Here is a 56,237-nt window from a genome sequence, read left to right as displayed (position 1 = left end):
CTGGGGACCACCCGAAGTCCTGGTCGAGGTCGAGGTCGAACGCCCCGAGCCGGGCCCGACGGAGGTTTTGGTGCGGGTTCACGCTGCCGGGGTAAACGCCACGGACTGGAAATCTCGCTCTCACGGTGGCCTGCAGTTGTGGGACGACCCGCCGATCCTCGGCCACGACGTGTCGGGGGTCGTCGAGGCTGTCGGTCTGGGAGTCACCCTCTACCAGGCAGGCGACGAGGTCTTCGGCATGCCCCGGTTTCCGTGGCAGGCCGGGGCGTACGCCGAGTATGTCGCCGCGCCGGCGCGTCACTTCGCGCTCAAACCGGCCTCGATCGACCACATCGAGGCAGCCGCCCTGCCCTTGACCGGCCTGACGGCCTGGCAGGCCCTGACGGAAACGGCCAAGCTGCGACCCGGCCAGCGTGTGCTCGTACACGGCGCGGCCGGCGGCTTCGGACATGTCGCCGTGCAAATCGCCAAGGCGTTGGGCGCGCACGTGATCGGCACTGCGAGATCGTCGAAGCATCGGTTCCTGCGCGAACTCGGTGCCGACGAGGTTGTCGACTACACGTCCGTCGACTTTGCCCAGGTGCTCAGCGACATCGACGTCGTACTCGACCCGGTCGGAGGTGATTACGCGAGCCGGTCGCTTCGGGTGCTCCGCCGCGGTGGAGCTCTGATTTCATTGGCGGGATGGGAGGACGTACCCGCGCAAGCGGAGGCGGAGGCCAGCGGAGTTTCAGCCGGCTTCACGCTCGTCGAACCCGACTATTCCGGTCTGCTGGCCATCGCCGGGCTGGTCCGGGCGGGCAACCTCCGTCCGGAGGTCAGCACCGTCCTGCTCCTCGAGCAGGCAGCTGCTGCCCATCGTCTCGCGGAGCGCGGAGGCAACACCGGCAAGATCATCCTGCGTGTCGCGGAATAGGCCACTCGAAATTTACCTCTAGCACGACAAGGTCGAGACTCTCAAGATGCCCTGGGCAACGAGTTCGAACGCGGGCGATGGTCGCTAGGTCAGTGCGCGAGGACGCGGGGGAAACCGAACGCCGGCACGAGGGTGGGATCGATGAATGCCGTGACGCGGGCGATGCGTGATCCGATCAAGGTGAGGACCTGCGCGCCGTATGGTTCGTAGTCGCCGTCGGCAGCGCGTTGATAGATGACGACAGCGGGCTGACCGTTGGCGCTACTGGGCATCAGTCGCCACTGGTCCCTGCGAAGCACTCGATTGGCCAGGAATCCGGCGACCGCCTGTCGACCGGTGAACCAGGTCGCGATGGGCGGCATCTCGAACTCGACATCCGCCCGCAGCAGTTCCATCAGCGCGCTGAGATCGGCCGCGGCGAACGCCTCGACATAGCCATCCAGAAGAACTCGCACGCTTTCCTGATCCGGCTCCGCCAACTCCTCCTCGACCGGGCCCGCGTCCGCCATGCGTGCCCGAGCCCGTCGCAGAGCGCTGTCGACCGCGATCGGCGTGGTATCGAGTATCTCGGCGACTTCGGCCGTCCGGAACGCCAGTACGTCCCGTAGCGTCAAGACGGCTCGCTGCCGGGCAGTAAGGTGTTGGAGGGCGGCAATGAAGGCCAGCCGTACGTCGTTTCGCCCTGCGACGACAACTGCCGGATCGTTGCCGCCGATCAACCGGTCAGGGAGCGGTTGTAGCCACGCCACGGACGAGTCGCCATCGGCCAGAACCACTCGATGATCGTCAGACGGCGCACCCAGTCCGGACGGAAGTGGTCGTCGGGCACGCGTCTCCAAGGCCGTCAGGCAGGCCATCGTCGCGATCTTGTACAACCAGGTCCGGACCGATGAGCGACCCTCGAAGCGGTCGAAGGCTCGCCATGCCCGCAGATACGTCTCCTGCACCAGGTCCTCGGCGTCGTGAACCGACCCGAGCATCCGATAGCAGTGCGCGAACAGCTCCGGCCGGAACGGCTCGGCCACCGCGGAGAACTGCGCGTCATCGGACATTGCGAGTCCTCCACCAGATGGTCGTCAGCTCCATTATCGAAGCCCGCTTCGAGGCGTGTGGTCGGCGTCAGTTGTGGAAGCAAAGAGACGAACCGGACCGCGGCTTGCACCGGTAACTACGGCTGTCTTGAAGGATTGGGACATTGCACACTCCGCGAATGGTCGGGTTCGGTCACCTATGAAGACCACCGGCGAGCCGGAAAACCGTCACCGCCCGGCGGAGACGTGCGTCACGTCAGTCACATGGCGTCATCCCGGAGCAGGTCATCGCCCGAAGCTGCTGTGCCCATTCTTGCCAAATCCCGGTGTTGGTGGCGAAAACGGGCAATTCGTTTACACCTGTCCCCGGTGCTGATCAGATTCGGTCACCCCTGACCACCGAGAGGACACCATGCGTTCTTCTGCCCGTCGGCTGCTCGTGCCGGCCGCTGCGCTTCTCCTGGTCGTCGGTCTTGCCACTCCGACGACGGCCGGCGCCGAACCTCCCCCACCGCTCCCCACCGCCGGCGGCGCGGCCGCGGCAGGGGGAACGCCCCTCGACCTCACGCTCATCACCGGAGACAAGGTCACGGTCGCACGCGGGCCCGGCCGCGCCGTGTCGGTGCAGGCCGTCGTACGCGCTCCCCGGTCGACCGGACCGGTACGGGTCAGCGTCGAGAACGGCGACACGTTCGTCTACCCGGGCGCCGCGATGCCGTACCTGGCGACCGGGCAGCTCGACAAGCAGCTGTTCAACGTCAGCGAACTGGTGGCCCAGGGGTACGACGACGCCCGGAGCAAGGACCTCCCGCTGGTCGTCACGGGCTCGCCGGGCGTGGCCGCCAAGTCCGCGCGCCGCTCGGCGCTGCCGGGCACAACCACCACGGTCGACCTCCCGTCGGTCGACGGCGCGGCCGTCAAGGCCGAGAAGGCGCAAGCGGCCGTGCTCTGGTCGGCGCTGACCGGGCAGAGCGGCCTCCGAGCGAAGGCGAGCACCGCCGCGGCTCCCTCGTTCGCGACAGGGATCGCCAAGGTCTGGCTCGACAGCAAGGCGCAGACGATGCTCGCGGACACCACCGCACAGATCGGCGCGCCCGCGGCGTGGACGGCGGGCGTCACCGGCACGGGCGTGCGGGTCGCGGTGCTGGACACCGGTGCGGACCTGGGACACCCGGACCTGGCACCGCGGATCGTGGCGACCAAGAGCTTCGTGCCCGGTGAAGACGTCGTCGACCGCAACGGTCACGGCACGCACACCGCGTCGACCGTCGCCGGTACCGGCGCGGCCTCGGACGGCCAGGAGCGTGGCGTCGCACCGGACGCCGATCTCATCGTGGGCAAGGTGCTCGGCGACAGCGGCTCCGGCCCGATCTCCGGGATCATCGCCGGGATGGAGTGGGCGGCGCGGACCGAGCACGCCAGGGTGATCAACATGAGCCTGGGGACGCCGGCCTGGCACACCCAGGACGATCCGCTGAGTCAGGCCGTGAACGAGCTGAGTGGCGAGACCGGTGCCCTGTTCGTGATCGCCGCCGGCAACTCCGGGAGCAGCCCGTACAGCGTCAGCTCACCGGGTACCGCGGACGCCGCCCTGACCGTCGGCGCGGTGGACGGTTCGGACCAGTTGGCCGACTTCTCCAGCGTCGGCCCGCGGCTGATGGACGACGGTCTCAAGCCGGACCTGACCGCACCCGGCGTCGACGTGCTGGCCGCGCGGTCGCAATACACGAACGACGGCGGCGAGGGCTACTACCGGACGGACAGTGGTACGTCGATGGCGGCTCCGCACGTCGCCGGTGCGGCCGTACTGCTCGCCGCGCAGCACCCGGACTGGACCGGGCAGCAGCTCAAGGACGCACTGATGAGCACCAGCAAGCTGACGCCCGCGTACACGCCGTACCAGGCGGGGACCGGACGCGTCGACGTCGCGGCAGCCTCGTTGCACGGTCAGCTCATCGCCAGCGGATCGGTCGACGCCGGGCTCGTCCAGTGGTCGCCGAAGCCGGCCCGGACGCCGGTCAAGCGGCAGATCAGCTACCGCAACACCACGGACAAGCCGCTCACGCTGCGGCTGTCCACCGACCACGCCGGCATTTTCCGCCTCGCCACGGACCAGGTGACAGTGCCCGCGAAGGGCACCGCAGCGGTCGGTTTCACGGCGGACCCGAACGGCCTGGCTCCCGGCCAGTACGCGGCCCAGGTCATCGCGACCTCGTCGACCGGCACCGTGCACACGGCCGTCGGGCTGGCCGTCGAGCCGAAGAAGTACAACCTGAACGTCGAGCTGAAGGACCAGGCCGGCAAGCCGGTCAGCGGTGAGGTCGAGGTCACCGGCGCGGACGGGAAGTCCACCGTGCTGTGGGCAACGGACGGCAAGCTCACCAGCCGCTGGGCGCCGGGCTCGTACACGATCGTCTCGACCCTGGACGTGCCCGGCAGCCACGGCCCGCACTCGCTCGGGCTGGCCTTCCTGACCGCGCCCGAGGTCGACCTGACCGCGGACCGGACCGTCGTCCTCGACGCGTCGCGGAGCCGTCCGATCAAGGTCGACACGCCGAAGCCGACGACCGTCACCACGAGCAGGTTCGACATCTTCCGCTCCTTCACCTCGGCGCAGCCGACCCCCGACGACAGGGCGGCGCTGCACGAGATCTTCATGCCGCCGCCGGACTACGACAGCTTCTGGGCGCTGCCGACGAAGAACAAGGTCCGCACCGGCAGCTTCGTGCTGACCACCCGGTTCCGGGCCGAGCAGACGCCGCTGACGATCAGCTACGACGGCCGCAGCCTCGACGACTCACTGCTCGTCCAGCCCGGCTCCCCGGCGTTCCGCGCCGGCACAACGCGCCTCACGGCCGTCTTCGCCGGCACCGGCACGCCTGCCGAGTACGCCGGTCTTGCCGCGCGCGGCAAGGCGGTCGTCGTCCGCAACAGCATCGACGTACCGCCCGCAGACCAGGCCGCCGCGGCGCACGCCGCCGGCGCGGCCATGCTGCTCGTGGTCAACGACGGCATCGGCCGCTACAACGACTGGTACGGCGGAGCCGACGGCCGGACCCCCGGCCCGATCCCGACGGCGTCGCTCACCCTCGACGACGGCGAGGCCCTGATCAAGAAGCTCACCACGCACCGGACCGAGCTGACCGTCTCGGCCAACCCGGTGCCGTCGTACCTGTACGACCTGGTCGACTACCACCAGGGCAAGGTCCCGGACGACCCGTCCGCGGCCACGGACCTCGGCAGCCTCGCCCGGATCGAGAACGACTTCGCTCCCCCGAACGGGCAGCAGGTCCTGGAGAGTCGCGAGGACAGCCCGGCGTACGAGTACTGGCCGGCTTCCTTCCCGTACGCCGTGTACGGGTCGATCCGCGTGCCGCGGTTCCCGGCGAAGCCCGCGGTGGGGCACCGGACGGACTGGGTGTCGGCGGGCGCGAAGTGGCAGCAGTACGCCTCGATCAACGGCTGGGCGACATTCACCGACATCACGAGTTACCAGCCGCGCAGCGTGCAGAGCCAGCGCTGGTTCGGTCCGATCGTGCGGCCGCGGATGCTCGAGTTCGAGCTCCCGCACCGGGTCGGCAACGCGATGGGCGGCATGATCGCCGGGTTCGGTGACGGCGGGTCCGCGCACAGCGGCGACTCGCTGATGACGCGCAGCTTCGCGCTGTACCAGGGCGACGAGAAGCTGGTCGGGAACGGCCCGCGGCCGGACTTCGGCGTGGGCGACCTGGCGCCGGAGAAGCGGCCGTACCGCCTGGTGGCCGACACCGTCGGGAACGCCGAGCTGACGCCGTACTCGACGAGCACGCACACCGAGTGGAGTTTCACGTCCGGCGAGGCGGAGAACCAGCCGCTGCCGCTGGCCCAACTTGACTACGGCGTGGACGTCGACGCGGCCGGGCGTGCGAAGCGGAACTCGGTCTTCGCCGTCAAGCCGGTGGTGCTGGGCAGCAATGCCCGGCAGGACGCCGTGGTCTCGGTCGGGCTGGAGGTCTCGTACGACGACGGGGCGACCTGGCAACGGCTGCAACTGAAGGAAAGCAAGGGCAGCTGGGAGACGCGGCTGCAGGCGCCGCCGCGGGCCGGGCAGGTGTCGGTGCGGGTCACCGCCAAGCAGCGCAACGGAGGCGGCATCAGCCAGACGATCGTCCGGGCCTTCGGGCTCAGGTAACGCGGGCGGGCGGCGGGCGGGGCTTCGCTCGCCACCCCTTGATTGATTGTTAGCCACCCGACAAGATTGTCAGGTGGCTAACAGAATACGAACTCCTGATCTGGACGGCGCCGGGGCCTGGGCCAAGCGATACTTTCTGGCCAGCCGGGCTCTGATGGATTCGGTGCTGCGTCCCTACGATCTCGGGCACACCCAGTGGTACGTGCTCCAGTTGCTCGCCATCAACGGTCCGTTGAACCAGCGTGAGGTCACCCGCCTGCTCGAAGTGGAGCGAGCGACACTCAGCACGATCACCGGCGTTCTCGTCCGCAAGGGACTGATCGAACAGCTTGCCGACGACGCGGACCAGCGCCAGAAGGTCCTGCGCATCACGGCGGCCGGCACCGACCTCTGGAGCACGATCCCGGATCCGATCGAGCTGATCACCACCGTCGCCTTCGCCGGCGTCGATCCGACCGACCTGGCAACCGCCCGGCGCGTACTCAGCGAAGCCACCGAACGTCTTGTCAACCACAGAACGGAGAACAAGCAACCATGACGATTCTCGTCACCGGTGGCACCGGCCTGGTCGGCTCACGTCTGCTGAAGCGATTCGCCGCGAACGGTACCGACTGCAGAGCGCTCGTGCGTCCCGGTAAGACCGTTCCGGAAGGAATTCAGCCAGTTGAGGGAGACGTGCTGCATCCGGAGACGCTTTCCAAAGCCCTGGTCGGCGTCACGGCCGTCGTTCACCTGGCCGCCGTGTTCCGCACCACGGACGAAGCCCGGATCTGGGCGGTCAACCTGGACGGGACCCGCAACCTGATCGCCGCAACGCAAGCCATCAGTCCCCAGGCCCGATTCCTGCTGGCCAGCACCTCCAACGTCTACGGTCCAGAACTCACCCATCCTGGTCGCGAGACCGACGCCACGACAGCGACGCACGCCTACCCGGCCAGCAAGGTCCAGGCCGAGGCGGAAGTCCGCGCCAGCGGACTGAACTGGGTGATCCTGCGCTTCCCCTTCGTGTACGGCGACCAGGACGGTCATCTCGAAGCGGCTCCGCAACAACTGGCCGAGATGGGATGGCATCCTGCCCGCAAACTCAGCGTCATTCACCACGAGGACATCGCAACCGCGATCAACCTCGCCCTCACCGGCGAACTGGACGGACAAACGGTCAACATTGCCGACGACTCACCCCTCACCGCCTACGAAATGGCCCAACTCGTCGGCTCGACCTACGAATCCTCCGGCGAGCCCCTGCCCAACCCCTGGCAAGGCCACATGGACATCTCCCTCGCTCGAAGCCTCGGCTTCCGACCGAAGGTCCCCACCGCCTACCAGGCCTGTCACGACGGAAGAATCTGACCCGAACCGCTGAATTGCGATGCGACCGCATCGCGGTCGATGAGCGACCAGACGTGCGCGATCCGCCCGTCCTCGAACCGGTAGAAGACGTGCTCGGCGAAGGAGACCGCCCTCCCTGTCGGTTCAAGGCCGAGGAACGTACTTGTCGGGGTGCAGTCGAACCAGAGCCGGCAGGCCACCAGGTCGCCACCAGTGGACAGCAGGTGAGCCTCGAAGCGTAGATCCGGAACCCTGCGAACATCCTCCGCGATCATGTCGGCGTACTCCTGGCGCGTCAGCACCTTGTCGTTGTAGACGAGTTCGTCGCACACATAGCGGTCCAGCTCGTCGAACCTCCGGCCGTTCAATACGTCGAGGTACGCCAGGTACGTGGACTCCAGGTTCTCGTGGGCCACGGGTTCTCCTTCCAGATCACACCTCTCAGCGTGGTTACCTACATCCAGTGCAAGAGCTCCTGAAACAAGCCGGGGGCGCCGCATCAAGCGGCGCCCCCGGTGCTGCACTACTGCAGGATCACTCTCCAACCAGCTGGTTCCAGTGGCCGGTGACCGAGAAGATGCCGGTGCCCGGGACGGTGCCGCCGGTGACCCGGCCGTAGGACGTGACCGCGGTCTTCGAGCCGTTGAACTTGCTCGTCGCGTACTGGTACACCGAGTCGGTCTCGTTGTCGAAACCGGTCACCAGCGTGCCGCCCCTGGTACCGCACTCCCTGGCGGCCAGCGACTCGTACGCCGCGAAGCCCGCGCTACGGACCAGCTTCAGGATCGGCTTGGTCGAGGCCGCGGCCGGGATCCGGACCGTCCAGAGCGCGCCCGCCTTGGTGGTCATCAGCAGCGTGTCGTAGGTCGCGGTTTCCGAGACCACCGTCATCGCCTTGAACCCCTTGAAGCCCGCGAAGTGACCGAGCGCCCGGAAGGTCGCACCCGACGCCGCGTACCGGTACAGGCTGCCGTTGGTGCTCAGCCCGTACAGGTACGAGCGGTTGGGCGCGGTGATCGCGTAGTTCGACGTCACCAGCTGGGTGAAACTGGTCCAGCCCGAGCCGATCCGCGCGTACGTCGGCCGCGCGTTGTCGGTGTCGAAATAGGTCACACCGCGGTACAACGTGCCGCCCTGCACGAACAGGCTGTGGTAGTAGAAGTGCGCGTCGGTCTTCACGCCGTACCACGTCGTGTTGAGACGGGTGCCGACGAACGGGAAGTCGGCGAAGAACTCACCGCGCGGCGGCTTGGCCGGGGTGACCAGGACGTCGCTGATCCCCGGCTTCGGGGTGTTGAAGCCCACGTCCTGCACGCATCCCCCGGAGGCGAGCTTGGTGTTCGGCGTGGTCTTCAGGTTGCCCTTGGCCGGGTTGGCGATCGCGGGCGTCGGGTCGGACCGCACGGCGGCGGTGGCCGGGCCGGCGGCGGCCGCGGCGGCAAGCACGCCGACCCCGGCCAGGGCGAGCGCGAAGCGCTGCAGTTTCATACTGGGAATCCCCCTCAAGACAAGAGCGACCTCGATGAGCCTCGAGACCGTCCGCGAGCATAACGCGCGCAAGGGACACAACGCGCCGCAATTGCACCTTGTTGCAGCGCCGACCGACTGCCTACAGAACATGCGAAGTGGCCGTCGGCGCCCAGGATCACCAGCTCGCCGTTTATCGCGTCCTGCGGGAGACCCGATCGTCAGCCGTATTCGTTGGGTAGTCGCTCGGCAGGGCCACCGGCATGGAGGCCGAGAGGAACCGACTCTGGAGGACCGATGCGGAAGAACGGACGCTCGGGATGTCCGATCACCATGTCGCTGGAGATCTTCGGTGACCGTTGGACGCTGGTGATACGCACCGGCAGAAAGTGACCTACTCGCTTACCGAGGCAGCCATTGAACTGGTCCCGGTGCTCGCCCAACTCAGCGACTGGGGGCCGGCATCTTCTGGTAGGTGACACGTATGCGGCGCGAGCGACAGTCCTGGTCGAGGGTGGCCCGGTCGAAGCTGTGCTTCAACCGTCGGCTGTGTGGTCAGTCGAGTGGGACACCTGTCTGGCTTGCCAAGGCGTCGATGAGCTGGGCTTGGAAGTCTTGGTCGTGGCAGGCCGGGTGTGGTGGCTGCGTTTGCCGGTGGTGCCAGTAGCCGCCGGTGCGCGGTGTCACGTCTTCGTCGGTGGCCAGCCACGCCTGGGTCTCGTGCCCGGCCGTCAGATCGTCCGGGGCGCCGGCACCACCCATCCGGGTCGGGACCCAACCGGGATCGACAGCATGGCTAGAGGTCTGAGCCCATCGGGCCGCGACAGCCAAGGCGAAGGTCGTGACCCACAGCTTGCTGTCGGAGTAGGTACCGCCAGCCGACAACCGCCGCAGGTCGGTGGACCCGCCACGATGCATGCCACTGCTGAGGTAGATCAGTCTGCCGGGCTTGTCCATCGATGCGGTCAGCAGGTACGGCGCAACGACGTTGACCGTCATCACGTCGGGAGCGCCCAGGACACCGGCGTTGTGGATCACAGCATCGAAGCGACCGAAGCGAGCTGCTTGCCGTGCGACGTCGTGGATCTCGTCCACCCGGGCGAGATCGCCGATCACCACCCCCTTCCACAGGTCCGGATCCCTGAGACGGGACTCATTGCGGACGTGAACGACCACATCATGCCCGTCGTCGGCCAACGCCTGCGCCGTGTTGTACCCGAGCCCGCTGGCCGCCCCGGTCACCATGACGAGTGCCATATCAGAGGACCTTCGTCTCGGCGTCGTCGTGGGACGCGGCCCAGGAGGCCAGCAGTTGCAGGCTTTCCTCGGACGGTGAGCCAGGTTCGGCGGTGTAGACGGTGAGCGTCAGGCCGGATTCCGACGTCATGGCCAGGGCTTCCCAGCTCAGCGTGAGCTCGCCGACCACCGGGTGACGGAAGCGCTTGGTGCCGGTCCCGTGCCGCGTGACGTTGTGAGCACCCCAACGGGTCCGGAAGTCGTCGCAGCGCGTGGAGAGTTCCCCGACCAGGTCATGGAGGTCCTTGTCGTGCGGGTTGCGGCCGGCCTCGGTCCGCAGCAAGTCGACGGTCATGTCGGCGACGTGGTCCCAGTCGGGGTAGAAGCGGCGGGCCGCGGGGTCGAGGAACTGGAAGCGGGCCATGTTCGGCGGCTTCGTGCCGCTCGCGTAAAGGTCGGTGTAGAAGGCGCGGGCCAGCGCGTTGGCGGCGAGGACGTCCAGGCGGCCGTTCGCGACCCACGCCGGCCCCGCGGTGATCGCGTCCAGGGTCCATTGCAAGCTCGGGTGCGGGGTCCACTGCCTGCTGGAGCGCGTTCGGGGCCGGGCGAGCGTGTCGGAGCCTTCGGCGGCCTGGGCCAGGTGGAGCAGGTGCGCACGCTCGGCCTCGTCGAGCTGCAGCGCCCGCGCGACCGCCTCCAGCACCGCGGGCGACACACCCGAAAGGCTGCCGCGCTCGAGCTTGGCGTAGTACTCGACGCTGACATCAGCCAGCGCGGCGACCTCGCTGCGCCGCAGACCCGGCACCCTGCGCCTGCTGCCGGCGGGCACCCCTGCCTGCTCCGGGCTGAGCCTGGCTCGCCGCGAGACCAGGAACTCGCGGACCTCGTCACGGTTGTCCACACCCCGACAGTACGTCGACCAGCACCTCAGAGGGATGCACTACCAGTACACCCTTCACCAGTGACTCGTTACCCGCCCCGCCAGCCGGTTACCTGGACGTGGCAACAGCCGGTCCAGTCGTCGTACGGCGACCTCATCAATGCAAGGAGCAAATCCATCATGCGCGGTGTCTTGATGCACGCCCCCGGTGACTTCCGGGTGGAGGAGCGGGAGGACCCGAAGATCCTGAAGCCGACCGATGCCGTCATCCGGCTCGCCGCGACGTGCGTCTGCGGCTCGGACCTGTGGCCCTACCGCGGAGCCGAGCCCTTCGACGCGAACGCCCCGATCGGCCATGAGTACGTCGGGATCGTCGAGGAGATCGGCAGCGACGTCAGCAGCCTCGAGCCCGGCCAGTTCGTGGTCGGCGGCTTCTCCGCCTCCGACAACACCTGCGAGATCTGCCGCGCCGGCTACCAGACCGCCTGCGTCCAGCGGGAGTGGATGAACCCCATGGGCGCCCAGGCCGAACGGCTCCGGGTCCCGCTGGCCGACGGCACGCTCGTCGCCACCCCGGGCCTGCCGGACGACGACCTGATCCCCAGTCTGCTCACCGCGTCCGACGTACTGGCCACCGGCTGGTTCGCGGCCGTGGCAGCCCAGGCCGGAGCTGGCAAGACGGTTGCCGTCGTCGGCGACGGCGCGGTCGGCCTGCTCGGTGTCCTGGCGGCCAAGCAGCTCGGCGCGGAACGGATCATCGCGATGAGCAGGCACGAGTCCCGCCAGAAACTCGCACTCGACTTCGGCGCCACCGACCTCGTCACGGAGCGCGGCGACGACGGCGTACGGCAGATCAAGGAGCTGACCGGTGGCTTCGGCGCCCACTCCGTCATCGAGGCCGTCGGCACCCAGGAGTCCATGCTGCAGGCGATCCGCTCGACCCGCCCCGGTGGACATGTCGGGTACGTCGGCGTTGCACACGACGTCAGCCTGGACGGGCAAGAGCTGTTCTTCTCCCACGCCCACCTGCACGGCGGCCCCGCACCCGTGCGCGAATACCTGCCCCACCTCATCGACCTCATCTGGAACCGCCAGATCGACCCCGGCAAGGTCTTCGACCTCACCCTCCCCCTCGAGCAGGCCCCCGACGCCTACCGCGCCATGGACACCCGCCAAGCCATCAAGGTCCTACTCCGCCCCTGAAGTCCGTACCGCGCTTCTGGCCCACAACCACGCGAACAGCGCCAATGGTTGCGGCTCGACGGGCACTGGAACTGAAACTGAAACTTCCCCGCGCACATCGGAACCTGCACCGGCCACGGCGAGCGCTACGCCGACTCCTGTACGGACGTCTACCCCGACTCCGAGACTGCCCGCATCGGTCAAAACGAAGGACGGCACGAACCTCGCTGCGTGCCGTGACGGCAACTGCCAGGTGATTGTTCTGGATCGACCGGTGACCATCAGGTTCCGGGGTGGAAGGCCGCTCATCAGCGGTTCGCTGACCCTTAAAGGCATCGATACCGACGGAATGGCCTACGAGATGGTCGGCGACAATTTCGCGGGCGGCGCCGGCGCCTTCGTCGACTGGAACACGACGACGTACGGCCTCGACCAGACCGTTCCCGGCGGCACTCAGGCACGCGCGGATGATCCGGCAGGCTTCACCGGGCGGGCTATCTACGTCGGTGCCGGTATCGCTGTCATCGACCTTCACGTGGTGTGAAGCGGGCGAGCAGGCCTATGCCTGTGTCTCAGCCGCCAGCTGAATTTCGACGGTCCGGTGCCGATTGGGAACTACCAGAGCGGCGGCGGTAGGCGCCCGGTGACATGCCGCACAAGCGGTTGAAGGTGGCGTAGAAGCCGCTCTGTGAGCCGAACCCGGCCTCGACGGCGATGGCCGCGGTGGTGGCATTCGTGGTGAGGAGCAGACGTTGCGCCTCGGCGACGCGACACTGCGTCAAGTACGCGCCGAGTGTGGTGCCGGTGACCCGGCGGAACAGGGTCATCGCGTAGTTCGGGTGCAGGTGCGCGGCCGTGGCGACCTCGGCGGCGGTGATCGGATCACGGAAGTGGGCCATCGCGTATCTCGCCATGAGAGCGGCGTGGCGAACGCCGTCGTCGGTACCGTCCCACTCCACAGACGGCAGGTCCGTGCCGCGAACGCTGTGCAGCAGCCGCCGGATGTGCGCCTGGATCTCCAGCATCGCGATTCGGCGCCGCTCGACGGATCCAGTGGCGAGATCTTCGGTCCATCGGTCGAAGGCGGACAGGTCCAGCACCCCGGCTGCTTCCATCGGGGCAACCACCGGACGCCCGCCGAGCAGTCGGGCGAGGCCCGCGTCGGGCAGACTCCAGCCGAGCACCGTCCGCACGGGGACGTGAGCCCAACCGACGTGGGCGCGCGACATGTCCGCCGGACTGTCCAGTAGCCGATGCGGCATCGCAGCCCAGAACAGGCCGACCTCGCCGGGACGGATCTCGGCAAGCGTTCCGCCGAACAGGTAGCGCAGCGGCGCGTCGGTCACCACGTTGAGCTCGATGTCGTCGTGGCAGTGCGCCTGCCGCATCGTCGGTGCCGGCCCGGTGAGACACCAGAGCTCGGGCGTGTGCAGCACGAGCGCGGCCGGATCAGACATCGAGGACCTTAGTTTTCAGGAACTTCGGCGTAATTGTCCAGAAGAACTCTAGTCCACTCAGCTCTTAATGTGAAGGCGTTCACCGACGAAGGGACCACGATGGCGAAAATTGCAATCATCGGCGCGGGCGGGTACGTCTTTCCCTTCCGCCTGATCGGCGATCTGCTCAGCTTTCCTGCCCTGCAGAACAGCACGCTCGCCCTGATGGACATCGATGCCGAGCGGCTCGAGCGAACTGCGACAGCGGCCCGTGAGCTGATCGAGCACCACGGGCTACCGGCCGCGGTACTCGAAACCACCGACCGCAAGGAGGCCCTGGATGCCGCTGACTACGTGATCATCACGTTCCAGGTCGGTGGCGTCGATGCGTACCGGCACGACGTCGAGATTCCCCGCAGGTACGGGATCGACCAGACGGTCGGCGACACCGTCGGGCCCGGTGGGGTGTTCCGCTTCCTGCGGTCTGTTCCGGCATACCGGGAACTGGCCTCCGATATCCACGCTCTCTGTCCAGGAGCGCAGGTGATCAACTACGCCAACCCGATGGCGATGGCGACCTGGTACCTGACCAGCCTGGGACTGCGGCCGGTCGGTCTGTGCCACAGCGTCCAGGGCACGACCCGCATGCTCGCCCGGGAGCTCGACATTCCCTACGGCGAGGTGCGCTATCTGTCCGCCGGGATCAACCACCAGGCCTGGATCCTCGAATTCCGCCGCGGCAACCAGGACCTCTACCCCGATCTGCGACGGCGGATGCAACGCCACCTCAACTGGCAGGACACCACCGGGCTCGCCGACGACGACGGTGACCACAGTGGCGTCGACCGGGGCGTGTCCACGTACGAGGGCGGCATCGAACGCGTCCGTACCTCGATCATGGACGCGTTCGGCTACTTCCACACCGAGTCCAGCCACCACGCGTCGGAGTATCTGCCGTACTTCCGCAAGAACCCTGAGCTGGTGCGTGACTTCGTGCCGGTGCGCTGGGACTACTACGAGATCTGCCGCGACCACGACGAGGACGAGAAGATCATCACGGCCCTGGCCGAGCTCAAGGACGAACTCGCACCTTCGGTCGAGTACGGCGCCGTCATCGTCAACAGCATGGAGACGAACCGGCCCGGCGTGATCTACGGCAATGTCGAGAACCGCGAAATCATCCCCAATCTTCCCGAGGGATCCTGCGTAGAGGTTCCCTGCCTGGTGGACGGCAACGGCATCCAGCCGATCGCCGTGGGACCGCTTCCGCCCCAGTGCGCGGCGGTGAACCGCACCAACGTGAACGTGCAGGAACTCGCCGTTCAGGCCGCCCTGACCGGCAACCGCGAACACGTCTACCAAGCCGTCATGTTGGACCCCCTCACCGGCGCCCAGCTCACCCTCCAGCAGATCCGCACCATGGTCGACGAACTGTTCGAGGCTCACGCACCCCTCCTTCCCAGCGAATTGCTGTAACGGACAGAGTCAGCCAGCGCAGTCGCAAACAGTCAGGGGTTCAGCAGACCTGCCGAGCAGCTCAGAGGCAAGCGCCGAACGCGCCGGCCTTGCCTCTGAGTCACCCTTTCCTCAGGACCGCGAGGATGCGATCGTCGGTCTCCGCGGAGATCGCCTCCGCCCGGGCCTCTTCGAGGATGTCAGCGATCTGAACACGCGATCCGGTGGCCGCTGAACGCACCGCCGACTCGACCATCACGACGCTCATGAGATTCGATCGCGCCTCTGACTGTGGCGGTTCGCCCGTACGCACGGCTCGGACGAACTCGACCAACGAGCCGACGATCTGTTCGGGGTCGTCAGCCACCACCGCCGGCAGCGCCTCACCCGAGGCGAGTTCGGCGACGGGCGGGATGTCCCCGTCCCAGACCGCCGTACCGCCGGATGCGCTGGCCCGCCACCGGCTGTTCCAGGACGTTTCCAGGCCCGGGGCGCACCAGCTGCCGGTGAACGTGAAGCGGGCGCTGTCAGCGAACCGAAAGATCGCGGACGCGGCCGCGTTGCCGTCGAACCAGCTCCACGACGGGTTGTACGACTCGCAGTACACCGACACCGGCTCCGACCCGATCAGCTTGCGGGACAGGTCGAACTGGTGGATCGCCATGTCGACCAGCAACGGCTCGGCCATCCGCTCCCGGAACCCGCCGAAATGCGGAGCCTTGAAGAACTCGCACGACAGCGACCCGATCGTGGGTCGAGGTCGAGATCGACGAGCCCCGCGAGGACGACGTCCGGGTTGGCGGCGATGGTGCGCAGCCAGACACCGCCCATCCCGCCGGCGCCGACCTGCAGCAGTCGCAAGGGTTCAGGCATCGGCAGGCTCCTCGATGGGTCCGGTGTACCCATGTCCGTTGAAGAAGTCGCCGGTCTCGTAGCGCAACAGCGTCGGCAGTTCGCGCTTGTGAAGATCCGTGCGCGCCCACGCGACGCCGTTCGCGATCACCTTACGGACATCCTTGTGGTGATACACCGGGTAGTCCTGGTCACCGGGCGAGAAGTAGAAGATCTTCCCGTGCCCGCGACGGAACGTGCAGCCCGAGCGGAACACCTCGCCGCCGGAGAACGACGACACGAACACCAGTTCGTCCGGCACCGGGATACCCGCGGCTCCACCTGCTCGTGCCGGTTCTCGCCCCAGACAAGTACACGAATCGTCATAGTGTTCTTCCCGTCAGATCGATGTCCGGACTATGCCCAGAACCAGGTTTCGGGGTCGTAGGCGGCCGGTACGGGGTGGTGCCAGTCGTTCACCAGCCCGCCATTGCCGGTCTGTTCCTTCGTAGGGACGTTCCGCAGGCCCTCCTTGACGAGCACCACCTGCGGATAGTTCGCGACCGAGCCGATAAAGAACGGACCGTGCTCGAGATGGATCTTCACCATCTGCCAGAGAAGGCTGTCCCGCTTCACTACGTCCGTCTCGACCCGTACCTTCCCGGCGAGCTCCCACAGCCGGGCGATCGGCCCACCAGGCTCCGGCTCCGCCCGAGGCGGCTTGCGCTTGTACGGGTCCACGTCGAGTTGCTGCTTCTCTGCCGCGGTGCCCCGCAGGCTGTAGAACGCCCCTTGCAGCGGCGCCCAGCGAGACGGCTCCATCGGCATCAGCCACACCATGTCGGCTGCCATGGTGACCGTGCTCGCTTCCCACTCCGTCTTACTGATCCCCTGGCCCTGCTCCCACCGGTCCTCATAGCTGGCGGCCGGCACCGGGTTCAGCCGGCTTGCGATGCCGATCGCATCCCAGTGCTTCTTCAGCAAGTGATTCTTCTGCAGCGTCTCGCCACCTGGGGCGGAGTCGGCGGGGTAGTCGAGATCGATCACCAGTTTTCCGCCGTCGGGCATCTCGCGCTTGCCGTCGCCGTCCTTGTCCACGACGCCCAACTCGTCGAGCATCTTCTTGGCCAACTCCGGGTCGTAGCGGACGAAGGAGTCCCGCCACTTCTGGTACATCGACGGACCCTCCCCGCGGGTCAGCTCCAGCGTCTTCGGGCCGTACCCACCGGTGGTCAGCTCGCCCGAGTCGAAGTAGACAGCCTTCCGTACATCAGCACGGTTGAACGCATAGGACAACGCCTGCCGAAACTTCGGCTCACGGATCAGAGCCCGCATCTTCGGCTCGTAGTAGTCCTGGTTGAAGAAGAACACCGACCCTGTGCCGGAGCCGCTGTCCCACAGATGCAACTGGTACTTGGTCTTGGCGACGTTGCGTTTCAGCGGCGCCACGTCGGCCAGCGTCATACCGACGAAAGGACCGTGCACATAGTCGTACGAGCCGTTGTGAATCTTCAGCCGACGGGTCTCCGTCTGGGCGACCACCTCGAAGGACAAGGTATCGAGGTACGGCAACTGATTGCCCTGCTGGTCGACGACCCAGTAGTAGGGATTGCGCTTCCAAGTCGATGAACGGCCTTGGTGGTACTCCGCGAGTTGCCACCCGTTCATCGTCGGCGACTTCGGATTGGTCGTGAAGTCGCGCATCTGGTCGAACTTGGTCGTCCAGTCCTTCCCGACATTGCGGTTGTAGCGGGGGTGATAGGCCTTCAGGTAGTGCTTGGGTTCCATCCAGCCGGCACCGAGTCCACGCTTGACCCAGTTGGCCAGCAGCTCTGGCAGCATCGGGCTGGGCGCGTCGAACGTCATCACGATCGTGTACTCGTCGGGCGCGGTGACCTTCGCGACAGTCCCGGTGCCCGACCGCGCCTCGTCAGGTATGCCTTCGGCGTATTCCTCGTTGAGGACCATGTCCTCCCACCAGAACATGACGTCCGCAGTCGTCCAGGGCTGCCCGTCGGACCACTTCAGCCCCTTGCGGAAATGCAAGGTCCAGACCGTGTAGCCCGGGTTCGACTCCCAGCTTTCCACCAGACCGGGCGCGATGTCCCTGCCGTCGTTGATCCAACGTAGCGGCGAATGGCCGTAGAAGTACTCCTTGGGCGCGTACGTCACGTCGTCGGTGCTCGGCAGGTTGAGCTTGCCGCCGTACTTGCCGGACTGCAGCCAGCGGTGCGGAACCACGTAAGGCCGCTTGGGCAGACGCTGCGCCACAGGCGGCAGCGAGCCCGCCTGGACCAGCCTGGCCAGCTCGGGGGACTCCCCGAGCCGTGCGGGGACGGCCAACGGCTTCGCTTCAGAGCCTTTGCGGGCCAGATCCACCTTCGATCCGTTGCCGCTACCGCTCGAGGTGTTCGGACCAGGCGTGCAGGCTTGTACTGCGAGTACTCCCGCCGCGACGGCGGCACCGCGCAGCAACGTGCGGCGGGAGGTTCCTGCCGTACCAACAGCGCTCTCAATCTTGTCCATCAGGTCTCCAAACTGGCTTCACGAATCGTCGATTCAATTCGACTGCAATGACGAGAATGCGCGAGGAGCGCGCTACGAACAGGCCCTCTCGGTCGCGAACCACAGATCCTGCGCCAGGTTGAACGTCGCGAAGGAGTAGTTGCCCATCGGGCTCCAGTACTCGTATTCCTGGCGTGACTCCCCCTGATAGACGAGCACGATCTGCCAGGTATCGACGTACACCACCCACACGCGTCGCTGACGCACCACGTCGTCGTCCGAGAAGGTGTACAGCCGCTCCAAACGCACCAAGTTGCCCACGGCATCGTCATGCGACTCGAGCACCTCGCAAGAGTTCAGTCGAGCAAGCCCTTCGGCCATGCCAGAACTCAGTAGGTCGAGATCCTCGGCTACGACGGACTCGGGCAATCGGTTCGCCCAGGCCGCGAGGTAGGTCTGCGGCGCCGAGGCCTCCGGAGAGAACAGCGCGCCCTCCTGGCCGTCGGGCAACTCGAACGTGTTCCAGGTCGACGGGTAGCGGAATGCGAACCGTCCGAGCGGATCCTGGTAGATCGACACCCCCCGGAACCGCGGCGGGCTCTCCCGCCTCTGTTCGATCACGACATCGCCTCCTGAGTACCGTGTGGGGCCACATCGGAAGACGGCCTCGAATTCCTGCTCGCCGCCGCTCGCACCGCCTCCTCCGCCGAAATCACGGGAACGTCCGGCAGCGGTTCGGCGCCTTTCAGCTCGAGCGAGTCGGCGAGGTGGCAGGCCGCCAACTGACCGTCACCAAGATCTCGCAGCTGCGGCACCTCCGTCCTGCATCGATCCTGCGCGTACTTGCACCGCGGATGGAAGTGACATCCGTGCGGCGGGTCGGCCGGCGAGGGCACGTCGCCGGTGAGCAGCGTCGGCCTGGTCCTCTTGCGCGGGTCCGGTTTTGGCAGCGCCGACAGGAGCGCTTCGGTGTACGGCATCTTCGGGCTGTAGAACAGCTGGTCCGTGGTACCGACCTCGACGACCTTGCCCAGGTACATCACCGCTACTCGATCGGCGATGTGTTCGACCACCGACAGGTCATGCGAAACGAACAGGTATGTCAGATCGAACTGCGCCTGGAGACTCTCCAGCAGATTCAGCACCTGTGCCTGCACGGAGACGTCCAGCGCCGACACCGGTTCATCGCAGACGATAAGTTTGGGGTTCAGCGCCAACGCCCGCGCGATGCCGATCCGCTGCCGCTGACCACCTGAGAACGCGTGGGGGTAACGGCTGGCATGCTCGGGCCGCAACCCGACAACGGTCAGCAGTTCGGCGACCCGGTCGCGCAGTTCGCGTCCATGATGAGTCCGGTTGATCACCATCGGCTCGGCGATGATCCGGCCGACCGTCATCCGCGCGTCGAGCGAGGAGAACGGGTCCTGGAAGATGATCTGCATCTCCGGACGCAGCCGCTTCAGCTGCTGGCGGTCCGCAGTCCCGATGTTGACCGGGCCCAGCTCTTCGTGATGATAGACAACCTCGCCACCGGTCGGCTCCTCCAGGCGCAGGACGGTCCGGCCCGTCGTACTCTTGCCGCAGCCACTCTCACCTACCAGTCCGAACGTCTCACCGCGATTGATGGTGAAGTCGACGCCATCGACGGCCTTGACCTGACCGACGACCCGGCGAAGCAGGCCGTTCTTGACCGGGAAGTGCTTCTTCAAGCCGGTGACCTCGAGCAGCGGATCAGACATCGTCATTCCTCCTCTTCACGCTCGGACACCGTGTCGACTGCGACGTCGAGAGGGGTGCACCCTGGATAGAGATGGCAGCGAACACCGTGTCCGTCGATCCCGCCTTCGACCGGCGCCTCGATCGGCACCACCGTGTCGCACAGGCCCTTCATCGCGCTCGGACACCGCGGGTGGAACGGGCAGCCCGGCACGGTCGAATACGGATCCGGGACGCTGCCCTTCATCGACTCCAACGGCTGTCCGCGCCCGACACCTATCCGTGGTATCGAACGGAGCAAGGAGATCGTGTACGGGTGCTTCGGGTTGTAGAACAGGTCGTCGACGGGCGCCCGCTCGACGACCCGGCCGAGATACATGACGACCACGTCGTCGCACAGCTGGGCCACGACGCCCATCGAGTGAGTGATGAACATGATCGACATGCCGGACTCGGCCTGCAGGTCACGCATCAGTTGCAGGATCTGCGCTTCGGTCGTCACGTCCAGCGCCGTCGTCGGTTCATCGGCGATCAGCAGTGTCGGCGTACACGACAAGGCCATCGCGATCATCGCGCGCTGACGCATACCGCCGGACAGCTGGTGCGGGTAGGTTCGCGCCACCTGTTCCGGGTTGGGCATTCCGACGCGGCGCAGCACCTCGACGGCCCGCCGCCGCGCTTCGTCCTTGTCTCGCGTCTGGTGCAGCCGGACTGCTTCCTCGATCTGGTCTCCGATGGTGTAGACCGGGTTGAGCGAGGTCATCGGCTCCTGGAAGATCATCGAGATCTCCTTGCCCCGAATGGACCGCATCTCCCGGCCCTGCGGATCCAGCGAGGTCAGGTCGACAGCCTCCGGCCGCGACCGGAACAGGATTCGGCCCTTGCTGATCGTGCCGGCCTTCTCGACGATCTGGAGGATCGCGCGAGCCGTCACGCTCTTGCCGCAACCGCTCTCCCCGACGATGCCGAGGACCTTGCCCTGCGGCACGTCGAAGTTCACGCCGTTGAGTGCGTTCACCTTGCCCAGCGGTGTCTTGAACTCGACGTGCAGGTTCTGCACGCTGACGACAGCGTCGGCCGGTGTCCGCGCGCCGCGGACGGTCGCGGTGGGTGTCGAGGTCGGCGTCATCCTGTGTACTCCTTGCCTCAGGCTCCTGGTCTGCGTCGTACGAGAGCGGTCGGTTGCCGCTGCGGCTTATCCGTAGGGATCCACGGCGTCCCGGATGCCGTCACCGAGCAGCTGGAAACAGGTGACGGCGACGATGACCGCGAACGCCGGAATCAAGAGCCACGGGTACGACGTCACGACGTTGACGTCCTGCGCGTCCTGCAGCAGCACTCCCCAACTGATCGCCGGGTCCTGCATGCCGATCCCGAGGAACGAGAGCGACGTCTCGGCGACGATTCCCATCGGGATCGCCAGCATCGTGACCGCGACGATGTGGCTCAGCGAGTTCGGGATCATGTGGGTGCGAATGATGCGCGCGTGGCCACTGCCGGCCGCCCGCGCCGCCTTCACGTAGTCGGCTCCGGCGTACGACATCACCTTCGCGCGTAGTGCCCGGGCCAAGCCGGCCCATCCGACCAGCGACAGGATGACCGACATGAAGAAGTAGCGCTCGGGTACCGACATGTCGCGGGGCAGGATCGCCGCCAGTGTCGCCCAGAGCGGCAGTGTCGGAACCGATGAGACGATCTCGATGACGCGCTGGATCACCGTGTCGGTGATCCCGGCGAAGTAGCCCGAGATCGTGCCGATGATCACCGCCAGGACGGTCGCGATGGCCGTCCCGAACAGACCGATGCTCAGTGAGACCTGTGCGCCTTTCACCGTACGCGCGAAGACGTCGCGCCCGGAGGAATCGCCGCCCCAGATCAGCACCTTGCCGCTGCCCGGTGTGAACAGGTGGCGGTCGGTCTCGATCAGGCCGAACAGCTTGTAGTTCCAGCCCTTGCCGAACAGGTGCAGCCGATCCGGGTGCTCGCAGTCGGAGGTGTAGACGTACTCGAAGTCCTTGATCTCCTGCCGCAGCGCACACATCGCCGGTCCGCCGCTCCACACGATCCGCGTCGGCACCGCGAACTTGGCGCTGGTGTCGACCGCCGCCGGATCGTTCGGCGCCACGAAGGGAGCGAACAATGCGACCAGGTACAGGAACAGCAGGACGATGCCACCGCCGACCGCGAGCTTGCTCTGCCGGAAGCGGCGAATCATCAAGCGGGCTTGAGAAATTTCGGCGACATCAGCGCCCTTCTCGGCCGGCGCGCTCACGTCCGGATCGGTCGAGATTACTCCGAGGCTTGCCATCACACGCCTTTCAGTCCACCGCGCGAACGCGTGGGTCGAGCCAGCCCAGTGCGAGGTCCGCCAGCAGGTTGCCGACAATCAGCAACCCGGACAGCACCACCAGCAACGAAGCCGAGAGATAGAGATCCTGCTCGGTCAGTGATGTGAGGAACAGCGGCCCGATCGTCGGCAGGTTCAGTACCACGCTGACGATCGCCTCGCCCCCGATCAGTGCCGGCAGCACGCCCCCGAGGGCCATCACCAACGGATGGAAAGCGTTGCGCACGGCATGCTTCCAGATCACCCGGCGTTCGATCACACCTTTGGCGCGAGCCGTCTGGATGTACTGCTGGTTGAGTACGTCGAGCAGGTTGGCCCGCATCACCCTGGTCAGTCCCGCGGTGCCGCCGGCGGCGACGATCACCATCGGCACCCAGGCATGGCTGAGCAGATCGGTGAACTTGCCGAAACTCCACGGGGCATTCACATAGTCGCGCGAGAACAGGCCGCCGACGTCGAGGTTCAGCCATCGTGACGCGATCACCAGGATGATCAAGGCGAGCAAGAACTCGGGGATCGCGACGCCGATGAACTGCACCGAGGTGACGAGATTGTCCGGCAGGCTGTAGCGATGGGTCGCTGAGTAGACCCCCACGGGTATCGCGATCAGCCAGGCGATCATGAGGGCTCCGAAGCTCAGCATGATCGAGTAGCCTAGACGTCCCGAAATCAGGTCGGCGACCTCCTCCTTCTGGCTGAACGAGTAGCCGAGATCGCCCCGGGCAAAGCCGCCGGCCCACTTCCAGTACTGCGTGATGAAGGAATCGTTGAGGCCGTAGCGAGCCTCGAGGGCCGTGATCTGCTCCTGAGGAACAGTGCCTCCGCGCGACTGCAGCTGCTGGATCTCAGCTGTCAACGCATTCCCCGGCGGCGCCTGCACCATGAGGAAGCTGGCGACCGAGATGATGAACAGGGTGATCACCCCGTAGAGCAACCTGCGGATGATGAAACCGATCATGGCGGGTCTCCCGGCAGCAGCTTGAGTCCGTCAGATTTCGAGCGAATCGCGTGTTATCGAAGCGCTTCGACGCGTTAACCGTGCCGAGAGGTTAGGACTCCCGACCTGCGCGGTTCAAGAGTTCGGCCTCCAGACGATTACGCCGAAGTTCCTGAAAACTAAGGCCCTCGATGTCTTGTCCGGCCGCGGTCGTGCTGCACTCGCCCGAGACGACATCGAGCTCAACGTGGTGACCGACGCGCCGCTGCGCTACCTGTTCGGCGGAACGGTGCTCGGCTGGAGTCTGCCCGACGCGGGCGGCTGGCGTCGCGCCGAGTCTCTTATGTACTGACAGGCAAGCGGTCGATCTCCCCCGCCACGCAGCGGCGCGTCCAAGCTTCGATCGACGAACTCGGCTTCATGCCTCATGCCGGTGCGCGGACGCGTACCTCGTGACGAAGTGCTTCCCCCACACCTTGTTGATCTGACGCAACGTCTCGTGGACTTTGCTCTTCCCCCGAGGCCCGGACGGCCCCCACCCCAGATTCCGCTGATCCCTCGAACCCAACCGACAGGAGATCTCTCCACGCCGGCCGGCTTGAGCCGCCTGGCGCTCGGTCCCGGGTCGGGCACCGGTCTTGCCCGACCCGGGAGTGACCTACCTGATGGCCAGGTCGCGGATGTTCGTGCCGGCGCCGGTGAACACCAGATAGACGTCGCGGACGCCGCGGGTCAACCGCGGGTTGAGCTGGGCCGTCGTCGCGACCCAGGTGTAGCGGTCACCGGTGACAGGGACGGTGAGCGTGCCCGCGAGAGGCCCGGCCGGGCTGCCAAGGCGGATCTCCACCTTGCCTGTTCCTTCCGAAGCTCGCGAAACGGCGGCTTCCAGTCGGGTGGCGCCACTGCCCAGTTGGACATCCTGAAAGGAGATCCAGTCGCCTGCTGACGTCTTGCCGACTGCATCGCCGCGCACCTTGGCGGCGTCGATGAGCTCGATACCCGAGTAGTCGTCGAAATCCGCGGCCGCCGTACGCCTGCTCAGATCCCGGGGCGGGATCACCTCACCACGAACCGCCACCGTCGTACGGGCCCTGATGTCGGCCGAAGAGCTGCCCACCTGCACGTCCTGGACAGCCGACTCGACCACCCACTTGTTCCGGGTCACGTCCCAGAACGCCAGGTCACTCGCCTTCACGTCGAAGGAGACGGTACGACGTTGGCCGGGCGCGAAGGCCAGCCGCTCGAACCCACGAAGCGTCTTGACCGGCTGGGCTACCCGCGAGGTGCGCTGAGCGGTGTAGAGCTGGACGACCTCCTCGCTCGCGGTCCGGCTGGTGTTGGTCACGTCGACGCTGACCTTGAGCCGTCCGTTCGCCGCGACGACGGGTGAGTCCACCCGCAGTCCGGAGTACCGGAAGGTGCCGTAGGTCAGACCATGGCCGAACGGGTAGAGCGGAGTCGCCCGGTGGTACTGATAGGTCCAGCCGGCCTTGATCACGTCGAAGTCGAGCGGATCCGGCAGCTCCTTGTCCGTGCGGTACCACGTCTGCGGGAGCCGGCCCGACGGCGAGTAGTCGCCGAACAACACGTCCGCGAGGGCGTGGCCTGTCTCCTGGCCCGCGTGCGATGTCCAGAGGACCCCCTGCGCCTGTGACCAGTCTCCCGTCAACGGATAGCTGCTCTCCAGTACCACAACGGTCCTGGGATTGGCAGCGGTGACGGCCTTCACGATCGCTTGCTGGCCGGCGGCGAGGGCGGTGTCCTGACGATCGTCGTCCTCGCGCCCGTTGATGAACGGAGTACTGCCGACCACCACTACCGCCGTGTCCGCCTTCTTCGCGGCCTCCACCGCCGCGGCCGTGCCGCTGACGAGGATCTCTCGCGCGAACTGCGCCGCTGTGTCCTGGGTCGCCGCGCCGATTGCCAGCTTCCCGTCGGCCTGCAGCACGATGTACTGGTTGGGTCCGTTCCACGGCTCCTTGACCTCGTTGCCGCGGTACCGCAGTACGTAGTTGCCATTGGCAAGTTTCTCCAGGCCGAACTGCTGCTGCACGAACCAGCCGTTGGGCTTGTCCTGGTCGTTCACCAACCCGTTCCCGCTCCGCGAGACGTACTTGCCGTTGGCAGCCGAGCGCAGGGCGAGGGTGCCGCCACCCCAGTCGAACACATCCAGCGACTGAGCCGCTCCCGCCGTCGCCGCATCGGCGGTCAGGGCGCCACCGCCGGCACCGGCCGGCGCGGTCACATACTTGCCGGTGGCAATGGAGCGGAGTGCGATCCGATCCACACCCTCGGTCGCGGTGACTGTGCTGCCGGCGCCGAGTCGTTCGGCGATACCGGCGCGCGGGGTGATCCGGTACGGCATAGTGCCCGAGTACCAGTCCTCGTAGACGGTGTCGGCCAACGGACCGATCACCGCGACGTCCTTGGTCTTTGCCGCATCGAGCGGCAAGGTCTGGTGCTTGTTCTCGAGCAGTACGAGTTGCTTGCGGGCGGCTTCGCGCGCAAGTTCGCGGTGGGCCGGGCTGTCGATGCTGTCCGGCCCGATCTTCTCGTACGGGTTCCGCCCGGCCGGGTCGAACTCGCCCAGCCGGAAGCGGATCGACAGCAAGTGCTCGACCGGCTTGTCGATGTCCGCCTCGGTGAGCAGGCCCTTGGCCAGCGCTTCCTTCACCGCGGCGACGGTCGGACCGCCGTTGATGTCGTTCTCGGTGAAGCTGTCGAGGCCTGCCTTGATCGCCGCGGCAGCGCCCTCTGCCGCGGTCGGGTAGTACTGCTGCAGACCACTGACGTTGCCCGCGCCCGAGGCGTCGCCGACGATCATCAGATCGTCGGCCGACCAGGAACGCACCGTCTCTCCGAGCTCGGGCGACACGTGGGTCGGCCTGCCGTTCAGAAGGTTGTACGACGCCATCACGCCAGTGGCAGCCCCCGCGGTAAGGGCCGGCTGGAACGCCTTGTACTCGTACTCGTGCAGCACTCGAGGCCGGACACTCGCCGACACGCGGGCACGGTCCGTCTCGACGTTGTAAGAGGCGAAGTGCTTCAGCGTCGGAGCCGTCTTGAGATAGCGCGGGTCATCGCCTTCCAGGCCGCGGCCGTACGCCGTCGCGATCTCACTCGTCAGCAAAGGGTCCTCGGCGTACCCCTCCTCGTTACGACCCCACCTCGGGTCACGCAACTGGTTCACCACCGGCGCCCACAGGTTCAGCCCGTTCTTCGCCGGGTCGAGCTTGTTGAACGCTCTCGCCTCATCTCCGACCGCTGAACCGACCCGCTTGATCAGGTTCGGGTCCCACGTGCTGCCGAGCCCGACGGCCTGGGGGAAGACGGTCGCCTTACCCAGCCAGGCAACCCCGTGCAGCGCCTCGGTACCGGTCTTGAAGGAAGCGATGCCCAGTCTCGGTATCGCGGGCTGGTACTGGTGCAGCAGCGAGATCTTCTCGTCCAGCGTCAGGCGGCCGGTCAGGTCGTCCAACCGGACTTTCAGCGGCAGGTCGGGGTTCCGGAACTCCGGAAGGGGCTCGGCCCGCGCGGGCTGCCCTACCAGGAACGCGGGGACGAGTAGCAGCGCCACGAGGGCGCCCCAGACTCGATGGCGATAGGTCATGGTGACTCCCCTTCGGCAGTTATCGAAGCGCTTCGACTATCGAGCGAAGAAGCCGGGCCGTCAAGAGCGGGACCCCGCAGTCTCGCTGCCCGTCCGTCTGTTCGTGGAACGAAAGAACCGGCGCTCCGCCGTCGACCTTCGCGATGTGCGCAATGCCCATGGCATCGTGCACGACGTCAACGAGCACTGAACAGGACTGCATCGCCTCTGCACACACGGCAACCACGAGGTCTTCTCCGGCGAACCGGCTCGCCAGGTCACCGCGGGCCACCAGTTGGCACCCATCACGGACGTAGACATCACGGCGCGCACCAGGCGATGCACGCGGACGGTGTCTCCTGCTGCTGGTACAGCGACCGGCCTGAGGTGTCCTGGCTCGGCGTCGTCCCCTCGGCCCTGCTGAGTCGCGGTCCAGCCAGCACCTGCGCTATACACCGTCGCAGGCCGCAGTGCCATCGCAGCGGCTCTCGGCGCCGGCTGTCACCCAGGCGTCTTCTGAGCCTGCGACCTCGACCTTCGGCCAACGCTCGATGAGACCCACGCGGATCGCGTCCGCCGCGGGATCTCCGTACTGACAACGGTGGTGCTGTGCTCCACGGCCGACCGACCGCGTGAATGCGACGACTCGTGCCCCGGTCACCAAGGGATCGAGGCACCCGTCCCGCGTGGATGGTGGGAGGGTGGGCCGACCCACACGTCGGGAGGGTGGCCCCAAGCTACCGTCCGGAATGACGCAGGTCCTGCATCAAGCATGGCAAGGCCAGCGAGATCATCCCGGGCGCACTTCGCGCCGGACCAGGCATCGACCCACGCTTCCTCCTAGTCATTCCGCTACATTTGTTGTAGCGTAATTGGTTGCAGGTATATCCCCGACAGACTGGACCTCATGCCCCACACCGCAAGCAGCCGCGGCCGACCCCGGCTCGAGTCGACCGACCAGCGCATCCTCGAGGCGGCGCGGGACGTGCTCCGCCTGAAGGGACCAGCCGCGATGAACATCGATTCTGTCGCGGCCCGATCCGGTGTAGCCCGTACGACGATCTACCGCCGCTACCGCAGCCGGGACGAGTTGATGGATGCGATCCTGGAGCACCTCATCGACCCCGCACCCCCAGCACCCGATCTTCCGGTCGGCGAAAAGCTGCGATGGGTCCTGGACCGGATCAGCGACATCCTGGAGAACCAGCTCGGGCCGGGCGCCACCGCCGCCATCATCGCCAACAGCGATCCCCAGTTCACCACCGCCGTACGGTTACGACTCGCCGCCTACTTGAGCGCGCTGACCGATCTGATGAACCTCGATATCAAGGCCGGTCGACTACTGGCAAATATCGATCCCGACACGGTGCTCGGCACACTGGTCGGTGCATACCTTGCCGAGCTCCTCAGGTTCGGCTCGCCACGCGAGGGATGGATGGACCGCGCCGTAGCGCTACTGACTCCCGCGGTCATACAACACTGACGCCCCACCGAGCCACAGCGATGTGCGATCAGCGATCGCACATCACTGATATCTCACGCGCTTTCGAGCCCACAGCGGCAGACTGTCCGCCTTCGGACTCGGACTCCGCGGCCACCATCTCTACTCCGATGACATCACCGCTCGCAGCACCAGGGCTCGCGGACACGCGTCGTCGAGCGCGGCCACCCCTGGCCGGCCGGCCGGCCAGGAACGCTTGACCCCGCCAGACTTCCGGTTTGTCTCGGTACACCCCCACTGCGACCCGGACTGCGAGAAACACCACCGTCGCACCGAGGACCATCAAGAGAACTGTTTCAACTCCGCTCGACATCGTCATCCACTGTCCCTTCCCTGCGTAGTCGCCCGAGCTTTTCGATACAAATAGTGTAGCGTAAATGATGCCAGAACTATTCCCGCAGATCCGGACTCATGGCTCAGATCACACCCGGTCGTGGCGGAAATGGTCCGGAGTTGGGACAGCCCGGGCGAAGTCAGGATGCGCGTCGAGCGCAGTCACCTCCGAGGGGGAACCCTCCAGCAGTTCGCGTGCAGCCTCGTCGAAACGCAGCGCCCAGTCGTACCCCGAGTCCGGTTTGCGGAAGTCGACGGCGCGCAGATTGTGGACGATGTTCCCGCTTCCCACGATGAGAACCCCCTCGTCGCGCAGCGGGCTCAGTTTCCGGCCGAGTTCGAGGTGATGGTCGAAGTCCTTGAACGCGTTGAGGGACAGCTGGACGACGGGGATCGAGGCATCCGGGAACGCGTGGAGGAGGACTGACCAGGTGCCATGGTCGATCCCCCAACTGTCGATGTCCTGCCCGACCCACCTGGGTCTACAGACATCGGCCACGAGTTCCGCGACCTCTGGCGCCCCAGGCGCCGGGTACTGCACATCGAACAGCTCTTGCGGGAATCCGTAGAAGTCGTGGATGGTGCGAGGCCGCGGCATCGCTGTGACTGCGGTCGCGTTGGTGTACCAGTGCGCGGAAATAACCAGGATCGCGCGGGGGCGCGGCACCGAGTTGCCGAGATGCGCCAGGCCTCGGTGTAACGGTTCGTCTGCAGCGCGTTCATCGGGTTGCCATGGCCGAGGAAAGCAACGGGCATCCGCGTCTTGTTCATGTTCGTGTCCCCCGGTTCGAGTCGGTGCCCGACCTTACGCATTAAGGACCCTCAGCTAGTTGCCTCCAGCAAGTTACTTCGGTCCGAAGAATCTGCCGGAAGCGTCACTTCCACATACTTCTTTCCAGGTCACACCCGTCACCCGCCCACCGTCGTCAGTCTCCAGCGACACTCGGATGCGAATTGGAGATCAACTCAGCACCCAGTGACACATCTACTCGATGTCATGTCAACGCACTGTCGATCACGACCTACATCCATCACACGTCTGACGGCCGCAGCTTGTCTCCATGTACTTCTACTGGTCGTCGACGAACTCAGCGACGTACTCGCCGACCGTCGGGAGCCGCCGCATTCACCACGGGGCTGACGTCGGCTGGGGTCGCTCGTCATCCGAACGTCGTTCGTACGTCGTCTGCCGTCGTACGGCGCGCTGCACCAGGTAGCCGACCATCCGAAGGACGAGGGCCGCCCGATTTCGAACCCGGCGATCACGCCACTCGAGCCGCTCACGAGACCTGCTGATGAAGGTGATTGCAGTAGCGCGCAAGGGCGGGATCTCGAAGCGTTCCAACGTAATGCCCTGGTCGCAGCTCCCGCACGTTCCGTACGGGCCGTCGACGGTCGTCGGCCGGCCGCGTCGATCTCCTCGGGCAGGCGGTCGATCAGGGAAGTCGTGCCGAAATGAGGTTAAGGACGTAGCACTGGTAAGGGGCCACGCCGTTGCATGAGATGACGTCGCCGGGCTCGCGGTCCGTGCGCCCGCAAATTCAAACTCGGCGAGCTTCAGCCACGCCGGGCGCTGCGGCGTCGTCGGGAGGCATCCTCGGAACCTTTCGCGTGGGTGTTCCCGGAGATCAGGGTGGACGCGGTGAGGTTCGCGAGTACGTCTTGGTAGGCCTTGTGGAAGCTGGCGATGCCGTTGTCCTCCAGGGTGTGACCGACCGCGTTCATGTCGACGCCGACATCCGTCAGCCGGCGCATCAGTTCGGTGGCCTGTGGCACACCGCTGTCGACGGTGCGAGTCATCGTGCCGTGGTCCTCGAAGGCGGCGATGGTTGCTTCGGGCAAGGTCGTGACCGTTTCGGGGCCGATGAGTTCCTCGACATAGCGGGTGTCGCGGTCCATGGGGTTCTTGGTGGACGTCGAAGCCCACAGCGGTCGCTGGACATCTGCGCCCAGTCGGGCGAGCCGGTGCCAGCGCTTGGTGGAGAATTGTTCGGTGAACAACCTGTACGCCAGTTTGGCCTGCGCGATCGCGGCCTGGCCGCACAGAGCCAGGGCCTCGTCGGTGCCGAGTGCCTCGAGTCGCTGGTCGACCTCGGTGTCGACGCGGCTGACGAAGAACGAGGCGACGCTGCTGACGGTCGAGGGATCGCCGCCGTTGGCGGTGAACTTCTCCAGCCCGGACAGGTAGGCCTCGATGATCTCGGCGTACCGGGACAGGGAGAACAACAGCGTCACGTTGATGCTTGCGCCCTCGCCGATCAGTGTCTCGACGGCGGTGACGCCTTCCGCGGTTGCCGGGATCTTCACGAGCAGATTGGGTTGGGCGATCCGGCGACGTAGCCACCGCGCGGCGGCGATCGTGCCGGACGCGTCGTGAGCCAGCTCGGGAGAGACCTCCACCGACACGAAACCGTCGATGCAGTCACCCCCGTCGAAGACTGGTCGCAGTAGGGTCAGCGCCTGACTGGCGTCGGCGATGACCAGCTCCCAGTAGGCCTCGTCCACCGACTTGCCGGCGGCCATCAGTTCCGAGAACTGTTCGTCGTAGTCGTGGGAGCCGGTGATGCTCCGGGCGAAGATCGTCGGGTTCGCGGTAACGCCGCGGATCCCGTCGGCGACCATCCGCGCCAGGGTGCCGTCACGCAGACAGGTGCGGGTGAGGTTGTCCAGCCATGGGCTCTGCCCGAAGTGGCCGTAGAGGTGTTCCAGCTTCGTCATTGTGTTCCCGGCTCTCCCTGGCATCCGCCAGCTGCGGCTATCAAGGTGTGGTTGTTCAGCTGTCCATGTCGTGGAGCAGGTCGTCCCAGTCGATGGCGGCACGACTTGCCGCCCCGTCCCCCAGGACGAACCTGCTGGGGTCTCCGGCTGCTCTCGGTCCCGACGCCAGCCACGCGGCCATGCCGTGCGCGGTGCGGCGCTCGATCTCGTCGAGATACGCCCGCCGATCGTCGACGACCTGTAGCCGTTGCGTCGGCGAACCGGCTCGTTGCAGGGCGGAGAAGCTGGCCCGCCAGGCCACGCACAGGGCAGCGTCGCTGAGAGCACCCGGCGCGATGCGAGGCTTGGACGCGTCGTCTGGCTCGATCCCGAGGATGGGGGCCGGGGCGGACCGTGGCGGGCGGTCGGCACGATCCTGCCGGACAGACCGAGGTGGCGGGCTAGCGAGGTGCCCGTGTTCGGTGAGCCAGTGAAGGCAGCGTCGAATTGCGTACGGGGATCCGCCCACGATGATGGCCAGGAGGAGCACCGCTGTTGCAGCGCCCACCAGATTGCCCAGGCCGACGAAGGAGACCGTGCCACCCGCGGCGAGGGCTGTGCTGGTGGCCACGATCCGTCGTCGATCCCGCGGCGGTCGGCCGGGACCGTCGGGGTCTGCCAGAGCGACCATGGCCACGACCGCGCCCGTGAGCGCCGCGAGGATGAGCAGCATGATGACGTTCGTGAGTGACCAGGTGAACGCCATGACTGCGCCTAGTGCGCCGAGCACACCACAGAACAACAGCCAGAAGACTCGATAGGCCTTCATGGTGTGTTCTCCTGCGCCGTAGCGTCGCGGCGGACTGCGACTGATCGGTCCACGACAACCTCCTTGCGGTGCCGGGGGACTTGCTCCTGCAGCTACGACTGTGCCGCGACGTCGCGACGACAGGTACGGCGACGATCGGCGAACCTGAGGCTGGGCTGTTGGCCGACGCCCGGCAAGATGGTCCCTCCGGAATCAGGGCCGGGTCGGTTACGCGTGGGCCTCCGCACCGGACGGAAGGTCACGGGCGGGCCAGTCGAGGAGTCGTGCGCCGAGGACGGCGATGTGCAGCGTGAACCGCTGTGCCGGGTCGCCCGGGTCTTGTCCAGTGAGGATCTTGACCTTGTCCAGCCTGTAGGTGACGGTGCGAACTGACATGTTCAGGCGCCGGGCGGCCTCGGTGGCGACCTCTCCGGTCGCGAAGTACGCCTCGAGAGTCTGCAGCAGCGGCTCTGCGCCGCCGCGGTTCTGGGTCAGCGGGCCGAGCACCGCCTGGATGAGATCGACGATGGCGGCCTGGTCACGGATCAGAACCCGGTACACGAGCATGTCCTCGGCGTTGACGACAGCGGCGTCGAGCTGCAACCGGTCCGCCAGCGTCAGCGCTTCCCGAGCCTCTTCGTACGAGCGGGCGATGCCGTAGGAACCGGGGTAGGGCCGGCCCGTCGTGACGCGCCATTCCCGACCTGACCGGTGCCGGATCAACGCGTCGTGGATCAAGGTGCCCACACCTGGCGCGACGGTGCGGGGCGCCGTGCCGGCGGCCGTCGCCGGGATCAACACCACCAGCAAGCCTTCTTTGGTGGCGACCAGAACCTCACGGTCCCCGAAACGGTCGAGAATGAAGGCTTCCAGCATGTTCACGCTCGTGTCGCCTTCGGGGAGGCTGTCGGCGGGGCGGGCCAGGACCACCTGGTGCGGCCGGCCGAGATCGAGCCCGAACGGTTCGGCGCGTTCCACAATTCCGGCGACGTCGGGGTCACCGCGCAGTAGGTCGTCGACCAGTTCGCGGCGCAGCGACTCCTCCTGCCGGATGAGGTGCTGAGTGGCGATCTGGTAGCTGTCGACGAGGACGGCGATCGCTTCGCCGACAGCGCGAAGTACCGCTTGTGCAGAAGCGCGGACGGTGTCGCGGTCGCGGTACGGCACGACGTCGGGCAGGTCCCGCCACATCCGCCAGGCCGCCGACAGGTAGAGGTCGACGACTCGCCCGGCAGGGATGCCCTGTTCGGCGGCGCGACGCCCGAGTTCGCGGACGATCGCCAATTCATGTTCACGGGGCCGTCGCCCGGAGATCGCGGCGTCCGCGAGCAGGGTGAGGTATTCGACCAGCAGCTCGAGCGGCGCCTGGGAGTCTCCAGCGGCCGCTTCTGCGATCGCCGTCAGCCATGCCTCATCCGCGCTGTTCGCAGCAGAACCCGGCCACCGCAACCCGCCGGACTCGCTCATGGCGCTCCCTCGCACTGGATCTACAGCCGTGACGGGCTGGGCCATCTGCCCCGGGGCTGGGCAGTTACCCGCAGGTGCTGGGCCATGTCCCAGTAGAGCACCGTTGCCGGACGTCGGCCATAACGGCGGTCACAGGTTCGCCGATCGGCGCACTACTTGTCTGACCGCTGGAACGGCAGAGTCGAAGCCGTAGGACACCCAGAGTTGAAGCGGAGCGGCGACATGAAGAGGGCAACTGCGGTGAACTATCCGGGTCGTCAGGCAGTTGTGGTCGGGGTTGATGGCTCTGTTTCCGCGCAAGGCGCGCTGGCTTGGGCCGCCGCCGAGGCGATGTCGAGGCGATGTCCCCTGCGCATCGTTCACGCTTTCAGTTGGCCGATGATCGGCAACCCCCTGGACATGACCTTCGCTGGAGACATGAACCTCGGCCTGCAATCCGCGGCCGAGGGGATCCTCACCGAGGCGGAGGCGCACGCGCGCGAACTCGCCCCCGACATCAAGGTCACCGCCAACCTGTTTGTCGGTCTCGCGGCGCCGACACTACTCAACGCGGCACAGAATGCTGACCTGGTGGTCGTGGGCAGCCGTGGCGTCGGCGGCTTCCGCGGCCTGCTCGTGGGATCGGTGAGCGCCACCATGGCCACCCATGCCCCATGCCCGGTAGTCGTCGTCCGTCCCCACGCCGACGGTACGGCGTTCCCCGCGTCGCCGACCGGCCGGGTCGTGGTCGGCGTCGACGGGTCGGAGGTCTCGGCTGCGGCGATCCGGTTCGCGTTCCAAGAGGCGGCACGCCGCCGCGTCGGAATCACCGCCGTACATGCCGCGATGCCGACCCGCCAGCACCCGTCACTGCGCGTCCCCGCGGACATCGTCGAGCAGGTCGACCGGCAACTGTTCGCCGAGGCGATGGACAGCAAGCAGGTCCTCATCCCCGGCATCGACGTACGAATGAAGCTCGTGCACGCTCACCCGGCCCAGGCACTGATCGATGCATCGGCCGGCGCAGAACTGATCGTGGTCGGGTCGCACGGCCGCGGCGGCTTCACCGGCATGCTGCTGGGCTCGGTCAGCCAGGCCGTGCTGCACCACGCCGCCTGCCCCGTCGCTGTCGTCCGTCCACACCGCACCCCGGCCGTCAAATCCTCATCTGCGGGCCGGCTACAGCTTGCGATCACGTCACCCGACGAGCTCGTCGGCCTGAAGGAGCTGTCATGACACCGACGCCGCAAGGCCTGCCGGAAAGCCTTGGTTTGCACAGCCAACTGCTCGACCTTGACCCCTCGGAGACGCAGGAGTGGCTGGAGTCGATCGATCAGGTCGTCGACCACGCTGGGCAGAACAGGGCGCGGTACCTGCTGCTCAGCATCCTGCAGCGAGCCCGCGACCGTCGCGTCGGTGTCGCGAATCTGCGCAGTACCGACTACCTCAACACGATCGCTCCCGATGCCGAGCCGGCCTTTCCCGGCGACGAGCACATCGAGCGGCGGATCCGGGCCTACAACCGCTGGAACGCCGCGGTCATGGTCCATCGCGCGCAACGGCCCGGCATCGGCGTCGGCGGGCACATCTCCACCTACGCCTCCGCAGCGGCGCTGTTCGAGGTCGGCTTCAACCACTTCTTCCGCGGCCACGACGCCCCCGGCGGCGGCGACCAGATCTACTTCCAAGGACACGCCTCCCCCGGCATCTATGCCCGCGCGTTCCTGGAAGGGCGACTCACCAGCGACCAGCTCGACGGCTTCCGGCAGGAGATCTCCCGCGGCGGGTTACCGTCGTACCCTCATCCCCGGCTGATGCCGGACTTCTGGGAGTTCCCCACGGTCTCAATGGGGCTCGGACCGCTCAACGCGATCTACCAGGCCCGCTTCAACCGGTACCTGCACAACCGTGGCCTCAAGGACACCAGCCGGCAGCGTGTGTGGGCATTCCTCGGCGACGGTGAGATGGACGAACCGGAGTCTCTCGGCGCGATCGGCGTGGCCGCCCGTGAAGAGCTCGACAACCTGATCTTCGTGGTCAACTGCAACCTGCAGCGCCTCGATGGCCCCGTCCGCGGCAACGGCAAGATCATCCAGGAGCTCGAGTCGTACTTCCGCGGCGCCGGCTGGAACGTCATCAAGGTGATCTGGGGCCGCGAATGGGACCCGCTGCTGGCCGCCGACACCGACGGCGCGCTGCTCAACCTGATGAATACCACACCCGACGGCGACTTCCAGACCTACAAGGCCGAGTCCGGCGCGTTCGTGCGCGAGCACTTCTTCGGCCGCGACCCGCGCACCGCGGCCATGGTCGAGCATCTGTCCGACACCGAGATCTGGAACCTCAAACGCGGTGGTCACGACTATCGCAAGTTGTACGCCGCGTACCGGGCGGCCACCGAGCACACCGGACAGCCCACGGTGATCCTGGCCAAGACCATCAAAGGATGGACTCTGGGCTCCCACTTCGAGGGCCGCAACTCCACCCACCAGATGAAGAAACTCACCCTCGACGATCTCAAGGGTTTCCGCGACCGGCTGTTCCTCGACATTCCCGACTCGGCGCTCGACGCGGTCAAGCCGCCGTACTACCGGCCACCGGAGGACTCGCCGGAACTGCAATACCTGCACGAGCGGCGCCGCGCTCTCGGCGGGTACCTGCCCGCCCGCAGAGTCACCAGCAAACCACTCACGCTGCCGGGCGAGGCGGCGTACGCAGTCGCACGACGCGGCTCAGGCCGGCAGGAGGTCGCCACCACGATGGCGTTCGTCCGGCTGCTCAAGGACCTCATGAAAGACCCTCAGATCGGTCACCGCTTTGTACCGATCATCCCCGACGAGGCCCGCACCTTCGGCCTGGATTCCCTCTTCCCGTCCAAGAAGATCTACTCCCCTCACGGACAGCACTACATTTCGGTCGATCGCGGGCAGATGCTGAGCTATCAGGAAGACGTCCGAGGTGTCCTTCTGCATGAAGGCATCACCGAGGCCGGCTCCGCCGCGTCCTGGACAGCCGCGGGTACGTCGTACGCCACCCACGGTGAGCCGATGATCCCGCTGTACATCTTCTACTCGATGTTCGGGTTCCAGCGCACCGGCGATCAGCTCTGGGCGGCCGCGGACCAGATGACCAGAGGATTCCTGCTCGGAGCCACCGCGGGCCGAACCACCCTGAACGGCGAAGGCCTGCAGCACCAAGACGGCCATTCGTTGCTGCTGGCATCCACCAATCCGGCTTGCATCGCGTACGACGCTGCCTATGCCTTCGAGCTGGGCCACATCACCGCCGACGCACTCCGGCGCATGTACGGCGAACCGCGACCCGGCGAAGACCAGAACGTCTTCTACTACCTCACCCTCTACAACGAACCGATATCGCAGCCGGCCGAACCCGATCACGTCGACATCGACGGCATCCTCGCCGGGATGCATTGCTACTCCCCCACCCCGGACGGCGATGGCCCGCAGGCACAAATCCTTGCCTCCGGCATCGCGATGCCCTGGGCGCTGGAGGCGCAACGCCTACTGCACACAGACTGGGGAGTCCACGCCGCCGTGTGGTCGGTGACGTCCTGGACCCAACTACGCCGTGACGCACTCGCCGCCGAGGAGTGGAACCAGTCCCACCCCGGCCAGTCTCCTCGCGTTCCCTACGTCACGCGGCGGCTTGCCGACACCGCAGGCCCCGTCCTCGCGGTCTCGGACTGGATGCGCGCAGTGCCCGACCAGATCGCTCCGTTCGTCCGCAGACCCTGGACGTCACTGGGCACCGACGGATTCGGCCACTCCGACACCCGCGCCGCACTCCGACGCCACTTCGGAATCGACGCACAATCAATCGCCGTGCGGACGCTGCAGCAGCTGGCCGACTCCAGAGACCTGGACGAGTCGGTACCGCGGTCAGCCAGAACGACGTACCTGGCTGGACAAGCGAAGGCACGCCCGACGTCCGGCGGCGATGACAACACCAAGTAGACAACTGGCAGGAACGCGTTCCAGGAGGAGCCATGCGAGTGTTCGTGGCCGGTGCAACCGGAGTCATCGGTCGCCGGCTGCTGCCACTGCTCACCTCGCAAGGCCATGAGGTGATCGGCTTGGCTCGCTCGTACGGCGCCGCCGTCGAGGTCGAGCTACTGGGAGCCATGGCCGCCGAGGCCGATGCGCTGGACTCCCGGTCTTCGCCGCCTTGAGGTCGCTTGAAGAGCGGACCCGGCAGGCAGATGGGCTGGTACTTCGCCTGGGGCAGCTCTACGGCCACGGTGCGGTCTATGGCAGACACGGATCATTCGTCCGTCAGGTACAGGCCGGGAAGATGCCGCTCATCGGCTCCGGTGACGGCACCTTCTCCTTCACCCACGTCAGCGACGCCGCCTCGGCCATCGCCGCTGCCCTGCGCAGTCAGGTGCGCGGCGCACTGAAATCGCCTTCATGACCCAACTGCGCGGCGCCAACAACACCCTGGCCCGGCGCACCCTCGACTGGGCCCCGCACTACAGCTCATGGCGACAGGGATTCGCCGCGGAACTGACCCACGCCGCGCATTCCTGATCCCAGCGGCGACACCACGAACCACGCGGCAACACCTCTTCCGTCCCTGACACGAACCGCCGGGACACCGTTGGCACTACCAACGTACCGGCGAGCCGCGCGTTGCCGATCCTCGGCAACCAGACAGGCGCCAAGTCAGCCGACCAGGGGCGGTGTCAGACCGCGGCCGTCAGACAAGCATGGAAGTACATCGACGCTCTAGAAGGAGCAGATCATGAGTACTGAGGGGCGCACAGCCCGCACACCAAGCCGGGAGACATTGTCGGACCCGGCGTACCAGGCTTTCCTGGTTCTGCGAACCGTCTTCACCGTGGCGCCGATCGTGTTCGGCCTGGACAAGTTCGCCAACCTGCTCACCGACTGGCCTGCCTACCTGGCCCCCTGGATCAACGACATCGTCCCAGGCTCCGGGCAAGACGCCATGTACCTCATCGGCGTCATCGAGATCGTCGCCGGCATCGCGGTCGCCCTGATCCCCCGCTACGGCGCATTACTCGTCGCAGCCTGGCTCGCCGGCATCATCATCAACCTGCTCACCCTCTCAGGGTTCTACGACGTCGCCCTGCGCGACTTCGGCCTCCTCGTCGCCGCCCTCGCACTCGCCCGCCTCGCCACCAAGTACGCCCCCACACGCCACAGCTCCTGACGTGAACGCGAGCGACGTCCGAACGGAGAAGAAATGATCATCCTTTACCTGTTACTCACAGCGTTGGTTGTCGGCCTGATCGGGTCGGCGATGTGCGTCCGCGTGGTCAAGCAGTTCGAGCGTGGCGTCGTGTACCGGTTCGGCCGGGTGCGTCCCGCGATCCGTCCGCCTGGCCTCGCCTTGCTGGTACCGATCGCCGACCGGCTGCAGAAGGTCAACATGCAGATCATCACGATGCCGGTCCCAGCCCAGGACGGCATCACCCGCGACAACGTGACCGTCCGCGTCGACGCCGTCGTCTACTTCAATGTGATCGACCCGGTCCGCGCGGCCGTCGACGTCGAGGACTACATCTCGGCCATCGGCCAGGTCGCGCAGACCTGTCTGCGCTCGATCATCGGCAAGAGCGACCTGGACGACCTGCTGTCCAACCGGGAACGCCTCAACCAGGGCATGGAGTTGATGATCGACAGCCCGGCGCTGGACTGGGGCGTCCACATCGAACGGGTCGAGATCAAGGACGTCGCCCTGCCGGAGACGATGAAGCGGTCCATGTCGCGCCAGGCCGAGGCCGAACGGGAACGCCGGGCGCGCATCATCACCGCGGACGGCGAACTCCAGGCCTCGGAGAAGCTGGGCCAGGCCGCCGAGGTGATGACCAAGCACCCGGCCGCCCTGCAACTGCGCCTGCTCCAGACCGTCGTCGAGGTCGCCGCCGAGAAGAACTCCACACTGGTGCTACCTTTCCCGGTCGAACTGCTGCGATTTCTGGAGCGATCGACCCCGGCCGAGACGCCCCAGCCCGCCGGCGCCGGCTCGGTGCCTGATGCGGAAAGGGCCGCGGAGGACCGCGATGCCGCGTCCGATCGGTCGCCCGCACGTGAGATCGCACGATCGCAAGCGGACGCGGCACCCGGTTCCATGCACCGATCCACTCACCGCACATGGTGACGGCCAGCGCACCAGCTCTGCCCGGCGCAATCGCGACGGCGCCTCCCGCAACGACCAACTCGGGACACACCCGGTGGGGCGGACTTCACTCCGGGACCGCCGATCCGGCCTGGCAGCCGTGAGTCGTGGCATCAAGACCGGCCAGCGGGTCACGGCATGCCTTCTGGCGCAGCGCGCGGTCTGTGGAGCGAGCCACGCATCTATATCGTAGGACGACCTACTTGAGTAGGGCCGGATCTTCCGGTGATTCCACTGAGGATGTGATCCACGTGCAGCCCGACACGAAGCACGGCGAGCAGGCCGTCCGCGGTCGCCAGACGGTCCAGGTACGCCGAATCTACGACGAGCCCTCCGCCGGCGACGGCGTCAGGGTGCTGGTCGATCGGGTATGGCCCCGCGGCATCCGCAAGGACGCCGCGGCCATCGACGAATGGCTCAAGGACGTCGCACCGTCAACGGAGCTCCGCAAGTGGTACGGCCATGTGCCGGAGAAGTTCGCGCAGTTCGAGGCACGCTACCGCGACGAGCTCGAGCAGCCGGCCGCCAGGACGGCGCTGGAGCATCTGCGCACGCTGGCGAAACGCGACACCTTGACGTTGGTGACCGCGACCAAGGACGTGGATCACAGCCAGGCCGCAGTCCTGGCGCGGAGGTTGCAAGAGCCACAGTGACCTTTCGAGGCCCGGACCCATGGCGGCGGTGCTTCGGCCTGGCTACTGACCAGGGCGCTTCCCGATCTGCAGACCGGGACGGCGTCGATGGACGGTCAGGTAGGACAGGCCGTTCCGGCCGGCGGTGATGTTCCGGGTCGACCCGCGGGGCAGCCAGACAATGTTGCCGTCAGCAAGAACCTGTTCACCGTCGGGTGAACCGACGATGCCGTCACCGGCGATGACGATGAGTACGACGTCGAGATCGGGCTCGGTGTGGGTGTCCACGCGCTGACCGGCAGGTCGATGGATGAGGTTCGCGTCGAGCTGTCGCCCGGGCTCGGCGAGCGTCCACCGGGCACCCGACGGCACGAGTGAATCCTCGACGAGTTCGTGCACGTCGACCAGGACCCGTACCGTCGGATGCTCAGGCTGGAGTTCAACTGGAACCTTCGGCGACTCGTCAGGCATCAAGAGCGACCCGGCCGATCCGGACTCGCCACTCCTCGGGCCCGGCCTGCAGATAGTCCCAGCTGAAGGCGCCTCGGTATCTGGCTTCGAACTCGCGGCGCAACGGCTTGGGATCGTGGCTGTTGACGAGGACGAAGGCCTCTCCCGGAGCCAGCGCGGCGTACCTGGCGAACACGCGGGGATGACGGCCGCCACGAGCGATCCGCCGTACGTCGATCACCGTCGACTGCTCGACCCGCTCCCCCGCCAGATAGGCCTGCAGGCCTGAGGTCAGCAACGAAGGATCGACGCCAGGCAAGCCGGCGAGCGCGGGCAGCAACACCGACTCCTCGATCTGGAGCTGGGTATCCAAAGTCGCCATGATCATCACGCCGAGCCTCGCCGCATCCACAGAGCCGGCCGTCGCCAGTTCGTCGATCTGCGCATTGACTGCTGCGGCGCCGACTCTGAGAGCATCGGCCAGGAGCCGGGTCTCGTCATCCTCGGACGCGGGTGCATACAGGTCCCGATCCGCAGTCATCAGATACCGGCGCACTTCGTGGAGGCAGAAGTCCACCAACTCTACGGACCGAGGTTCGCCACCGTGGGCGCCGGGCTGCGTCGTGGTCAGTTCCGCCAGTCCGGACAGCAGCCGCTCGTGGGCCTCACGGACCGCACCTCGAGCGATCACGTCCGGATCGGTTTCGGTCGCCTGGATGAAGATCTCCGCAGCCGCCATGGTGTCGCCCTCCTCGCGTGGATGTTTTCAATGATTATTACATGTGCTATTTGTAGTAATTACAAGCGCCTGGACGAGGAGACTGTTGTGACCTACGTGATCGCGTTGCCGTGCGTCGACCTCAAGGACCGCGCCTGCGTCGACGAGTGCCCGGTCGACTGCATCTACGAAGGCGGGCGCTCCCTCTACATCCATCCGGAGGAGTGCATCGACTGCGGTGCCTGCGAACCCGTATGCCCGGTGGAGGCCATCTTCTACGAGGATGATCTGCCCGAGCAGTGGAAGGACTACCAGGCCGCGAACGAAGGATTCTTCGACGACCTCGGGTCTCCAGGCGGGGCCTTCAAGGTGGGTGCTGTCGCACACGACCATCCCCTCATTGCGGCGCTGCCGCCGCAGGAGCAGGCAAGCTGACCCCCATGACCAGGACTGATCAGACGGCCGACGACCAGCCACGCCGGCAGGCACTCCTCGAAGCCCTGCGAGCCTCCGCCGCTCCGCTGGGTGTCACCGAACTCGCCGAACAACTCGGCATCCACCCCAACACCGTCCGCTTCCACCTGGACGCCCTCGTGACGCAAGGACTCGTCGACCGCCGACTCCAGGAGCCGACCGGGCGCGGCAGGCCTCGAACCCTGTACACCCCACATCCCGGAATGGACCGAGGCGGCCGGCGCCAGTACCAACTGCTCGCCAAGATCCTGCTCGGACAACTGGCCACGACTCCCGATGCGGAAGTCGCAGCTGAGGCCGCGGGCCGCGGCTGGGGCGGCTATCTGGTCGAGAACATCCCGCCGTCACGTCAACTCGACGCACCCGAGGCTACGCAGCGGTTGACCGCGCTGATGACCGACCTTGGATTCGCCCCCGAACCCGACGACGCCGACGCCGACGCCACGCGCATCAGACTGCGGCACTGCCCCTTCCTGGAGCTCGCGGAGGAGTACTCGTCGACATTGTGTCCGCTGCATCTCGGTCTCATGCGAGGTGCGCTCACCGAGATCCGCGCACCGATCGTAGCGACGAGCCTTGAGCCGTTCGCCGAGCCCGACGCCTGCATCGTCCACCTCTCCCCCGCCCGCGGCCGCGCGCATCCTCGGCAGCGTCGCGACAGGAGCACCTGATGTACCTCACGAGAATCGGCACGACGCCCCGGCGCCGGCGCCAGGTTCTCCTGCAGCCAGTCGGCGACCTGCTTCGTCAGCCGCTCCTGGACCTGCAGATCGCGGGCGAACAGCTCGACGACCCGCGCCAGCTTCGACAGGAACTTGCCGGGCCCCGGACACCTGCACTAGCCCTTGAGCTCCGTGCCAGCTGCCGAATGAGGCGCGGATTCTCACGTGGTGTCTTCTCCTTCGGCCTCGATACCGCCGGTCTCCTCGAGATGCTCCACACGTGCGTCGTCGTCTCCCGCATCCAGCAGGTTGTCCTTGTCGGCCCGGTTGGCGGGGTACTCCGCGAGCGCGACGTCCGGGTGGTGCTTGTCGAACGCAGGGCTTTCGGACCTGATCCGGGGCAGCTTCTCGAAGTTGTGCCGCGGCGGCGGCGAACTGGTCGCCCACTCCAGCGAGCGGCCCCAGCCCCACGGGTCGTCCACTCCCACCAAAGGTGCTCTGCGGTAGGTCTTGTAGATGTTGTAGAGGAACGGCAGCGTCGAGGCGCCGAGGATGAAGGCGCCGATGCTGGAGACCTGGTTCAGGGTGGTGAAGCCCTCGTTGGCGCCGTACGACGCGTAGCGCCGCGGCATGCCCTCGACGCCGAGCCAGTGCTGCACCAGGAACGTGGTGTGGAAGCCGATGAACAGCAGCCAGAAGTGCAGCTTGCCCAGCCGCTCGTCCAGCATCCGCCCGGTGAACTTGGGCCACCAGAAGTAGAACCCGGCGAACATCGCGAACACCACGGTGCCGAACACGACGTAGTGGAAGTGCGCAACCACGAAGTACGTGTCGGTGACCTGGAAGTCCAAGGTCGGCGAGGCCAGGATGACGCCGGTCAGACCGCCGAAGAGGAAGGTCGTCATGAACCCGAGCGACCACAGCATCGGGGTGTCGAACGACACCGAGCCACCCCAGATCGTGCCGATCCAGTTGAAGAACTTCACGCCGGTCGGCACCGCGATCAGGAATGACATGAAGGAGAAGAACGGTAAACTCACCGCGCCGGTGACGAACATGTGATGTGCCCACACCGTCAACGAGAGCGCGGCGATCGCCAGCGTCGCGCCGACAAGCCCCATGTAGCCGAAGACCGGCTTCCGGCTGAACACCGGCAGGATCTCGGTGACAATGCCGAAGAACGGCAGCGCGATGATGTAAACCTCGGGATGCCCGAAGAACCAGAACAGGTGTTGCCAAAGTATCGGCCCGCCGTTCGCGGCATCGAAGACGTGTGCCCCGAGTAGGCGGTCGGCCTCCAGCACCAGCAGCGCCGCGGCCAGGATCGGGAACGCGACCAGCACCATGATCGAGGTGATGAGAGTGTTCCAGGTGAAGATCGGCATCCGGAACATCGTCATCCCGGGTGCCCGGAGGGTGATGATCGTGGTGATGAAGTTGACCGCACCCAGGATGGTGCCCAGACCCGCCATCCACAGACCCATGATCCACAGGTCGCCGCCAATGCCTGGTGAACGGACCGCGTTCGACAGCGGGGCGTAGCCGGTCCAGCCGAAGCTCGCCGCCCCGCCCGGGGTGAAGAAGCCGCTGACCGCGATCAGGCCGCCGAACAGGAACAGCCAGTAGCTGAACATGTTCAGTCGCGGGAACGCGACGTCGGGGGCGCCGATCTGGATCGGCATGATGACGTTCGCGAAGCCGACGAACAGCGGCGTCGCGAACAGCAGCAGCATGATCGTGCCGTGCATCGTGAAGAGCTGGTTGTACACCTCTTCGTTCACGATCTGCAGACCCGGCTTGGCCAGCTCGGCGCGGATGAACAGCGCCATCACGCCGCCGATCAGGAAGAACGCGAACGACGTGACCAGGTACAGCTGGCCGATCAGCTTGTGATCGGTGGTTGTGAGGACACGCACCAGCGCACGGCCCAGCGGCAAGCGGGGTCTTGCGGCAGGTTCTCCGGATCTGACCCTGGCGGTCAGGGACCATGCAAGGTCGTGGTGGGCGGCGACATGCGTCCGCTGCTCATACATCGGATCGTTTTCGCCGGCCTGAGATGTCTCCACGGGCCGACTCACCAGTTCGCCGGCGGGTCGCTGGCGGGGAAAGAATCCTCGCCCCACACATCGACGATGTCCCGCAGCGGTCGCGACGACGATCCCGGAGGAATGGTCGCGGTGCGCCAGGGATGCCGAAGCTTCTCCGACTCCTTGGAGAGTTGGCATCCCAGGCAGAGACTGGTCATCGGGATGGCCTGCAGCCGGTCCTCGGAGATGACGCGACCACAGCGCTGGCAGACACCGAAGCGACCGACGGAGAGCCGGAACAGAGCAGCGTCAACATCCGCCAAGGCAGCTCTGGCGGCTCTCATCAAGGCCACAGTCACCTCACTCTGAGCATCGTCGGACGCGGCCAACCCGTCGTAGGCGAGCTCGGTCAGCTGATCGAGACGAAAGCTGCGCTGCTGCTCGAGCTCGTGGCGGTACCACTGCAAGTCGACGGTGTGCGAGTCACGTGGTGCGCTGCGTGGAGCCGTCTGATCCAGATCGGTCATCGAAACCTCCTCGTCGGCGGTGATCGCGCGATCCCAACGATGCCGTCTTGCACGGGGGCTGAATACATGGCTGATCGGCGAAGGTCGGACTCCCTCGTTGCCGGGTATCGGCAACCTCGCAGACCTGTCTGAGGATCCGCGGTTTCCGTGCAGCGGGCACCGCACGACCGGCGCCCCGCTACCTCGAGCCTCGCGTTGGCTGTGTGCTCTATGGGGAGGTTCTTGATTCAGGGTTCGATCAAGCCGGCCCGGATCGCGTAGCGGGTGAGCTCCAGGCGGTCGCGAAGACCGAGTTTCTGGAGCATGTTCGCACGATGCCGCTCGACGGTCTTGATACTGATGAACAAGGTCTTGGCGATTTCCTTGGAGGAGTGCCCCTCGGCGACGAGTTTGAGGACCTCCTCCTCGCGGGCGGTCAGGATCTGCTCCGGGATGGCCTGTCCGAGACGCGCCCGATCCAGGTAGTTGCGGATCAGCGCGTTCACCGCACCTGGGTAGAGGAACGGCTCTCCACGCATCGCGGCGCGGCAGGCCTCCACCAGATCGCGATCGGCGACGGACTTCAGCACGTACCCGGCCGCGCCGGCCTTGAGCGCCTGGAAGAAGTACTGCTCGTTGTCGTACATCGTCAGCATGAGAATCCGCAGATCCGGATGGCGTGACGACAGCTCGCGGGCCGCCTGCAGGCCGGTCATTCGCGGCATCGCGATGTCGAGGATGGCGAGATCGATGTCGGTGGTCCGGGCAAGGTCGACGGCCTCCTTTCCGTCGCTGGCTTCGGCGACCACCGTCAGGTCGGGTTCGCTGTCGAGGATCAGCCGTACGCCCCGCCGTACGAGTGCATGGTCGTCCGCCAGCAGGATGCGGGTCGGGTCCGGTGCAGCCATCCTCAGTCGCCGTTCCTGTTGACCGGCACCAGCAGGTTCACCTCGGCGCCGCCCGTTGGCGCGGCGCCCAGGTCCAGAGTGGCGCCGACCAGGAGGGCACGTTCTCGCATGCCACGGATTCCTGCTCCTTCGTGCGCCAGTCCGAGGCCGCGGCCGTCGTCACGGATCCGGAGAGCGACGACTCCTTCGCTGTGGCGGAGGCTGATCTCGACCTGGGTCGCGTCGGCATGCCGAGCCACGTTGGTCAGCCCTTCCTGGGCGACCCGGTAGAGCACCAGCTCGGTCTGCTCGTCCAACGCCGGTAGCCCCGGCTGGAAACGGTGCCGTATCGACAGGCCGGTGTGCGTGGACAGCTCGGTCGCGAGTGCAGTCAAGGCGCTCACCAGACCAAGATCCTCCAGCACACCCGGTCGCAGTCTGTGCGCCAGACGGCGTACCTCGTCCAGGCTCTCGCGGGTGGTCTCCTGAGCGTGGCGCAGATCCGCACGCAAGTCGGCATCTTCGACCCGCTCGGCCGCGCGCCTGAGCTCCAGCAGTACGGCGGTCAGACTCTGGCCGACCTCGTCGTGCAGCTCCTGCGCGATCCGTCGCCGCTCTGCCTCCTGTGCAGACAGCGCCCGGGAACTGCTCGCCGCACGCTCGGCTTCCAACCGCTCCAGCATGTCGTTGAAGGCCCGGATCAACTGCGAGACGCCGCCACGCCCCGGGACCGGCAGACGCTGCCCGGGCCGAAGCAGATCGACGGTGGCCATCCTTCGGGTCAACCGGTCCAACGGCGCCAACCCGACCTGCAGCAGCAATGCGTTGGCGACCAGCATGACCACCAACCCACCCAGCAGCACCAGAGCCTCGGTGAACACCACCGGAACCGACACGGTCACCGGAGCCCACAGCAACAATGCTGTGGCGGCGGCGAGCACCACCGCATTCAGGGCGAAGATGCGCCAAAACAATGGCACTGCAAGCACCTCTCTCTTCACCACCGCGATCCGATGGCGCGGCAGCCCCACGCTGCACCCGCCGGACCACCTTCGACTCTCAGTCGTGAAGGTCGAGTGCCAGTGGACATCAGGGGTTGCATACCTTCCAGACTGCCTCCTATCTCGCCCCACGTCGATCGGGGCTGACACTCATCTTCCGACCACTGCGGGGCCAGTAGGTCGAGCGCAATGTTCACAGCTGATGGTCCCTACGAGCGCAGTAGCTCGAGGGCCGCCTGGATCATGCGCTCGTCGGTCGATTCGAGTCTCGGCCGGCCTCGGCCGGTGGAGTTGTGTGGCATCGGTCCTGACCTCTGGGAATAGATCTGCTCTCAATTATCGCTACACCATGTGTAGCGATGAATGGAGGAGCGATGAGTACGTCGTCATTGGAAGCGGTCGAGGTAGCGCTGCTGGTTCTGATCGGGGTGCTGACGCCGCTGATCTGCATCGGAGGCCTGGGATGGGCCTACCTGATGCAGGAGCGCGACTCGACCAAGCATGCACATCGATCGTCGGAGGAAAGGTAAAGATGGAGAAGATCGTCGTCGGCATCGACGGTAGCGAGACGGCGCGGCGAGCGCTCGAGTGGGCAGCAGCAGAGGCGAGCTTGCGCGGCGCCAGGCTCATTGTGGTCCATGCCTGGCAACAGCCGACTGCGGCCTTGATGTCGACATATGCTCCCCTACTGGCTGACCCGGCCACGCTTGCGGAGACCGCGCGACAAACGCTGACCGACAGTCTGAAAGCCGCGGACCTCACCGGACTCGTCAGTGAACCCGAACTGCTGGTCGTCCAGGGCCCGGCCGCATCGGCTCTCATTGGCGCCGCAGAGAACAGCTCTTTACTCGTCGTGGGCTCACGTGGCCGCGGCGGTGTCGCCGGCCTTCTCCTCGGCTCCGTCAGCCGACAGGTCGCGCACGAGTCCACGATCCCGGTGGTCATCATTCCTCCGACGGCAACCGCCCCGGATGTGCAGACGAGCTGACGAATGATTGCCCCAGGCAACGTAACTCCAGGGAAGCGGAAAATGGGTGTTGGACCCGATAGGCTGGGCCGGTACCAACGGAGATGGTGGTGGCATGAAGACACCACGGGTGACCTCCAGCGCGGTTGGTACGGCCGGCCGGCCGGAGCTGCACCGCAAACACGAGATCCTGCATCGCCTGCAGCACGAGCGAAACACCCGGCTCGCGCAGGTGAACGCCATGGAAGCCGACAAGCCCAACGCCAACGAGGAATTGGTCAAGGCACAGATCGCGGCGATCCGCCTGGTCCTGGCCGAGATCGATGCGGCGGTGGAACGCGTGCAGGACGGTTCGTACGGCGTTTGTCACGGCTGCGAGGTACGGATCCCGGTCGGGCGACTGGAGATCCTGCCCTACGTCCGCTACTGCGTGCGTTGCCAGCAGCAAGCCCTGTGACAACTGCCGGATACATGACCGAGGAGAGCCTGTGACCAGCCGGACGGCCACCGCCTTCAATGCCGGACTGCCTCGGCAGGAGCTCGCGACGCTGCGAGCAATACTGCTCGAGCAGCGCGCCTTCCGGCGCGAGCAACTCCGGACCATCCGTTCGTCGGTGCCGCAGGAGCCGATCGGCACCGACGGGTCGGCGCGGGCTGAGGTGCAGAACCATCTGGCCGTTGCGGCCCGGATCGTCCTGGCCGACGTGGAGGCCGCGCTCGACCGGCTGGACACGGGCCACTACGGACGATGCGTCCGGTGCCGCAAACCTGTTGAGGTGCGGCGGTTGCGGATCTGTCCGCAGACCGTGTACTGCGGCGAATGCCACCGCATGCGGGAGTCTGGGCAATGAAGCCGTTGCTCGCCGGCAAGTCGGTGCGTCGCGACAGATCGTCCGGGCGGAATCCCACAGGTCTCGCCATCGATCTGGGCAGTGCGCGTACCAGAGCGTGGACGCCCGGACACGGCCTCCTCGTCGACGTGCCGACCATGAGCGCCGGTACGGGGAAACGGCCGGTGCGCCGCGGGAAGATCGTCGACCGATCCGGAGCGGCCGCCCTGGTCGGTGAGCTGCTGAAGTCGCAGGTGGTCGCGGAACGGCGTCGTACGGTCGTGGCAACGATCCCACTCACCTCCGACGAGGTACATCGCGGTCACCTCCTCGCCGTACTCGATGCCCTCGGCCCCGAAACCATCCTGACGATCGACAGCGTCAAGGCGGCCGCGCTCGGCGCCGACGTCGACATGACCGAACCGCTGCTGGTCGTCGACCTCGGCGCTCAGCTGACCGAGGTCGCGCTGCTGGCCGGCGGCAACTTGTGCGGTGCGCGATGCCTGGAACTGGGAGTGCGCGACCCGATTTCTTCGACGCAGCTCGTCCAGGACATCGTGGAGTCAATGGTCCAGCTGATGGGTGACTGTGGTCCGCAAATGGTCGATGCTCTGGATCGAGGCGTCCTCCTGACCGGTGGCGGCGCGCTCCGCCCGCAAATCACGTACCAACTCTCGACCCAACTCGGCGCCACCGTCCAACCCGCCCCCGCACCCCACGCGGCAGCGGTCCGCGGTGCCGCACTCGCCCTCCAGGCAACCCACCGCCACCCCGGCGCCTTCTGATCCCACCCGATCGCCGTCAGGCATGGCGGGCGTTTGTCGGGGGTCGACCTCCGCGCTTTCGGCGAGGAGGCGATCCGGATCGCGACATCAGCGCCCGATGAAGTCCTGCACGATCGGCCCGAGGACCTCGGGCAGGGCGTCGTGCGGCTGCCCGGCCATGGTCAACCGACGGCCCTGTGGCAGCAGCTCTGCCACGGCCTGCGCGGTGTTCCGCCGCCAGGCCTGACTCTGACCGCCGTCGATCACCACCGCCGGCACGGTGATACCGCCGTCCCAGTGCGCCGGGATGCTGAAGTCGCCCATCAGCAGAACGTCGTAGACGAGGGTCGGCGCCAGCGCCTCGAGGTCCTTCCACAGGGGTGCGCTTCGCATCGGCGCGACCACCTCGGGAGGCATCTCGACTGCGGTGACGAGGAACAGCTCGGTCGCATCGCCGTACCGATCGTGAGCGATCAGCTGCCGTAGCCGGCCGGCGAGCTCGAGCGGCACCGGCCGCGTGCCGTCGATGATGAAGGGCGGCTCGATCAGGATCAGTCCGCTGATCGGCACGCCGGCCGCAGCCGCCTCGGCCGCGAGCACCGCACCCGAAGAGACGCCGAGTGCGTACGCCGTGCCGCCGACAAGCTCCACGACCGCGGCGAGATCCTCCAGCTCCCGCTCGACCGCCCACGGCTGCACGTCACCGCTCCCGCCGCGACGACGCCGGTCGTACGTCGCCACGGTGAACCGGCTCGCCAACCACTTGGCTAACGGGACGAACGCCCGCCGATCGTTCAGCGCCCCACCGACCAGCACGATCGCCGGACTGCCGGCGCCGTACACCTCGACGGCGATCGGCGTACCGTCCGCCGAGACGACAGTCTCCAACCGCCGTGTCGCCGAAGGCAACGGTTTGGCGGGCGGCTCCTCGCCGTACAGTCCGCCGAGGTAGGCGAACAGCTCGCTGTGCCCGTACAACCGCGGCTCGGTGTGCTGGGCAAGACGCTCGAAGTACTGTTCGTACCGTCTCCGGACCGACTCCCCCTCGCCCGCCTCCGCCAAACGCTGCTGGCAGAACGCACGTACCGTCTCGAGCAATCGGTAGCGCGATCCCGACGTCCCGTCCACGCGAACCACCAGCGACCGATCGACCAACCGGCTCAACAGCTCCGCAACTTCGGTCAGCGGTACGTCGTCTCCCGTGCACACCGCCTCCGCCGCGGCGAGCGTGCAACCGCCGGGATGCGGCGCGAGCCGACGCAGCACCGCCTGCTCGCGCTCGCTGAGCAGATCCCAGCTCCACTCGATCATCGCGGACACCGTCTGCTGCCGGCCCGGCACACCCCGCTGCCGATACCGATCGTCGAAACGCTCGGCCAGGTCCCGGACATCCATCGCACCCGCGCGGCCCGCGGCCAGCTCGAGCGCGAGCGGGAGCCCGTCGAGCCGCCGGCACAACGCAACCACCGCTTCCCTGTTGTCCGGGGTCAGCTCGAAGCGAGGATCAACAGCCCGGGCCCGGGTGACGAACAAGCGGAGCGAGGTGGGTTCGTCCAAGGGCGGAACCGCCAGGCGGTGCTCACCGGCGATCGCGAGCGCCTCCCGGCTCGTCGCGAGAATCCGCAGCTCCGGTGCATCGCGCAGAAGTTGGGCGACGACCGCGGCAGCGGCCTCGATCACGTGCTCACAGTTGTCGAGGACAAGCAGTCCCGGTGCGGGGTCGACCGCGGCCGCGACCTGGTCGGAGTCCAACGCGGCGAGCTCGACCAGCCGCGCGTCGGGCATCCGGCGCGCGGCCTCCAGGGCCAGGCTGGTCTTCCCGACCCCTCCCGGACCGGTCAGCGTCACCAGCCGCGCCGAGTCCAGCAAGCTGACCACCTCATCGACGTTCCGGCCGATCAACTCGGTCACAGCCGCAGGGAGATTCGAGTCCGAGCGTGCTCGAGGCGCCGGCTCCTCCGTGAGGATCGACTGGCGCAGCGCGACCAGCTCCGCACTCGGATCCAGCCCGAGCTCAACGCGGAGCCGGTCCCGCAGGTCGGCATAGCTCTCCAAGGCCTCAGCCTGCCGCCCTGTCTCGTGCAATGCCCGCATCTGTACGGCGCGCAGCCGCTGCCGCAACGGGTTGTGGGCAACGAGCTCGGCCAGCTCGGCCACCAGGTCCTCGTACTCGCCGAGCACCAGCCGAGTCTCGGCGTACGCCTCCTGCACCGCGAGCCGCTCCTCGTCGAGGCGGTCGACCGCCGCCCGCGCGAACGGGTCCGCCGCAACCTCGGCGTACGCCGGACCGCGCCACAACGTCAGCGCGTCGGCGAGCGTCGCCGCACGCATCCGGGCGCTACCGGTCTGCCGGGCCCGCGCGGCGAGAGCGCGGAACAGGCCGGAGTCGAGCGCCTCGGGGGCGACATCGATCAGGTAGCCGGGCGGACTCGTCCGGATCAGCTTCCGGGCGCCGGGCTCGGCCTCGTCGAGGGCGCGACGGAGTTGGGAGACGCGGGTCTGCAGGGTCGCGGTCGGGTTGACCGGGAGCTCGTCGCCCCACAGGTCGTCGATCAGCGTGGCCGCAGCGACCGGCCGACCGGTGTGCAGCAGCAGGTCGGCGAGCAACGCCCGTACCTTCCGGTCCGGGAACCGCACTGCCCGACCGTCGCCGGTCCACGCGGTGACCGTCCCGAGTACCCCGAAGCGCATAATCCCAAAGTATTTCCGAAGTGGTCCGCCGCAGGCTCTCTGGCATGCCAACGACTGCCACTCAATCGGAGAAATCCGCGCCGCCCCGGCTGCTGGCGGGCGCGCTCGCCGGTCCGCTGTACGTCGGGATCGGGACGGTCGAAGCGATCGTCCGCGACGGTTACGACATCCGCCGGCACTCGCTGAGCCTGCTGGCCAACGGAGCCGGCGGCTGGATCCACTCGACGATGATGGTCGTGACCGGCCTGCTCACCGTGGTCGGTGCGCTCGCGCTGCGGCGCGCCGGCGTCCGGTCGCGCTGGGCCTGGGGCGGCATCCTCGTCTACGGCGCCGGGGTCGCGGCAGCCGGTCTGATGCGGGCTGACCCGATGGACGGCTTCCCGATCGGTACGCCGCCAGGGCTCCCGGAGACAACGTCCTGGCACAGCCTCGGGCACATGCTCTCCGGGTTCATCGGCTTCGTGGGGCTGATCGTCGCCTGTTTCGTTCTCGCGCGCGCCTTCCGCCGGGAAGGCGACGGCCGGTGGTCGGCGTTCTCATTGGTCACCGGGATCGTGTATCTGCTCGGTCTCATCGGGATCGCGACCGGTGGCGGCACGAAGGTCTTCAATCTGGGCTTCACGGTCGCGGTCATCGTGGGCTGGGCCTGGTTGACCCTGTTGATGATCCACCTCCGCACGGAGGGGCTCCGATGACGTTCACCGCCGAACTGCTGTCGACCCGCAAGCACACCGCCGGCTTTGAGGGACGAGCGCGCTGATGCGGTTCATTGCCGTACTGCGGTCTGCGGAGGACTACGGCTTCCCGCCTCCAGTACTGGCCGAGCGGCTCGCGGGCCTCCATCAGGAGGCGGCTCGTTACGGCATTCTCCTCGACACTGCCGCACTCCTCCCGTCCACAACGGCGACTCGAGTCGTGGTCGATGGATCCGAGATGGCGATCAGGGAGGGACCTAGCGGCCAAATCGCACCTGTCGGCGCCTATGCCGTGTACGACGTGGCGATGCGGGAGGAGGTGGTGCACTGGACCAGGCGCGCGATGGACCTGCACCGCCGGAGCTGGCCGGGGTGGCGGGGCGAGGCCGAGATCCGGCAGATCGTCGGCCCGGCGGCTTGAACACAGACAGCCTCTCCGCAGTACGAGCGGCATCCGCAGCGGGAGGCCGCCTGCCGCCGCGGAACACAGACACACCTGGTGCGACCGGGCCGATCGACTGGATCGGGTCTTCGAAGCTTTTGTTCACTCTGAGATATCTGGGGCATTTCGTGGTCAATTCACCGAAGGTGAGTGCGGTTCTCCTCTCGCTGGGTCTGGCGGCGAGTCTTGTGGCCTGCTCCTCCGGCAACGAGCAGCCCGAGGCGGCCGCGGAAGACAGCCGAAGCCACGGGCAGAGCTCGCCGACGCTAGAGGCCGGTGACGACTTCTCCCAAGGGGGCATGGTCGTCACGGCGCAGTGCTCGCCGGGCGATAGCGGGGGTGGGCTCGTCACCGTCGACGGCTGGAATCCGCAGACCTTGCAGAAGATGGCGCACGCGGAGTTCCAGCTACCGGACACGGTGCTCACCAAGCCCGAGAAGGTTAGGCCGGGCACCGCTCTGGAAGGCCTCTGCGCGCCGGACAGCCGGATCTCCAGTGGCGACATTCTGGCCGTCAGATCACTGTTCGATCGGGACTTCACGAAGCTGGCTGTGGTTGTCCAGGATCCCGAGAGCATGGCGACGCACGTCGGCTATGTCGACCGCTCGAGCAAACTGACCGACCTGACCGGGCCGGAGGACTTCGGAAACACCCCGCACGAGGACAACGCCGCCATGGCCCCGGACGGGAACGCGGTGTGGTTCACCAGCGAGGTCGACGACACAGATCGGATCGCAAGCCGGGCGGTCACCGGAGACCACAAGACAGACGAGCAGCCGATCGAGAACGTCGGCGAGTCCCATCTGTTCGTCGTCGGAACACCGGCTACGGCTGTGGTGGGCGGCAGCGCTCGCCTCTCGCCAGACGGGAAACGTCTTCTGGCCGAGGGTAAGCTCCTGCAACTCCCGGCTGACCGTCGGGTCATCGGTCCTGAGATGATCGGCCAGGCACCGTCGGTGTCGTGCGGAGAATCCGGGAGTGCTGCGCCGATCCGCTGGATCGACAACGACACAGTGCTGTGTGATGGTCCTGGGGGGAGATTCTCGACGCTCGATGTCGCTCCGAATGCGAAGCCCAGCGCGCCGATACTGCCCGCCAACGATCACAACAACTATGTTCTGGGCATCTCGCCGGACGGGCAGCGGTTCGCGTTCCTGTCAGTGATGGAGTCCGAACGGCACTACTACGTTTCCGACCTCCAACCAGGCTCCGTACCCACGAAGATCGAGCCGCCCGCAGAGTTCTCGAAGATGATCGGCGCCCTCTTCGTCCTCGACTGGCGCTGAAATCGACCGCGGCCCCGTGCGGCGCAGTCGCCCCGTGAGCGCCGCTCGAGCCGGCAAAGCGCTCACAGTTCGGCCACCAGGCATGGTCCATGAAGTGACTACCGTCGGGACCATGGCTGAGGGGAGTGAGGAAGTGACCGTGGATCTTGCGCCTAGCGGACGTCGTTGATGAGGTCGACCTGGGGTTGACCCGTTTCGACGGACAGGGTCGATGTGAGGTTGGTTCACGCTACCTGTTCGTGGGTGGTGACGTGGGTTGTTTCGAAGGTGGCGGGGCTGAGGTAGCCGAGGGTGGAGTGGCGTCGGCGGGTGTTGTACCAGCCCTCGATGTAGTCGAAGATCGCGCTGGTGGCGGCTTTGCGGGTCGGCCAGGCGCGGCGGTGGATGAGCTCGGTCTTGATGGTGGCGAAGAAGGACTCGGCGACCGCGTTGTCCCAGCACTGGCCCTTGCGTCCGACGGAGAGTTGCACGCCGTAATCCCTTGCCAGGTTGGCGTATTGGGTCGAGGTGTACTGACAGCCGCGATCGGAGTGGAACACCACCCTGGGCGCTGGCCGGCGCCGGTTCACCGCGTCGGTGAGCGCGTCGGCGATCAGGTCGGTTCGCAGGTGGTCGGCAGTCGCCCAGCCGACCACCCGGCGGGAGGCGAGGTCGATGACGGTGGCCAGGTAGAGCCAGCCTTGCCAGGTGTGGATGTAGGTGATGTCGCCGCACCAGCGGGTGTCCAGCGTGGGAGGCCGGTCGGGGTCGATGGTGAAGTCACGCCCGACCAGATCCGGGCGGGCTGCCGCGGCCGGGTCGGCGATGGTGGTCTTCTTCCAATGGCGCGGCGCGCGGCCGTGCAGGTCGTTGAGTCGCATGAGCCGGGCGACCCGTTTGCGGGAACACCTCTCGCCTTGAGCGTGGAGTTCATGGTGGACCCGCGGGGAGCCGTAGGTCTGGCTGGATTCGCCGTGGATCTGGACGATCTTGGCGGTCAGTTCGGCGTCACGCCGGGCCCGGCGTGATCCGGGGTTGGCGCGGTCGGCGTAGTAGGCGGAACGGGAGACCTTCAGCAGTTCACACGCCCTGGCGACGTTGTGGTTGCCGGCCTTCTCCGCCTCGATGAACGGGTAGCAGTTCACCGGGTCTCCTTGATGCTCCTATGTCAAGCGGCTCACTGGTCAGGCCGCGATGGCCACCGGTGGCGTGGTTTTGGTGTCCTGTTGCTGGTCGGCGCGCAGGGCGGTG

Annotated in this window: 56 protein-coding genes (1 of these 56 running past the window's edge); 29 read left to right on the top strand and 27 right to left on the bottom strand. The window is 66.7% G+C overall.

What is annotated here, in order from left to right; genetic code table 11:
- Positions 1-916, top strand: partial view of an NADP-dependent oxidoreductase gene (locus tag EV651_RS10615; RefSeq protein ID WP_238156802.1) — the 3' portion only. The gene continues 35 nt to the left of window position 1, outside the view; 916 of the gene's 951 nt are visible here — the last part of the coding sequence; its start codon lies off the left edge, out of view; it ends in the stop codon at positions 914-916.
- Positions 917-1,005: 89 nt separating this feature from the next.
- On the opposite strand, the gene EV651_RS10610 is transcribed toward EV651_RS10615, so the two are convergent.
- Positions 1,006-1,968 (bottom strand): RNA polymerase subunit sigma-70, encoded by a 963-nt coding sequence (locus EV651_RS10610; protein WP_133784666.1) that lies wholly within the window; start codon positions 1,966-1,968, stop codon positions 1,006-1,008.
- A 391-nt stretch (positions 1,969-2,359) separates the two neighbouring features.
- Between EV651_RS10610 and EV651_RS10605 the strand changes: the two genes are divergently transcribed.
- From EV651_RS10605 to EV651_RS10595, 3 genes are all read left to right on the top strand, one after another.
- The gene (locus EV651_RS10605) at positions 2,360-6,118 is read left to right on the top strand and encodes a S8 family serine peptidase (protein WP_133784664.1); all 3,759 of its coding nucleotides are present in this window, start codon (positions 2,360-2,362) and stop codon (positions 6,116-6,118) included.
- 163 nt (positions 6,119-6,281) lie between these two features.
- A complete protein-coding gene (locus EV651_RS10600; RefSeq protein WP_202870263.1) occupies positions 6,282-6,656 on the top strand; it encodes a MarR family winged helix-turn-helix transcriptional regulator in 375 nt (124 codons plus the stop codon).
- Entirely contained in the window at positions 6,653-7,468 is an 816-nt protein-coding gene (locus tag EV651_RS10595; protein ID WP_133784660.1) for an NAD(P)-dependent oxidoreductase, read from the top strand. Before EV651_RS10600 ends, EV651_RS10595 begins: the two co-directional genes overlap by 4 nt.
- Here the strand turns inward: EV651_RS10595 and EV651_RS10590 are convergent.
- Positions 7,450-7,863: an ester cyclase gene (locus EV651_RS10590; RefSeq protein ID WP_133784658.1), complete on the bottom strand. Its 414-nt coding sequence runs from the start codon at positions 7,861-7,863 to the stop codon at positions 7,450-7,452. The two genes, EV651_RS10595 and EV651_RS10590, sit on opposite strands and share 19 nt — an antisense overlap.
- Positions 7,864-7,981: 118 nt before the next feature.
- Positions 7,982-8,935, bottom strand: coding sequence for a hypothetical protein (locus tag EV651_RS10585; RefSeq protein ID WP_133784656.1), 954 nt, complete (start codon positions 8,933-8,935; stop codon positions 7,982-7,984).
- A 368-nt stretch (positions 8,936-9,303) separates the two neighbouring features.
- Between EV651_RS10585 and EV651_RS43235 the strand changes: the two genes are divergently transcribed.
- Complete coding sequence (locus EV651_RS43235; RefSeq protein WP_370352445.1) at positions 9,304-9,393, top strand: hypothetical protein; 90 nt, start codon at positions 9,304-9,306, stop codon at positions 9,391-9,393.
- Positions 9,394-9,469: 76 nt separating this feature from the next.
- Here EV651_RS43235 and EV651_RS10575 read toward each other — a convergent pair whose 3' ends face one another.
- Positions 9,470-10,171 (bottom strand): SDR family NAD(P)-dependent oxidoreductase, encoded by a 702-nt coding sequence (locus EV651_RS10575; protein ID WP_133784654.1) that lies wholly within the window; start codon positions 10,169-10,171, stop codon positions 9,470-9,472.
- Position 10,172: 1 nt separating this feature from the next.
- Positions 10,173-11,051, bottom strand: coding sequence for a helix-turn-helix transcriptional regulator (locus tag EV651_RS10570; protein WP_133784652.1), 879 nt, complete (start codon positions 11,049-11,051; stop codon positions 10,173-10,175).
- Between the two features lie 159 nt (positions 11,052-11,210).
- On the opposite strand from EV651_RS10570, the gene EV651_RS10565 reads away from it, so the two are divergent.
- Together EV651_RS10565 and EV651_RS10560 are read left to right on the top strand one after the other, a co-directional pair.
- Positions 11,211-12,233, top strand: coding sequence for a zinc-dependent alcohol dehydrogenase family protein (locus EV651_RS10565; RefSeq protein ID WP_133784650.1), 1,023 nt, complete (start codon positions 11,211-11,213; stop codon positions 12,231-12,233).
- Positions 12,234-12,486: 253 nt separating this feature from the next.
- A complete protein-coding gene (locus EV651_RS10560; RefSeq protein WP_133784648.1) occupies positions 12,487-12,756 on the top strand; it encodes a hypothetical protein in 270 nt (89 codons plus the stop codon).
- A 28-nt stretch (positions 12,757-12,784) separates the two neighbouring features.
- Here EV651_RS10560 and EV651_RS10555 read toward each other — a convergent pair whose 3' ends face one another.
- Positions 12,785-13,669, bottom strand: a complete 885-nt coding sequence (locus tag EV651_RS10555; protein ID WP_133784646.1) for a helix-turn-helix domain-containing protein — start codon at positions 13,667-13,669, stop codon at positions 12,785-12,787.
- A 99-nt stretch (positions 13,670-13,768) separates the two neighbouring features.
- Between EV651_RS10555 and melA the strand changes: the two genes are divergently transcribed.
- Positions 13,769-15,124 (top strand): alpha-galactosidase, encoded by a 1,356-nt coding sequence (melA, locus tag EV651_RS10550; protein ID WP_130383182.1) that lies wholly within the window; start codon positions 13,769-13,771, stop codon positions 15,122-15,124.
- 100 nt (positions 15,125-15,224) lie between these two features.
- Here the strand turns inward: melA and EV651_RS10545 are convergent, their stop codons facing one another.
- The 8 genes from EV651_RS10545 to EV651_RS10510 all read right to left on the bottom strand — a co-directional run bounded on the left by EV651_RS10545 (position 15,225) and on the right by EV651_RS10510 (position 23,460).
- A complete protein-coding gene (locus EV651_RS10545) occupies positions 15,225-15,791 on the bottom strand; it encodes a Gfo/Idh/MocA family protein (RefSeq protein ID WP_238156801.1) in 567 nt (188 codons plus the stop codon).
- A gap of 177 nt (positions 15,792-15,968) precedes the next feature.
- Entirely contained in the window at positions 15,969-16,256 is a 288-nt protein-coding gene (locus tag EV651_RS10540; protein WP_370352441.1) for a ThuA domain-containing protein, read from the bottom strand.
- A 95-nt stretch (positions 16,257-16,351) separates the two neighbouring features.
- On the bottom strand, positions 16,352-18,460 hold the full coding sequence (locus EV651_RS10535) for an ABC transporter substrate-binding protein (protein ID WP_133784644.1): 2,109 nt from the start codon (positions 18,458-18,460) through the stop codon (positions 16,352-16,354).
- A gap of 72 nt (positions 18,461-18,532) precedes the next feature.
- Positions 18,533-19,060 (bottom strand): hypothetical protein, encoded by a 528-nt coding sequence (locus tag EV651_RS10530; protein WP_133784642.1) that lies wholly within the window; start codon positions 19,058-19,060, stop codon positions 18,533-18,535.
- Positions 19,057-20,178, bottom strand: coding sequence for an ABC transporter ATP-binding protein (locus EV651_RS10525; protein WP_133784640.1), 1,122 nt, complete (start codon positions 20,176-20,178; stop codon positions 19,057-19,059). Before EV651_RS10525 ends, EV651_RS10530 begins: the two co-directional genes overlap by 4 nt.
- A 2-nt stretch (positions 20,179-20,180) precedes the next feature.
- Positions 20,181-21,284, bottom strand: coding sequence for an ABC transporter ATP-binding protein (locus EV651_RS10520; protein WP_133784637.1), 1,104 nt, complete (start codon positions 21,282-21,284; stop codon positions 20,181-20,183).
- A gap of 66 nt (positions 21,285-21,350) precedes the next feature.
- Positions 21,351-22,463 carry an ABC transporter permease gene (locus tag EV651_RS10515; protein WP_133784636.1) on the bottom strand — a complete coding sequence of 371 codons (1,113 nt, stop codon included), beginning with the start codon at positions 22,461-22,463 and terminating at the stop codon, positions 21,351-21,353.
- A gap of 10 nt (positions 22,464-22,473) precedes the next feature.
- Positions 22,474-23,460, bottom strand: coding sequence for an ABC transporter permease (locus EV651_RS10510; RefSeq protein WP_133784634.1), 987 nt, complete (start codon positions 23,458-23,460; stop codon positions 22,474-22,476).
- 175 nt (positions 23,461-23,635) lie between these two features.
- On the opposite strand from EV651_RS10510, the gene EV651_RS41315 reads away from it, so the two are divergent.
- The gene (locus EV651_RS41315) at positions 23,636-23,791 is read left to right on the top strand and encodes a hypothetical protein (protein WP_166658570.1); all 156 of its coding nucleotides are present in this window, start codon (positions 23,636-23,638) and stop codon (positions 23,789-23,791) included.
- A 306-nt stretch (positions 23,792-24,097) separates the two neighbouring features.
- Here the strand turns inward: EV651_RS41315 and EV651_RS10500 are convergent, their stop codons facing one another.
- Positions 24,098-27,049, bottom strand: a complete 2,952-nt coding sequence (locus tag EV651_RS10500; RefSeq protein WP_133784632.1) for a glycoside hydrolase family 3 protein — start codon at positions 27,047-27,049, stop codon at positions 24,098-24,100.
- On the opposite strand from EV651_RS10500, the gene EV651_RS10495 reads away from it, so the two are divergent.
- On the top strand, positions 27,048-27,239 hold the full coding sequence (locus EV651_RS10495) for a hypothetical protein (protein WP_133784631.1): 192 nt from the start codon (positions 27,048-27,050) through the stop codon (positions 27,237-27,239). The genes EV651_RS10500 and EV651_RS10495 overlap by 2 nt on opposite strands.
- Before the next feature lie 696 nt (positions 27,240-27,935).
- Positions 27,936-28,511, top strand: a complete 576-nt coding sequence (locus EV651_RS10490; protein WP_133784629.1) for a TetR/AcrR family transcriptional regulator — start codon at positions 27,936-27,938, stop codon at positions 28,509-28,511.
- Between the two features lie 439 nt (positions 28,512-28,950).
- On the opposite strand, the gene EV651_RS10485 is transcribed toward EV651_RS10490, so the two are convergent.
- The gene (locus EV651_RS10485) at positions 28,951-29,529 is read right to left on the bottom strand and encodes a dioxygenase (protein WP_238156800.1); all 579 of its coding nucleotides are present in this window, start codon (positions 29,527-29,529) and stop codon (positions 28,951-28,953) included.
- Positions 29,530-29,923: 394 nt separating this feature from the next.
- Between EV651_RS10485 and EV651_RS41310 the strand changes: the two genes are divergently transcribed.
- Positions 29,924-30,079, top strand: a complete 156-nt coding sequence (locus EV651_RS41310; protein ID WP_166658569.1) for a hypothetical protein — start codon at positions 29,924-29,926, stop codon at positions 30,077-30,079.
- Between the two features lie 340 nt (positions 30,080-30,419).
- Here the strand turns inward: EV651_RS41310 and tal are convergent, their stop codons facing one another.
- From tal to EV651_RS10470, 3 genes are all read right to left on the bottom strand, one after another.
- The gene (gene tal, locus EV651_RS10480) at positions 30,420-31,580 is read right to left on the bottom strand and encodes a transaldolase (RefSeq protein ID WP_133784627.1); all 1,161 of its coding nucleotides are present in this window, start codon (positions 31,578-31,580) and stop codon (positions 30,420-30,422) included.
- A gap of 55 nt (positions 31,581-31,635) precedes the next feature.
- A complete protein-coding gene (locus EV651_RS10475) occupies positions 31,636-32,388 on the bottom strand; it encodes a hypothetical protein (RefSeq protein WP_133784625.1) in 753 nt (250 codons plus the stop codon).
- Positions 32,389-32,595: 207 nt separating this feature from the next.
- On the bottom strand, positions 32,596-33,834 hold the full coding sequence (locus EV651_RS10470) for a CdaR family transcriptional regulator (RefSeq protein WP_133784623.1): 1,239 nt from the start codon (positions 33,832-33,834) through the stop codon (positions 32,596-32,598).
- Between the two features lie 222 nt (positions 33,835-34,056).
- Between EV651_RS10470 and EV651_RS10465 the strand changes: the two genes are divergently transcribed.
- From EV651_RS10465 to EV651_RS10435, 7 genes are all read left to right on the top strand, one after another.
- Entirely contained in the window at positions 34,057-35,049 is a 993-nt protein-coding gene (locus EV651_RS10465; RefSeq protein ID WP_133784621.1) for a universal stress protein, read from the top strand.
- Positions 35,046-37,787: a pyruvate dehydrogenase (acetyl-transferring), homodimeric type gene (aceE, locus tag EV651_RS10460; protein ID WP_133784619.1), complete on the top strand. Its 2,742-nt coding sequence runs from the start codon at positions 35,046-35,048 to the stop codon at positions 37,785-37,787. The genes EV651_RS10465 and aceE overlap by 4 nt, the downstream gene beginning before the upstream one ends.
- Before the next feature lie 32 nt (positions 37,788-37,819).
- Positions 37,820-38,002, top strand: a complete 183-nt coding sequence (locus EV651_RS10455) for an NAD-dependent epimerase/dehydratase family protein (RefSeq protein ID WP_133784617.1) — start codon at positions 37,820-37,822, stop codon at positions 38,000-38,002.
- Positions 37,999-38,244, top strand: coding sequence for an NAD-dependent epimerase/dehydratase family protein (locus EV651_RS10450; protein ID WP_133784615.1), 246 nt, complete (start codon positions 37,999-38,001; stop codon positions 38,242-38,244). The genes EV651_RS10455 and EV651_RS10450 overlap by 4 nt, the downstream gene beginning before the upstream one ends.
- 330 nt (positions 38,245-38,574) lie before the next feature.
- On the top strand, positions 38,575-39,006 hold the full coding sequence (locus EV651_RS10445) for a DoxX family membrane protein (RefSeq protein WP_133784613.1): 432 nt from the start codon (positions 38,575-38,577) through the stop codon (positions 39,004-39,006).
- A gap of 33 nt (positions 39,007-39,039) precedes the next feature.
- Positions 39,040-39,957, top strand: coding sequence for a slipin family protein (locus EV651_RS10440; protein WP_166658568.1), 918 nt, complete (start codon positions 39,040-39,042; stop codon positions 39,955-39,957).
- A gap of 260 nt (positions 39,958-40,217) precedes the next feature.
- Entirely contained in the window at positions 40,218-40,628 is a 411-nt protein-coding gene (locus EV651_RS10435) for a DUF488 domain-containing protein (RefSeq protein ID WP_370352432.1), read from the top strand.
- A 42-nt stretch (positions 40,629-40,670) separates the two neighbouring features.
- Here the strand turns inward: EV651_RS10435 and EV651_RS10430 are convergent, their stop codons facing one another.
- A complete protein-coding gene (locus tag EV651_RS10430; RefSeq protein WP_202870262.1) occupies positions 40,671-41,078 on the bottom strand; it encodes a hypothetical protein in 408 nt (135 codons plus the stop codon).
- Positions 41,071-41,796, bottom strand: a complete 726-nt coding sequence (locus tag EV651_RS42300) for a DUF2249 domain-containing protein (protein ID WP_133784611.1) — start codon at positions 41,794-41,796, stop codon at positions 41,071-41,073. Before EV651_RS42300 ends, EV651_RS10430 begins: the two co-directional genes overlap by 8 nt.
- An 87-nt stretch (positions 41,797-41,883) precedes the next feature.
- On the opposite strand from EV651_RS42300, the gene fdxA reads away from it, so the two are divergent.
- Together fdxA and EV651_RS10415 are read left to right on the top strand one after the other, a co-directional pair.
- Positions 41,884-42,210, top strand: a complete 327-nt coding sequence (fdxA, locus tag EV651_RS10420; protein ID WP_133784609.1) for a ferredoxin — start codon at positions 41,884-41,886, stop codon at positions 42,208-42,210.
- A gap of 5 nt (positions 42,211-42,215) precedes the next feature.
- Entirely contained in the window at positions 42,216-42,920 is a 705-nt protein-coding gene (locus EV651_RS10415; protein WP_133784606.1) for a metalloregulator ArsR/SmtB family transcription factor, read from the top strand.
- A gap of 212 nt (positions 42,921-43,132) precedes the next feature.
- Here the strand turns inward: EV651_RS10415 and ctaD are convergent, their stop codons facing one another.
- The 4 genes from ctaD to EV651_RS10390 form a co-directional block, all read right to left on the bottom strand.
- Complete coding sequence (gene ctaD / locus EV651_RS10405) at positions 43,133-44,944, bottom strand: cytochrome c oxidase subunit I (protein WP_133784604.1); 1,812 nt, start codon at positions 44,942-44,944, stop codon at positions 43,133-43,135.
- A gap of 41 nt (positions 44,945-44,985) precedes the next feature.
- Positions 44,986-45,465: a TraR/DksA C4-type zinc finger protein gene (locus tag EV651_RS10400; protein WP_133784602.1), complete on the bottom strand. Its 480-nt coding sequence runs from the start codon at positions 45,463-45,465 to the stop codon at positions 44,986-44,988.
- Positions 45,466-45,692: 227 nt separating this feature from the next.
- Positions 45,693-46,352: a response regulator transcription factor gene (locus EV651_RS10395; protein ID WP_133784600.1), complete on the bottom strand. Its 660-nt coding sequence runs from the start codon at positions 46,350-46,352 to the stop codon at positions 45,693-45,695.
- Between the two features lie 2 nt (positions 46,353-46,354).
- A complete protein-coding gene (locus tag EV651_RS10390; protein WP_133784598.1) occupies positions 46,355-47,311 on the bottom strand; it encodes a HAMP domain-containing sensor histidine kinase in 957 nt (318 codons plus the stop codon).
- A 395-nt stretch (positions 47,312-47,706) separates the two neighbouring features.
- Between EV651_RS10390 and EV651_RS41305 the strand changes: the two genes are divergently transcribed.
- From EV651_RS41305 to EV651_RS10370, 5 genes are all read left to right on the top strand, one after another.
- Positions 47,707-47,862, top strand: a complete 156-nt coding sequence (locus tag EV651_RS41305; protein WP_166658567.1) for a hypothetical protein — start codon at positions 47,707-47,709, stop codon at positions 47,860-47,862.
- A 2-nt stretch (positions 47,863-47,864) separates the two neighbouring features.
- Positions 47,865-48,320: a universal stress protein gene (locus EV651_RS41300; RefSeq protein WP_166658566.1), complete on the top strand. Its 456-nt coding sequence runs from the start codon at positions 47,865-47,867 to the stop codon at positions 48,318-48,320.
- A gap of 94 nt (positions 48,321-48,414) precedes the next feature.
- Entirely contained in the window at positions 48,415-48,756 is a 342-nt protein-coding gene (locus EV651_RS10380; RefSeq protein WP_133784594.1) for a TraR/DksA C4-type zinc finger protein, read from the top strand.
- Between the two features lie 31 nt (positions 48,757-48,787).
- Positions 48,788-49,150, top strand: a complete 363-nt coding sequence (locus tag EV651_RS10375) for a hypothetical protein (protein WP_133784592.1) — start codon at positions 48,788-48,790, stop codon at positions 49,148-49,150.
- The gene (locus tag EV651_RS10370) at positions 49,147-49,914 is read left to right on the top strand and encodes a rod shape-determining protein (protein WP_166658565.1); all 768 of its coding nucleotides are present in this window, start codon (positions 49,147-49,149) and stop codon (positions 49,912-49,914) included. The genes EV651_RS10375 and EV651_RS10370 overlap by 4 nt, the downstream gene beginning before the upstream one ends.
- 87 nt (positions 49,915-50,001) lie before the next feature.
- Here EV651_RS10370 and EV651_RS10365 read toward each other — a convergent pair whose 3' ends face one another.
- On the bottom strand, positions 50,002-52,584 hold the full coding sequence (locus EV651_RS10365) for a BTAD domain-containing putative transcriptional regulator (protein WP_133784588.1): 2,583 nt from the start codon (positions 52,582-52,584) through the stop codon (positions 50,002-50,004).
- Between the two features lie 44 nt (positions 52,585-52,628).
- Between EV651_RS10365 and EV651_RS10360 the strand changes: the two genes are divergently transcribed.
- The 3 genes from EV651_RS10360 (at position 52,629) to EV651_RS10350 (ending at position 55,007) form a co-directional block, all read left to right on the top strand.
- Positions 52,629-53,279: a DUF998 domain-containing protein gene (locus EV651_RS10360; protein ID WP_133784586.1), complete on the top strand. Its 651-nt coding sequence runs from the start codon at positions 52,629-52,631 to the stop codon at positions 53,277-53,279.
- 64 nt (positions 53,280-53,343) lie between these two features.
- Positions 53,344-53,700: a hypothetical protein gene (locus EV651_RS10355; RefSeq protein ID WP_133784584.1), complete on the top strand. Its 357-nt coding sequence runs from the start codon at positions 53,344-53,346 to the stop codon at positions 53,698-53,700.
- Positions 53,701-53,867: 167 nt separating this feature from the next.
- Positions 53,868-55,007, top strand: a complete 1,140-nt coding sequence (locus tag EV651_RS10350; RefSeq protein ID WP_133784582.1) for a hypothetical protein — start codon at positions 53,868-53,870, stop codon at positions 55,005-55,007.
- A 224-nt stretch (positions 55,008-55,231) separates the two neighbouring features.
- Here the strand turns inward: EV651_RS10350 and EV651_RS10345 are convergent, their stop codons facing one another.
- A complete protein-coding gene (locus tag EV651_RS10345; RefSeq protein ID WP_133784580.1) occupies positions 55,232-56,131 on the bottom strand; it encodes an IS3 family transposase in 900 nt (299 codons plus the stop codon).
- Positions 56,132-56,237 lie beyond the last annotated feature (106 nt).

The organism is Kribbella sp. VKM Ac-2571 (assembly GCF_004362255.1).
Lineage (GTDB): Bacteria > Actinomycetota > Actinomycetes > Propionibacteriales > Kribbellaceae > Kribbella > Kribbella pratensis.
This window is presented reverse-complemented; position numbering and strand designations above follow the sequence as displayed.

Excerpts from the sequence above, each read along its gene's own strand:
- EV651_RS10575 (WP_133784654.1), bottom strand. The coding sequence starts at position 10,171 with ATGGCACTCGTCATGGTGACCGGGGCGGCCAGCGGGCTCGGGTACAAC.
- EV651_RS10365 (WP_133784588.1), bottom strand. The coding sequence starts at position 52,584 with ATGCGCTTCGGGGTACTCGGGACGGTCACCGCGTGGACCGGCGACGGT.
- EV651_RS41305 (WP_166658567.1), top strand. The coding sequence starts at position 47,707 with ATGAGTACGTCGTCATTGGAAGCGGTCGAGGTAGCGCTGCTGGTTCTG.
- EV651_RS10490 (WP_133784629.1), top strand. The coding sequence starts at position 27,936 with ATGCCCCACACCGCAAGCAGCCGCGGCCGACCCCGGCTCGAGTCGACC.
- EV651_RS10395 (WP_133784600.1), bottom strand. The coding sequence starts at position 46,352 with ATGGCTGCACCGGACCCGACCCGCATCCTGCTGGCGGACGACCATGCA.
- EV651_RS10415 (WP_133784606.1), top strand. The coding sequence starts at position 42,216 with ATGACCAGGACTGATCAGACGGCCGACGACCAGCCACGCCGGCAGGCA.
- melA (WP_130383182.1), top strand. The coding sequence starts at position 13,769 with ATGGCGAAAATTGCAATCATCGGCGCGGGCGGGTACGTCTTTCCCTTC.
- EV651_RS10400 (WP_133784602.1), bottom strand. The coding sequence starts at position 45,465 with ATGACCGATCTGGATCAGACGGCTCCACGCAGCGCACCACGTGACTCG.
- EV651_RS10470 (WP_133784623.1), bottom strand. The coding sequence starts at position 33,834 with ATGAGCGAGTCCGGCGGGTTGCGGTGGCCGGGTTCTGCTGCGAACAGC.
- EV651_RS42300 (WP_133784611.1), bottom strand. The coding sequence starts at position 41,796 with ATGGCGGCTGCGGAGATCTTCATCCAGGCGACCGAAACCGATCCGGAC.
- EV651_RS10475 (WP_133784625.1), bottom strand. The coding sequence starts at position 32,388 with ATGAAGGCCTATCGAGTCTTCTGGCTGTTGTTCTGTGGTGTGCTCGGC.
- ctaD (WP_133784604.1), bottom strand. The coding sequence starts at position 44,944 with ATGTATGAGCAGCGGACGCATGTCGCCGCCCACCACGACCTTGCATGG.
- EV651_RS41300 (WP_166658566.1), top strand. The coding sequence starts at position 47,865 with ATGGAGAAGATCGTCGTCGGCATCGACGGTAGCGAGACGGCGCGGCGA.
- EV651_RS10445 (WP_133784613.1), top strand. The coding sequence starts at position 38,575 with ATGAGTACTGAGGGGCGCACAGCCCGCACACCAAGCCGGGAGACATTG.
- EV651_RS10500 (WP_133784632.1), bottom strand. The coding sequence starts at position 27,049 with ATGACCTATCGCCATCGAGTCTGGGGCGCCCTCGTGGCGCTGCTACTC.
- EV651_RS10465 (WP_133784621.1), top strand. The coding sequence starts at position 34,057 with ATGAAGAGGGCAACTGCGGTGAACTATCCGGGTCGTCAGGCAGTTGTG.
- EV651_RS10495 (WP_133784631.1), top strand. The coding sequence starts at position 27,048 with ATGGTGACTCCCCTTCGGCAGTTATCGAAGCGCTTCGACTATCGAGCG.
- tal (WP_133784627.1), bottom strand. The coding sequence starts at position 31,580 with ATGACGAAGCTGGAACACCTCTACGGCCACTTCGGGCAGAGCCCATGG.
- EV651_RS10525 (WP_133784640.1), bottom strand. The coding sequence starts at position 20,178 with ATGTCTGATCCGCTGCTCGAGGTCACCGGCTTGAAGAAGCACTTCCCG.
- EV651_RS10430 (WP_202870262.1), bottom strand. The coding sequence starts at position 41,078 with ATGCCTGACGAGTCGCCGAAGGTTCCAGTTGAACTCCAGCCTGAGCAT.
- EV651_RS10360 (WP_133784586.1), top strand. The coding sequence starts at position 52,629 with ATGCCAACGACTGCCACTCAATCGGAGAAATCCGCGCCGCCCCGGCTG.
- EV651_RS10370 (WP_166658565.1), top strand. The coding sequence starts at position 49,147 with ATGAAGCCGTTGCTCGCCGGCAAGTCGGTGCGTCGCGACAGATCGTCC.
- EV651_RS10455 (WP_133784617.1), top strand. The coding sequence starts at position 37,820 with ATGCGAGTGTTCGTGGCCGGTGCAACCGGAGTCATCGGTCGCCGGCTG.
- EV651_RS10510 (WP_133784634.1), bottom strand. The coding sequence starts at position 23,460 with ATGATCGGTTTCATCATCCGCAGGTTGCTCTACGGGGTGATCACCCTG.
- EV651_RS10605 (WP_133784664.1), top strand. The coding sequence starts at position 2,360 with ATGCGTTCTTCTGCCCGTCGGCTGCTCGTGCCGGCCGCTGCGCTTCTC.
- EV651_RS10440 (WP_166658568.1), top strand. The coding sequence starts at position 39,040 with ATGATCATCCTTTACCTGTTACTCACAGCGTTGGTTGTCGGCCTGATC.
- EV651_RS10565 (WP_133784650.1), top strand. The coding sequence starts at position 11,211 with ATGCGCGGTGTCTTGATGCACGCCCCCGGTGACTTCCGGGTGGAGGAG.
- EV651_RS10515 (WP_133784636.1), bottom strand. The coding sequence starts at position 22,463 with ATGGCAAGCCTCGGAGTAATCTCGACCGATCCGGACGTGAGCGCGCCG.
- EV651_RS10545 (WP_238156801.1), bottom strand. The coding sequence starts at position 15,791 with ATGGCCGAGCCGTTGCTGGTCGACATGGCGATCCACCAGTTCGACCTG.
- EV651_RS10380 (WP_133784594.1), top strand. The coding sequence starts at position 48,415 with ATGAAGACACCACGGGTGACCTCCAGCGCGGTTGGTACGGCCGGCCGG.
- EV651_RS10585 (WP_133784656.1), bottom strand. The coding sequence starts at position 8,935 with ATGAAACTGCAGCGCTTCGCGCTCGCCCTGGCCGGGGTCGGCGTGCTT.
- aceE (WP_133784619.1), top strand. The coding sequence starts at position 35,046 with ATGACACCGACGCCGCAAGGCCTGCCGGAAAGCCTTGGTTTGCACAGC.
- EV651_RS10520 (WP_133784637.1), bottom strand. The coding sequence starts at position 21,284 with ATGACGCCGACCTCGACACCCACCGCGACCGTCCGCGGCGCGCGGACA.
- EV651_RS10610 (WP_133784666.1), bottom strand. The coding sequence starts at position 1,968 with ATGTCCGATGACGCGCAGTTCTCCGCGGTGGCCGAGCCGTTCCGGCCG.
- EV651_RS10355 (WP_133784584.1), top strand. The coding sequence starts at position 53,344 with ATGCGGTTCATTGCCGTACTGCGGTCTGCGGAGGACTACGGCTTCCCG.
- EV651_RS10535 (WP_133784644.1), bottom strand. The coding sequence starts at position 18,460 with ATGGACAAGATTGAGAGCGCTGTTGGTACGGCAGGAACCTCCCGCCGC.
- EV651_RS10595 (WP_133784660.1), top strand. The coding sequence starts at position 6,653 with ATGACGATTCTCGTCACCGGTGGCACCGGCCTGGTCGGCTCACGTCTG.
- EV651_RS41310 (WP_166658569.1), top strand. The coding sequence starts at position 29,924 with ATGTACTTCTACTGGTCGTCGACGAACTCAGCGACGTACTCGCCGACC.
- EV651_RS10555 (WP_133784646.1), bottom strand. The coding sequence starts at position 13,669 with ATGTCTGATCCGGCCGCGCTCGTGCTGCACACGCCCGAGCTCTGGTGT.